Annotated in this window: 51 protein-coding genes and 1 tRNA gene (2 of these 52 only partly in view); 22 read left to right on the forward strand and 30 right to left on the reverse strand. The window is 56.0% G+C overall.

Annotated features, from left to right (window positions below; genetic code table 11):
* The 3 genes from ACUVOF_RS03290 to ACUVOF_RS03300 all read left to right on the forward strand — a co-directional run.
* Window positions 1-295, forward strand: the 3' portion of a protein-coding gene (locus ACUVOF_RS03290) for a CGNR zinc finger domain-containing protein (RefSeq protein WP_447043002.1). It extends 278 nt beyond the left edge of the window; only the last 295 of its 573 coding nucleotides appear in the window; its start codon lies beyond the left edge, outside the window; it ends in the stop codon at window positions 293-295.
* Window positions 296-911: 616 nt separating this feature from the next.
* A complete protein-coding gene (locus ACUVOF_RS03295) occupies window positions 912-2861 on the forward strand; it encodes a methyl-accepting chemotaxis protein (protein WP_447043003.1) in 1950 nt (649 codons plus the stop codon).
* Between the two features lie 172 nt (window positions 2862-3033).
* Window positions 3034-4218: an E22 family MetX-like putative esterase gene (locus ACUVOF_RS03300; protein WP_447043004.1), complete on the forward strand. Its 1185-nt coding sequence runs from the start codon at window positions 3034-3036 to the stop codon at window positions 4216-4218.
* Window positions 4219-4361: 143 nt separating this feature from the next.
* Here ACUVOF_RS03300 and ACUVOF_RS03305 read toward each other — a convergent pair whose 3' ends face one another.
* The 3 genes from ACUVOF_RS03305 to ACUVOF_RS03315 form a co-directional block, all read right to left on the reverse strand.
* Window positions 4362-4661: a CcdB family protein gene (locus tag ACUVOF_RS03305; RefSeq protein WP_447043005.1), complete on the reverse strand. Its 300-nt coding sequence runs from the start codon at window positions 4659-4661 to the stop codon at window positions 4362-4364.
* Window positions 4661-4906, reverse strand: coding sequence for a type II toxin-antitoxin system CcdA family antitoxin (locus ACUVOF_RS03310; RefSeq protein WP_447043006.1), 246 nt, complete (start codon window positions 4904-4906; stop codon window positions 4661-4663). The genes ACUVOF_RS03305 and ACUVOF_RS03310 overlap by 1 nt, the downstream gene beginning before the upstream one ends.
* Window positions 4907-5168: 262 nt before the next feature.
* Window positions 5169-5930, reverse strand: a complete 762-nt coding sequence (locus ACUVOF_RS03315) for an ArsR/SmtB family transcription factor (protein ID WP_447043007.1) — start codon at window positions 5928-5930, stop codon at window positions 5169-5171.
* Between the two features lie 113 nt (window positions 5931-6043).
* Here ACUVOF_RS03315 and ACUVOF_RS03320 point away from each other — a divergent pair, with 113 nt between their 5' ends.
* The 3 genes from ACUVOF_RS03320 to ACUVOF_RS03330 all read left to right on the forward strand — a co-directional run bounded on the left by ACUVOF_RS03320 (window position 6044) and on the right by ACUVOF_RS03330 (window position 7720).
* Entirely contained in the window at window positions 6044-6391 is a 348-nt protein-coding gene (locus ACUVOF_RS03320; RefSeq protein ID WP_447043008.1) for an NIPSNAP family protein, read from the forward strand.
* Entirely contained in the window at window positions 6388-6735 is a 348-nt protein-coding gene (locus ACUVOF_RS03325; RefSeq protein ID WP_447043009.1) for an antibiotic biosynthesis monooxygenase family protein, read from the forward strand. The genes ACUVOF_RS03320 and ACUVOF_RS03325 overlap by 4 nt, the downstream gene beginning before the upstream one ends.
* 463 nt (window positions 6736-7198) lie before the next feature.
* A complete protein-coding gene (locus tag ACUVOF_RS03330) occupies window positions 7199-7720 on the forward strand; it encodes an NADPH-dependent FMN reductase (protein WP_447043010.1) in 522 nt (173 codons plus the stop codon).
* Window positions 7721-8039: 319 nt separating this feature from the next.
* Here the strand turns inward: ACUVOF_RS03330 and ACUVOF_RS03335 are convergent, their stop codons facing one another.
* The 10 genes from ACUVOF_RS03335 to ACUVOF_RS03380 all read right to left on the reverse strand — a co-directional run bounded on the left by ACUVOF_RS03335 (window position 8040) and on the right by ACUVOF_RS03380 (window position 20936).
* Window positions 8040-8693, reverse strand: a complete 654-nt coding sequence (locus ACUVOF_RS03335) for a DsbA family oxidoreductase (protein ID WP_447043011.1) — start codon at window positions 8691-8693, stop codon at window positions 8040-8042.
* 181 nt (window positions 8694-8874) lie between these two features.
* Complete coding sequence (locus tag ACUVOF_RS03340) at window positions 8875-9720, reverse strand: EamA family transporter (protein ID WP_447043012.1); 846 nt, start codon at window positions 9718-9720, stop codon at window positions 8875-8877.
* Between the two features lie 221 nt (window positions 9721-9941).
* Entirely contained in the window at window positions 9942-10904 is a 963-nt protein-coding gene (locus ACUVOF_RS03345) for a ribonuclease Z (RefSeq protein WP_447043013.1), read from the reverse strand.
* A 404-nt stretch (window positions 10905-11308) separates the two neighbouring features.
* Window positions 11309-12067, reverse strand: coding sequence for a hypothetical protein (locus tag ACUVOF_RS03350; RefSeq protein ID WP_447043014.1), 759 nt, complete (start codon window positions 12065-12067; stop codon window positions 11309-11311).
* 122 nt (window positions 12068-12189) lie between these two features.
* A complete protein-coding gene (locus ACUVOF_RS03355; protein WP_447043015.1) occupies window positions 12190-12489 on the reverse strand; it encodes a hypothetical protein in 300 nt (99 codons plus the stop codon).
* An 83-nt stretch (window positions 12490-12572) separates the two neighbouring features.
* Entirely contained in the window at window positions 12573-14186 is a 1614-nt protein-coding gene (locus tag ACUVOF_RS03360) for an AAA family ATPase (protein WP_447043016.1), read from the reverse strand.
* Between the two features lie 336 nt (window positions 14187-14522).
* Window positions 14523-15392 (reverse strand): DUF7281 domain-containing protein, encoded by an 870-nt coding sequence (locus ACUVOF_RS03365; RefSeq protein WP_447043017.1) that lies wholly within the window; start codon window positions 15390-15392, stop codon window positions 14523-14525.
* Window positions 15389-16642, reverse strand: coding sequence for a hypothetical protein (locus tag ACUVOF_RS03370; protein WP_447043018.1), 1254 nt, complete (start codon window positions 16640-16642; stop codon window positions 15389-15391). The genes ACUVOF_RS03365 and ACUVOF_RS03370 overlap by 4 nt, the downstream gene beginning before the upstream one ends.
* Complete coding sequence (locus ACUVOF_RS03375; protein WP_447043019.1) at window positions 16639-17274, reverse strand: condensin complex protein MksE; 636 nt, start codon at window positions 17272-17274, stop codon at window positions 16639-16641. Before ACUVOF_RS03375 ends, ACUVOF_RS03370 begins: the two co-directional genes overlap by 4 nt.
* The gene (locus tag ACUVOF_RS03380) at window positions 17271-20936 is read right to left on the reverse strand and encodes an ATP-binding protein (protein WP_447043020.1); all 3666 of its coding nucleotides are present in this window, start codon (window positions 20934-20936) and stop codon (window positions 17271-17273) included. The genes ACUVOF_RS03375 and ACUVOF_RS03380 overlap by 4 nt, the downstream gene beginning before the upstream one ends.
* A 224-nt stretch (window positions 20937-21160) precedes the next feature.
* On the opposite strand from ACUVOF_RS03380, the gene ACUVOF_RS03385 reads away from it, so the two are divergent.
* Genes ACUVOF_RS03385 through ACUVOF_RS03395 form a run of 3 tightly spaced genes read left to right on the forward strand, consistent with a single transcriptional unit; the run spans window position 21161 to window position 22079 of the window.
* Window positions 21161-21493 (forward strand): antitoxin VbhA family protein, encoded by a 333-nt coding sequence (locus tag ACUVOF_RS03385; RefSeq protein WP_447043021.1) that lies wholly within the window; start codon window positions 21161-21163, stop codon window positions 21491-21493.
* Window positions 21471-21725: a hypothetical protein gene (locus tag ACUVOF_RS03390; RefSeq protein WP_447043022.1), complete on the forward strand. Its 255-nt coding sequence runs from the start codon at window positions 21471-21473 to the stop codon at window positions 21723-21725. The genes ACUVOF_RS03385 and ACUVOF_RS03390 overlap by 23 nt, the downstream gene beginning before the upstream one ends.
* Window positions 21726-21761: 36 nt before the next feature.
* Entirely contained in the window at window positions 21762-22079 is a 318-nt protein-coding gene (locus tag ACUVOF_RS03395; RefSeq protein ID WP_447043023.1) for a hypothetical protein, read from the forward strand.
* Window positions 22080-22113: 34 nt separating this feature from the next.
* Here the strand turns inward: ACUVOF_RS03395 and ACUVOF_RS03400 are convergent, their stop codons facing one another.
* Together ACUVOF_RS03400 and ACUVOF_RS03405 are read right to left on the reverse strand one after the other, a co-directional pair.
* Window positions 22114-23136 (reverse strand): histone deacetylase family protein, encoded by a 1023-nt coding sequence (locus ACUVOF_RS03400; protein ID WP_447043229.1) that lies wholly within the window; start codon window positions 23134-23136, stop codon window positions 22114-22116.
* Complete coding sequence (locus tag ACUVOF_RS03405; protein ID WP_447043024.1) at window positions 23114-23839, reverse strand: GntR family transcriptional regulator; 726 nt, start codon at window positions 23837-23839, stop codon at window positions 23114-23116. Before ACUVOF_RS03405 ends, ACUVOF_RS03400 begins: the two co-directional genes overlap by 23 nt.
* 232 nt (window positions 23840-24071) lie before the next feature.
* Between ACUVOF_RS03405 and ACUVOF_RS03410 the strand changes: the two genes are divergently transcribed.
* From ACUVOF_RS03410 to ACUVOF_RS03435, 6 genes are all read left to right on the forward strand, one after another.
* Window positions 24072-25628 (forward strand): ABC transporter substrate-binding protein, encoded by a 1557-nt coding sequence (locus ACUVOF_RS03410; protein ID WP_447043025.1) that lies wholly within the window; start codon window positions 24072-24074, stop codon window positions 25626-25628.
* A 76-nt stretch (window positions 25629-25704) separates the two neighbouring features.
* Entirely contained in the window at window positions 25705-26685 is a 981-nt protein-coding gene (locus ACUVOF_RS03415; protein ID WP_447043026.1) for an ABC transporter permease, read from the forward strand.
* A complete protein-coding gene (locus ACUVOF_RS03420) occupies window positions 26682-27515 on the forward strand; it encodes an ABC transporter permease (RefSeq protein WP_071695396.1) in 834 nt (277 codons plus the stop codon). Before ACUVOF_RS03415 ends, ACUVOF_RS03420 begins: the two co-directional genes overlap by 4 nt.
* Window positions 27516-27524: 9 nt before the next feature.
* Entirely contained in the window at window positions 27525-29180 is a 1656-nt protein-coding gene (locus ACUVOF_RS03425; RefSeq protein WP_447043027.1) for an ABC transporter ATP-binding protein, read from the forward strand.
* Between the two features lie 63 nt (window positions 29181-29243).
* Window positions 29244-30623 (forward strand): FAD-binding oxidoreductase, encoded by a 1380-nt coding sequence (locus tag ACUVOF_RS03430; protein WP_447043028.1) that lies wholly within the window; start codon window positions 29244-29246, stop codon window positions 30621-30623.
* 72 nt (window positions 30624-30695) lie between these two features.
* Window positions 30696-31814: a pyridoxal phosphate-dependent aminotransferase gene (locus tag ACUVOF_RS03435; protein ID WP_447043029.1), complete on the forward strand. Its 1119-nt coding sequence runs from the start codon at window positions 30696-30698 to the stop codon at window positions 31812-31814.
* Here the strand turns inward: ACUVOF_RS03435 and ACUVOF_RS03440 are convergent.
* The 9 genes from ACUVOF_RS03440 to ACUVOF_RS03480 all read right to left on the reverse strand — a co-directional run bounded on the left by ACUVOF_RS03440 (window position 31811) and on the right by ACUVOF_RS03480 (window position 40253).
* Window positions 31811-32767 (reverse strand): branched-chain amino acid transaminase, encoded by a 957-nt coding sequence (locus ACUVOF_RS03440; protein ID WP_447043030.1) that lies wholly within the window; start codon window positions 32765-32767, stop codon window positions 31811-31813. The genes ACUVOF_RS03435 and ACUVOF_RS03440 overlap by 4 nt on opposite strands.
* Entirely contained in the window at window positions 32764-33870 is a 1107-nt protein-coding gene (locus tag ACUVOF_RS03445) for a class II histone deacetylase (protein WP_447043031.1), read from the reverse strand. Before ACUVOF_RS03445 ends, ACUVOF_RS03440 begins: the two co-directional genes overlap by 4 nt.
* Window positions 33867-34898 carry a histone deacetylase family protein gene (locus tag ACUVOF_RS03450; RefSeq protein WP_447043032.1) on the reverse strand — a complete coding sequence of 344 codons (1032 nt, stop codon included), beginning with the start codon at window positions 34896-34898 and terminating at the stop codon, window positions 33867-33869. Before ACUVOF_RS03450 ends, ACUVOF_RS03445 begins: the two co-directional genes overlap by 4 nt.
* 20 nt (window positions 34899-34918) lie before the next feature.
* Entirely contained in the window at window positions 34919-36193 is a 1275-nt protein-coding gene (locus tag ACUVOF_RS03455; RefSeq protein ID WP_447043033.1) for a TRAP transporter large permease, read from the reverse strand.
* On the reverse strand, window positions 36190-36735 hold the full coding sequence (locus ACUVOF_RS03460; protein ID WP_447043034.1) for a TRAP transporter small permease: 546 nt from the start codon (window positions 36733-36735) through the stop codon (window positions 36190-36192). The genes ACUVOF_RS03455 and ACUVOF_RS03460 overlap by 4 nt, the downstream gene beginning before the upstream one ends.
* 132 nt (window positions 36736-36867) lie before the next feature.
* Window positions 36868-37941 carry a TRAP transporter substrate-binding protein DctP gene (gene dctP, locus ACUVOF_RS03465; protein ID WP_447043035.1) on the reverse strand — a complete coding sequence of 358 codons (1074 nt, stop codon included), beginning with the start codon at window positions 37939-37941 and terminating at the stop codon, window positions 36868-36870.
* 114 nt (window positions 37942-38055) lie between these two features.
* The gene (locus ACUVOF_RS03470; RefSeq protein ID WP_447043036.1) at window positions 38056-38997 is read right to left on the reverse strand and encodes an ornithine cyclodeaminase family protein; all 942 of its coding nucleotides are present in this window, start codon (window positions 38995-38997) and stop codon (window positions 38056-38058) included.
* 1 nt (window position 38998) lies between these two features.
* Complete coding sequence (locus ACUVOF_RS03475; RefSeq protein WP_447043037.1) at window positions 38999-39355, reverse strand: RidA family protein; 357 nt, start codon at window positions 39353-39355, stop codon at window positions 38999-39001.
* Between the two features lie 130 nt (window positions 39356-39485).
* Entirely contained in the window at window positions 39486-40253 is a 768-nt protein-coding gene (locus ACUVOF_RS03480) for an AraC family transcriptional regulator (protein ID WP_447043038.1), read from the reverse strand.
* Between the two features lie 180 nt (window positions 40254-40433).
* On the opposite strand from ACUVOF_RS03480, the gene ACUVOF_RS03485 reads away from it, so the two are divergent.
* On the forward strand, window positions 40434-41831 hold the full coding sequence (locus ACUVOF_RS03485; RefSeq protein WP_447043039.1) for a glycosyltransferase: 1398 nt from the start codon (window positions 40434-40436) through the stop codon (window positions 41829-41831).
* Between the two features lie 107 nt (window positions 41832-41938).
* On the opposite strand, the gene ACUVOF_RS03490 is transcribed toward ACUVOF_RS03485, so the two are convergent.
* Window positions 41939-42025: transfer RNA gene (locus tag ACUVOF_RS03490), tRNA-Leu, on the reverse strand.
* Window positions 42026-42139: 114 nt separating this feature from the next.
* Here ACUVOF_RS03490 and queA point away from each other — a divergent pair.
* The 5 genes from queA (at window position 42140) to secF (ending at window position 47767) form a co-directional block, all read left to right on the forward strand.
* Entirely contained in the window at window positions 42140-43171 is a 1032-nt protein-coding gene (gene queA / locus ACUVOF_RS03495; RefSeq protein WP_447043040.1) for a tRNA preQ1(34) S-adenosylmethionine ribosyltransferase-isomerase QueA, read from the forward strand.
* A gap of 81 nt (window positions 43172-43252) precedes the next feature.
* A complete protein-coding gene (gene tgt, locus ACUVOF_RS03500) occupies window positions 43253-44374 on the forward strand; it encodes a tRNA guanosine(34) transglycosylase Tgt (protein ID WP_447043041.1) in 1122 nt (373 codons plus the stop codon).
* Window positions 44375-44464: 90 nt separating this feature from the next.
* Complete coding sequence (gene yajC, locus ACUVOF_RS03505) at window positions 44465-44791, forward strand: preprotein translocase subunit YajC (RefSeq protein ID WP_071695382.1); 327 nt, start codon at window positions 44465-44467, stop codon at window positions 44789-44791.
* Window positions 44792-44923: 132 nt separating this feature from the next.
* The gene (gene secD, locus ACUVOF_RS03510) at window positions 44924-46777 is read left to right on the forward strand and encodes a protein translocase subunit SecD (protein WP_447043230.1); all 1854 of its coding nucleotides are present in this window, start codon (window positions 44924-44926) and stop codon (window positions 46775-46777) included.
* Between the two features lie 63 nt (window positions 46778-46840).
* Window positions 46841-47767, forward strand: coding sequence for a protein translocase subunit SecF (gene secF / locus ACUVOF_RS03515; RefSeq protein WP_447043042.1), 927 nt, complete (start codon window positions 46841-46843; stop codon window positions 47765-47767).
* 95 nt (window positions 47768-47862) lie between these two features.
* Here secF and ACUVOF_RS03520 read toward each other — a convergent pair whose 3' ends face one another.
* Genes ACUVOF_RS03520 through ACUVOF_RS03535 form a run of 4 tightly spaced genes read right to left on the reverse strand, consistent with a single transcriptional unit; the run spans window position 47863 to window position 55015 of the window.
* Window positions 47863-48894, reverse strand: coding sequence for an SDR family oxidoreductase (locus ACUVOF_RS03520; RefSeq protein ID WP_447043043.1), 1032 nt, complete (start codon window positions 48892-48894; stop codon window positions 47863-47865).
* A gap of 49 nt (window positions 48895-48943) precedes the next feature.
* A complete protein-coding gene (locus tag ACUVOF_RS03525) occupies window positions 48944-52036 on the reverse strand; it encodes an FAD-binding and (Fe-S)-binding domain-containing protein (protein ID WP_447043044.1) in 3093 nt (1030 codons plus the stop codon).
* A 35-nt stretch (window positions 52037-52071) separates the two neighbouring features.
* Window positions 52072-53181 (reverse strand): enolase C-terminal domain-like protein, encoded by a 1110-nt coding sequence (locus ACUVOF_RS03530; RefSeq protein ID WP_447043045.1) that lies wholly within the window; start codon window positions 53179-53181, stop codon window positions 52072-52074.
* A 34-nt stretch (window positions 53182-53215) separates the two neighbouring features.
* Complete coding sequence (locus ACUVOF_RS03535; RefSeq protein WP_447043046.1) at window positions 53216-55015, reverse strand: thiamine pyrophosphate-requiring protein; 1800 nt, start codon at window positions 55013-55015, stop codon at window positions 53216-53218.
* A gap of 346 nt (window positions 55016-55361) precedes the next feature.
* Here ACUVOF_RS03535 and ACUVOF_RS03540 point away from each other — a divergent pair, with 346 nt between their 5' ends.
* On the forward strand, window positions 55362-57182 hold the full coding sequence (locus tag ACUVOF_RS03540; protein ID WP_447043047.1) for a glycoside hydrolase family 15 protein: 1821 nt from the start codon (window positions 55362-55364) through the stop codon (window positions 57180-57182).
* 44 nt (window positions 57183-57226) lie between these two features.
* On the opposite strand, the gene ACUVOF_RS03545 is transcribed toward ACUVOF_RS03540, so the two are convergent.
* Window positions 57227-57459 carry the end of an inositol monophosphatase family protein gene (locus ACUVOF_RS03545; protein WP_113268896.1) on the reverse strand. Its footprint extends 562 nt past the window's final position, so 233 of the gene's 795 nt are visible here — the last part of the coding sequence; the start codon falls outside the window, past its right edge — the gene reads right to left on this strand; it ends in the stop codon at window positions 57227-57229.

The raw sequence follows: 57459 nt of genomic DNA on the forward strand, positions 1-57459 counted from the left end.
GGAACGGGGTTACCCCATAGAGAAAATCGAATGGCAGCCAACGGAGTCGGCGTTTCAGAAAAAAACCGTTAAGCGCAACATGGAAAGTGAAAGCCTGTTGCAGCCTGTCGCGTGGACATTGGTCCAGTTGCTTACCGAGGAAGATTTGCAGCTGGTTAAAGAGTGCGAAGCCTTAGACTGCGTTCTGTTGTTCCACGATCAAACAAAATCCCACCGGCGACGCTGGTGTAGCATGGCTGCTTGCGGAAACAGAATGAAAGCGGCAGCGCATCGGGCTAGAAAGAAAACGGGGTAGAAAGAAAACGAGGTAGAAAGAAAACGAGATAGTGTGCTTTGCGGTGATGCCCATAACAGGAAAGTCATGACCCTTGGTGAAAAAAATTGAACAGGCATTTTTGAAGGTAACGCCTGTCACCTAACACCAAGACAGGTGCCATGAAAGCGTTGAGCAATTTAGCTAAATGGCTGAATGAACACGCTTTCGAGCCAGAAACACATATCGCGAGCTAGGTGTAAGTCGCCAGGATGCGACAGATTATGCATGGTCATAAATGATAAGCTCATAATCAAGGATATAGTCGTTACCATCCCGACATTCGAACGCATACGCCCATTCCCATTGATCCTAACCAACCACCGTTCTTTACCCTTCCCTTCGAAAAAGTAAGTCAAAACCGGGAATATCTCTGCCAGACGGTAATCACCGCCACCAACAGTTCTCCCCCTTGTGAGCAGCACCGCTTCCAAAAATTGATATGAGTCAATTTTATGACAGTAAATTGACATCAAGACTTTAGTATCAATCCGTGGTGCCGATACAGGGAGTATGAGCCGTTAGAGCTCACCCCATGCTGTTGATAGGGCCCGCCCCGAGAGCTTCATGAACTCCCCTTTCCATGTGAGAAAACATAATGCTTCAGGCACTACACCGTGTTTCCTTAGGCCGTAAATTTGTATTGGTTCTAGCCTTACCATTGATAGCCCTGACATGGTTAGCCATGTCGGGTATTTGGGAACGAAAAGAGCTTGTCTCTGAAATGAGCCATCTACAGGAAATGACGGTGCTTAGCCAATATGCCGGAGACTTGGTTCATGAACTTCAGCGCGAGCGAGGAATGACAGCCGCATTTTTAGGCAGCAAGGGACAGAATTTCCGAGCGGAACTACCTGTTCAACGCCGCAGCACTGACGAGCGCCTCAGCGAATTTAATACCTATACAGCTAATCTAACCTACGCTGACGGTGATACTGCGGTACAGGAGCAAGTAACTCAGGCTAACAACCTTTTAAGTGCATTAACCACTCATCGTCAGCGCGTTGATCGCCAGGAGTTAGCCAGTGAGCAATCCAACGCCTACTACACCGAGATTAATAACTTTTTAATTAGCATTGTCAGCCAACTAACATTTAGTGTTGAACAAGGCGAAGTTATCAGGCAGCTCAATGCTTATTATAATCTTTTAAATGTCAAAGAATTAGCAGGCATAGAGCGTGCCATATTAACGACTGCTTTTAGCACCAACACGCTGTCACCAACAATGTACTCTAACCTGCTCGCGTTAACAGGCCGATCTAGCGTCTACATCAACAGCTTTAAGAGTTTTTCGAATGAAAGCATTCAAAATGAATTGGCTGAGGTATTGGCAAGTGATCTTGCCAAAAACCTGATGGGTATGCGGGGTATCGCGATTGAGCGCGGGACTGAGGGAGATTTTAACCTCAACCACCAACAATGGTTTGAACAGCAGACCATGCTGATTGATCAGCTAGCGGGTGTTGGGCAGAGTGCAGCCGACGTTTTGCTTGAGACTACCCATAACCTGCGCAACCAAGCAGTAAGTGAGCTAGTGTATTACCTGGTTTTCTCTTTAGCAGCCGCGGTACTAGCCATTCTGCTTGCAGTGCTTATTGTCCGGAGTATCGCTCGCCCATTACAAGTAGCGCTTGAAAACATTCAAACTCGCGGTGGTGATCTCACTCAGCGCTTAGCCGTTCCAGGCAGTGATGAACTTTCTCAGCTTTACCTCGCCTTCAACGAATCGACGATAAAAACAGAAGAGTTAGTTGCCAGCATCAAACAGGGTGCTCAGTCCGTTGAGTTAGCCAGTAAGGAAATTGCAAAAGGCAACGCGGACCTTGCCCAACGCACTGAAGAGCAATCCGCTTCGCTCGTTGAAACGGCTTCCAGCATGGAACAGATTACGGCGACCGTAAAACAGAGTGCGGATACCGCGCAACAAGCACGCCATGCCACACAGGACATGGCGAACCAGGCCAATGAGGCAAACGATATAGCCGAACGGGCGCGCATGGCGATGGAGCAGATTGAAGAAGCCAACCAAAAAGTAACGGCAATAGTGGAAGCCATCGATAATATTGCCTTTCAGACCAATATTCTGGCCCTGAATGCCTCAGTAGAAGCGGCGCGCGCCGGCGAGCAAGGCCGAGGATTCGCGGTCGTGGCCTCAGAAGTGCGTAATCTGGCGAGTCGAAGTGCAGAAGAAGCCAAGCAGATTCGCAAGCTTATCAGCAATAATGTCGACAGCATCAAAGAGGGTGGAAATTTGGTAGCGTCCACCAGCGAAACGCTAAAAGCCATTGCAGAACGCGCTCAGCATACCGCCGCCTTGGTGTCAGAAATATCGTCCGCCACGACTGAGCAGTCATCCGGCATTGAGCAGATCAATCAGGCATTGACGCAGTTGGAAGAAGTCACCCAGCAGAACGCGGCGCTGGTCGAACAAGTAGCCACTGCAAGCCGCTCACTGGACGATCAGGCAGGTGACATGACAGGCATGGTGGGCCGCTTCAAGGTTAGCGAAGAGGATAATTCGTTGGCGCTAACGCAGTACGCTTACTAGCGCTAAGAAAGCTCATACCGGCTAATTTCCCTACGCAATCGTTGCGTAGGGAAACGACATATAGCCAACGACCACGTTGACTCCGTTTAAAAAAACGCTAGCGCTGACTATGCTGAGAATGGCCGCACCTGCTGGCCAATAACAATGACAATCTCTCAGCAAAGGAATCCCCATGCGATGCACACAATGGCATTCTGGCGTAATAGCAAGCCTTGGCCTTTTTCTGGTTTCTCCCCTCTGGGCCTGGGATGGCGTCGTCGAGAAACAGACCTTTGAAATAGATAGCTTCACTACCCAGGGTGGCGAGACGATTCCCAATGTCACGGTGGGTTGGGAAGCTTACGGCGAACTCAACGAGGCTCGCGATAACGTTATTTTAATTACCCATTTTTTCTCAGGCTCCAGCCATGCAGCAGGCCGTTATGATCAGGATGGCGAACCGACCGGCTACTGGGATGCGATCATTGGCCCCGGCAAGCCACTGGATACCGATGAGTACTACGTCATCTCCTCGGATACGCTGGTCAATCTCGGTGCCAATGACCCCAACGTCACCACCACCGGGCCCGCCTCTATCAACCCCGATACCGGTGAGCCCTGGGGCATGGACTTTCCGGTCGTCACCATTCGCGATTTTGTCGAGGTACAGCGCGAGCTACTGGAGAGCCAAGATATTGAATCGCTGCATGCAGTGATGGGTGCCTCGATGGGCGCGCTCCAGGCCATCGAATGGGCCAGCGCCTACCCTGATCGCGTCGAACGGCTAATCTCAGTGATTGGCGGCGGCGTAGCCGACCCCTGGCTGCTGGCCACGCTAAGCGCCTGGGCAGCACCAATCCGACTGGATGCCAACTGGAACGAAGGCAACTACTACGACGGCGAGCCACCCACCGACGGGCTAAAAGAAGCGCTGAAGCTGGTGACGCTCAACGCCAACCACTGGCAGTGGGCCAACGAGACGTTTAATCGCGATTGGGCTGACGAAGAACGCGACCCGGCACAGGATATCAACGCCCGCTACGCGATCGAGCAAACGCTGGATGATATCGCCGCCGCCCGTGCTTCCACCTCCGATGCCAACCATCTGCTCTACTTGGTGCGCGCCAACCAAACCTTTATGGCGGGCCACGGCGACTCGTTAGAAGAAGGACTTGCCGCCATCGAAGCACCAACATTGATGCTGTATAGCGAAAACGACCTCGTCTTCGCCCCCCAAGGCGTGCGCCGCACCGCAGAGTTGATTGAAGCTGACGGCACCGACGTGACGCTGGAAACCCTGGAAGGCAATCGCGGCCATTTGGATGGCGTTGTTTCTATCGACCAAGCGAGTGATACGTTGCGGGCGTTTTTACAGTAAGGGATTGAGCGCTGGCTTAAAATGTAAGCCAGCGCTCATTACAACAGCGCCGCTTTTTTTGCCAACATTTTGATGTATTCATGGCAAAGCAGCTCAAGAGTGGACGATGCAACGCAATCAATGAGAACCAGGCAGACCCAACATTAAAAGCCCAAAAAAAGCATGTCCAACGCCGCAGAAATTTCGTCTTGCTGCTCAGCAAGGCTGCCCGCAATAAAACGCAATTCGCTTTCAGGCACAGCAGCCATGTACTGAGTCGCCATGACGACCTCTTGACCCTTAATGTTGAACACAGGGTTCAGTCTTTGAGCAGGAGACGGTGCCGATGATTTGGGCAGTAGTGGCACGACCACTCGGGTGTTCAAGCCACTGAGAAGCTCTGTCTGAACATCCAGCAGATAGCCAGCCCCACCCTTATTTTCAAAGATATCAAAACGGGGCATTAGAACTGACGGTGCCGTGCAAGGGGCAATCCATTAGCTTCAACGTATGCATTCGAGCTTGCAAGGGCAGTGGCATTATCCTCCAACCACTTCTTCTGTTTATGCCGCTTGACCGCCTCCGCAATCCCTAACTCTGCTGATCGTGAGACATTGATTCCTAGCGCTTTTGCCTCTTTGAGAAGGGTACTATCTAGCGAGAGGTTCGTTGGCTTGCGTACAGATTTGGTTGCTTCGACGGCTTGCATGGTTCACTCCTCGCACATAACAACGCGCTTACTGTATGCGCATAGTTATAGCACATAAATATTGCGTAGCGCCAAGCTCAGAGCTACCTCGAGGACCAGCCATACTTCACTGAACAAGATAGTCTGGCTTCCTTATTTGCTCGGGCTAGCTTCGCCTTCTTTATACTGAAGAAAGTAGAAGGTTTTTACATCCTGCCATTTTCCATGCGCCCAGGCGAAACGCCTACTGAGCCCCCCTTGCATGACATCGCAGCCACACACATTACCGAACATTGCCACTAGCAATATATCGAATAGCCGCACCGGTGGCAGCAGGTTGTTGAGTGCGGGTCGGTAGCGCGCTCGGCGTTGCAAACGTTGCCCGCAGCGCCTTCTCACCGTTGTCACTGAACACTATGACCCGGGAGTTCTTCGCTCGCTTCGCCCAGTCAAGCGCTTCTATTCGGTTGAGAAACGCGGCGCCGAGGGCCCCCGCCAGATGGTCTTTGCGCTCACTCCAATCGAGACACCCTCTGCAAAATGATCGCCTTGAAGAAGCAACCTCCTCACTATCAATGCCTAATTGCTGGAACCAAACGCGCCCATACTCGGTGAGCTGCAACCCTCCCGAGTGCAGTTGAAAAATACCGGCCTGGAGCATCTGCTCATATACCCACACACCCAACTCTCCAGCAAGGTGGTCGTAACAGACACGGGCCTTACGGAGGGCGGGGTCACGCGGCCCGGTAACAAGATTGACACCTTCGCCTCTGACAGCGAGGCCCATTAGCGTCTCCAGAAGTTCAGCAACCTGCGGGCCTGCAAGCCTAAAATAGCGGTGGCGGCCCTGCTGCTCAACAGTCACAAGCGCTTCGTCCAGCAGCCTTCCCAGATGAAAACTCATGGTTTGCTTGGTAACACCGGCCATATTGGCCAGTTCAGTTGCGGTCAGCGCACGGCCTGACATTAAGGCGCAAAGCACCTCCGCCCGAGCGTTATCGGCGATAAGTGCCGTGATGCGCACGATGTTAGGGCTTTCACTCATCATTCGATCCTCATCGAACCACCCAGGGCGATAATTCCCTATCTTTCATATTCGCCTTTCACGTTAGCCCTTCACATTAGCTTTCCGCATCAAACTTCCAAGGAGGTAACCTCATGAGTATAACCTGCGTCATCCGCTACGAGATCGATCCCTTCCAGCTCAGCACCTTCAAGAAGTACGCCGAGAACTGGGGGAAAATCATACCGCGCTGCGGTGGCCACCTCATCGGCTACTTCCTTCCTCATGAGGGCACAAACAATGTTGCCTGGGGCCTAATTGCATTTGAGAGCCTGGCTGCCTACGAAGCCTACCGAGCGCGACTGAAGAGTGACGATGAAGGCCACGCGAACTTCACTATGGCCCACGAGCGCAGGTTTATCCTCAAGGAAGAGCGCAGCTTCGTCGAAGTGGTGGACGGCACGCAGGGAATTGAACCCATCAATATGGAAGTTGCTTTATGATCGCCGTGATATTTGAGTTGCTTCCCAATACGAACCGAAAACAAGACTACCTGGACGCCGCTAACGCTTTGCGCCGACACCTGGAAGAGATCGACGGTTTTATATCCATAGAGCGATTCGAAAGCCTTACGCAGCCTGGAAAAATGCTTTCGCTCTCTTTCTGGCAGGATGAAGAAGCCATAAGACAGTGGCGAACATTTGAACCTCACCGATCTGCCCAGAAAGAGGGTCGGCAGGCGATCTTTGCCGACTACCGGCTCCGTGTCGCCACCGTTATCCGGGACTACGGGATGAACGACAGGCGCGAGGTGCCTGAGGATTCGCTTCAAGCACACCCATCGTAGAGCGGAGCGAGCTTTCCTTTCGCCGACGGTTGTTCAACGCTTTAACGTTCATCATCCTGCACATGAACAGCAGTATCACAGCTAAGAGACTTGTTATTGGCCGCTAACACGGTGGCCAATAACAATATAAGAAAGGCAACCACACCCGATGCAGTCTGTCATCATATCTCTCAGTTCAATTAACTGCGTTATCTTCCTGTTAGCTCACCTCGCCATCTAGAGCCCAATTTGTCCCAATCAACAAGAGTGACACGGGTATGGTTCGGAAGCTCTTCAAGCTCACATAAAATGCCTATCAGTTTATTTTTTCACCCCCCTCTTGACCTCAACCTAAGTTGAGGTTTCAGAATAGCCCTACGTCAAAGCCAACTCAAGCTTATCGCTTCAGATAACATTTTTATTAAAAACGTGTAGCTAAAACCAAACCAACACCCTTGAAAAAATCAATCCAGAGGATTTTAAAATGAAAGTACTTGCCTTCGGCGCTAGCAACAGCAAAAGCTCCATTAACAAAAAGCTGGCCTTTTATGCAGCACAACAAATCAACGATGCAGATATTTCGTTAATCGACCTTAACGACTTTGAAATGCCAATATTTAGCGAAGACAGAGAAAAGGAGACTGGCATCCCTGAATTGGCGCATGCTTTTTACAACGCTATCGGTGAGGCAGATATCGTTGTCATGTCATTCGCGGAACACAACGGATCCTATACGTCAGCCTATAAAAATCTATTTGATTGGACATCACGAATAGATATGAAAGTATTTCAAAATAAACCCGTTCTTATGCTCTCTACCTCCCCTGGCCAAAGTGGGGCACAAAGTGTCTTAGCTTCCGCACAAGCATCAGCGCCCTATTTTTCAGCAACCGTTATAGGTGCGCTTTCCTTACCAAGCTTTTTCGACAACTTTGATTTAGAGCAGGGTGTCGTCACTAATCAGCAATTTAACCGAGACTTAATTGGCATGTTGAGTAACTTTTGATTTTATCTATTTTGGGAAAAACCTCTTACAGTTTGGCCCCCTCAGGCGCTATAGATACTTATAGCGCCTGCCATCACCGGTTACAAAACCGGCATGAAGCGGAGATTGTGCACCCGCTGCGAGGCGGGGTTCTGAACAGCTAGGGTCTGTCTGAAAGGTCGGTGAGCGTGGACAAGACAAGGCAAAAATTGGCGAAGAAACGGAGTTTACACCGTGTAAATGAGTATTCTGAGCCAATTTTTAACGCCGTATTGTCGAGCGCAGGCACTTTTCAGACAGAGCCTAGCACTAACCTCATTTCAGGTCGGCGCCTATAGGGCTAGCGGTTGGCGTTTTCCTCGGCCACCTGACGAAGCGCATCGACTAGCACATCGGCGGGCTGAGCGCCAGAAATCAGGTAACGTCCATCGAGGATAAGTCCTGGCACGGCGTTTACCCCTGCTTCCATGAACCGCTGTTCTGCTGCTCGAACTTCTTCCGCATACTGATCCGACCGAGCGATGGCCTCGGCAGTATCGCCGTCCAGCCCCACCTTAATGGCCTTCTCGCGCAGAACCGCTGGGTCGGCAGGATTTTTCGCTTCACCGAAGTAGGCATCAAACAGGGCCAACTGCAGGGGCGTTTCAAGGTTTTGCGTTCCGGCCCACGCCAGCACGCGGTGGGCAGCAAAAGTATTGTTCGCCCGGCGCTCCAGGGCACCACGGAAATTCAGCCCAAGCTCCTCGGCCACCGCCATGATCTCACGCTGAGACTGCGCCATGCTGGCAGCATCCTTGCCGTACTTGCGGCATAGGTGCTCCAATATCGGCTCGCCCTCGGGCGGCATATCCCGGTTGAGCTCAAAGGGCTGCCAGAAGAGTTCAACGTCGATCTCGCCATCCAGTATCTCTAACGCTTGCTCCAAGCGCCGGTAGCCGATCGCGCACCACGGGCAGGCGACATCGGACACTAGGTCGATTCTCAATTTTTGCATAAGGGCTCTCCTTGCGTGGTTCAGTCATCAGCGCACAAACTGCGCCAAGTCTTGACAGTTTTCAAGCAACACCTAAACGCAACCAGCTCGATGGGTAAGTGCAGCATCATGGGTGTCTAGCATAGTCGGGGAGATTCATTCATCCAGGCTGGCTAATAAGCGAGTTCCTACTCGACATTCACTACGGCTTGTAGCGCGACATTGCAATGCCACAAGCAATCAGGCCAGAAGAAACAAACCGCCATACGCCGAAGCCTTCTTTCAGAATAATGGTGGAAATAAGCGCCGCGAACAGCACGCTGGTTTCGCGTAGCGCCGAGACCATGCCCAGTGGGGCGTAGGCCATCGCCCAGATGACGATCCAGTACGCGCCCACCTGCATGCCACCGCCCGCTATGGCGGGTGCCAAGTTGCTGCCTATCACTTTCTTTATTTCCTTGGCTTTCCATGTCAACGCAATCACAAACGTCAGCAAGCCGTTGCCGAGCGTCAACAAGACTGCAAAGCCGAGTACCGAGCCAGCTTGCCTTGCCCCCAGACCGCCTACCAGCGTGTAGGAGGCAATCAGAGCGCCCGTACCAAGAGCAAGGAGTATGGCGCGGGGGTTTCGGGTAATACCGGTACGAGTATCGAATGAAAGTGACATCACACCAACGCCGAGAAACAGCACACCAAGCAGCGGTAACATTCCCAACATTTCGCCAGCGAATGCGGCCGCGCCAAGGGTGACGAGTAACGGCGCCGACCCACGCGCAATGGGATAGACCTGGCCGAAGTCACCATGCTGATAAGCCATGGGTAGGCAAAAGTGATAGGCAGTATGAATTAAGATAGCCAGACCAAGAAGTGGCCAACTGGCAGGATCGGGGAGCGCGACGAAAGGCAAGGCTAGCGCAGAAACGGCGCTGCCCAATAACGTGATCACCGCCATGACGGCGATCCTGTCGCCGCTCACTTTAACGATGGCGTTCCAACTGGCATTGAAGATGGCTGCGAGCAGTACGATCATGGTTATTTCTGGACTCATGCCACCGTCTCCTTGGAGTGTTAGAACGCACCGTTAAGCAAAACTATTTTTTCCAGCCTATTATCCAGCTTAGTCCAAACTCATATACACGCCTGTTTTACCACCTAGCTTTCACGCTAACGCAAAACACACCCTCTACACACACGACCACGGCTGCTTAAGCGTCCGCCGCTTTTCTAGCAGGAGCGTTAGGCAGTCACAAAGGACGACACACGAAAAAGCTACTCGCCCGCCACCTCAGAAAAGCGGCCCGCTTTATCCAGTGTGTACTCGCTAAAATCCCGCGCCAGGTAAAGCGAGCCCGAATAGACGCGCTGGGCCTCCTTTCGAATGTCCTCAATGGAAGGCGACGCATGGGGGTGGAGCTGGTAACGGGGGCTGAAGTGCGTCAGTACCAGGTTGGGCAGCTGTACCGATTCGGCAAACGCCGCGACAAGCTTGGCGTAGCTATGCCCCACATCACCGGCCTTCTGGGCCATCTCTTCAGTGTAGGTGGCTTCATGCACCAGCACCTGCGCGCCCCTGCATGCCTCAAACAACAAGTCAGGCTGGTCATTATCCCCAGCGATCACCACTTTTCTCGGTTTGTGCTTGAAAATCAGGTAGTCATGACTTTTTAAAAGCTCACCCTCAAACTCAACATCAAACCCTTGCTTCAAGTGCCCCCACAACGGCCCTCTCGGAATCCCCTTTTGCGCTAGCTTATCCACGTCCAAGGCGGCGTCGACCTTTGTCTCCGTAAACCCATAAGCATAGGACGGCGCCCTGTGTGAAAGCCTGAACGTGGACACCGCAATGCTCTCAAACTCAACGCTGGGCAGCTCGTCCGAGTCGATAAATTCCAGGGCGAAGGGCAAGCATAGCTGTGTAGCCTCACAGGTGGCCTCCAACCACGCCTTGATGCCTGCGGGCGCCACAATGGTCAGCGGCGCTGTCCGGCCGCCCATTCCCGCACTAGCCAGTATGCCCGGCAGCCCATAGCAGTGGTCGCCGTGCACGTGGGTAATCAAGATGGCTTTCAAAGAATGGAACGACAGCTTGGTATGCAATACCTGATGCTGGGTGCCCTCACCACAATCGATCAGGTACCAGCTCTTCCCCTTGCTCTCGCGCAAAGCGATGCCGGAGACGTTTCTGCTTTTTGTGGGTATACCGGCGGATGTGCCTAGGAAAAGTAAATTCATATCGCGTCCGTGCTCTCTCTTATATACTAGCCGTTAGTCTAGATCGATGGAATTTCAGCTAACTAAACCGATATTGTATTGGACAACTCGCTAAGCACGCACCTGCCTCTAATTATTCTGAAACGACAGACTCAATATGAACTTTTCGGATTAGTCTTCGAAGAAGTATGCGAGCAGTAGCTTCTTCGGACATACCATCTAATTGTGTAGACTCTTGCCCGCCATCTCCAAACACCGTCATGATATGATCCTCCAAAACGTACTCAGCAGAGTAATTCTGACCATCCTGTTCGACTTCAACAATGCCCATCTTCTTGTTTTTTCCATTAGCATTTTTACTGTATAACGATCGGTTTATGTGCCTAGGGCATCACATGGAAACACCTGTTATAAAGAAATTGCAATTAAAAAGGAAATGGATCGTTTAAACCATTTTTTTCTAAACTATTATCATAATCAGTTTCGTTAATTATTGAAACCAACCTTAAGAGCAAAAACACATCATGACTATTAAATGAAAAATTATGGAAGTCTTTTTTTATGCTAATCTCATCAAATAAAACATCTGTAAACCTGTTTATCCAAATCATAGTCTCAATGCATTTCATTAAGTCCATATCGGTAACTTTCACTGACGAAATCATATTATCAAGCGAGGTATTTATATGTTCTTTATGATTTTTTATTTTTGCATGAGTGAGTAAATTTCTTTTCTCTTTAATTCCCAAAAAATCATCCCAACGGCAATCTTTAGTTAAATCAACATTCGAGCCAGTAAGCTTATTAATTTTTGCTATTGAAAAATTTAGCTTTTTCTCAAGACTTAGAAAATTATTTATCTCTAAAAGCTTATCTAACTCCTTATCTGTAAGGTGGTTTTTCTTTTGAGGTGCGCCAGGACAGGATGAATTTATTCCAATAGCTATAGATATATAAAAATTAGCAATACTCTCGATGTATAGAATTGCGTTGCTTAATATCGAAGCTTTAAATGATCTTATGGAAATAGGAGACCCAAGAGGAGGGCTATCATTATTAACAGCCAAATATTCGTTATTAAGATAAAAGCACAGATTATAAGTTTGGGTTAGTATCTCAGATAATTGCTTTCGCCACGTATGTATTAGCTCCTCAAACTCATTTAATGATGTTACTTTTTGCATGTCTGACTCATCAATGTTACCAGATATCACATTCCAACCTGGGTATGCGACACTAAAATCATTTGCTTCTTCCGGGCCATATTGCTTTAACAGTCTAATCAACGAATTATTCAAATCTTCTTTTATCGAGTACCCAGTAACAAAATTAATTGGTGTTTTTTACTATCATCCTCAATAAAATCTAATCTTACAATATACTTCTCCTCTTGCTCTTCAATAAATTTTGAAATGTACTCACCGCCAGTACGAACAACCTTCTCTTTTCCTTTTTTATAGGAAACTAGAATACTCCTGTTTTCTAGGTCAAAGTAGAAACTTGTTCTTGTATTAAACGAGCGCTGAGGCGAAAAAGTAATATTCAAAGTATATTTCTCATGGTCTGGTGAAGGCGCATATATATTTAGAAGGCCTATAACGTCCATGTTAACCTATGGCCCCACTGCAATGGCAAAGCTGCCTAGACAGAAACGTGGAGGAACGTATAGTTCGGCGATAGCCATATCAGCTATATGCTCAGATCGTCCGGCAAGGTTGCGAGTAAGCTTCGAACAAGCTTTAATGCTTCCGAATCTTGCACTAAGAGGTTACGCACAGCTGCTTCATACTGAGCTCGATTCGTGAAATTAAGCGCCTTAGCAATGGCATTGAGTGCGGGCGATTCTCGTATTGGATACCTCTGCAGGATGCCAACAAAGTCGGATGTTTTTATCAACGCCTCAATGCGCGCGGCCTCATCTTGAGCACACTTGGCAAAGTCGATTTCAACGGCACGCTTTCTACCCGCCGCTATTTCTCCTTTCTTTGGTAGTAGTGAGAAGACCTGAGCACGCGCCGATTTCTCAGCAAGTCGACCACTGAGGTGATTCGCGTGTTCACAGATCGCTTTGATAGCATCATCATTTGCCCTAATCAGTTTTTCTGTTAGATTACCGCCGACCACCGACGCAAGTTTCTCGCCCGCTAGCTTCTGCACTTCTGGGTGATAGTAGATCGATTCAACTGAATATACGTTAAGTGGAATCACTCCCTTATCTAGTAAATCTGCGAGCCGCTCAGGCTCGGAAGAATCATTATCCACTAGCCCAAACGGTTTCACCCAGTGAAGCTCTGCAGTGCCTTTTATGCCAATAACCGCATTCTCGACCTCACGGCAACTGGCCTTAGCCACAATTGACGCATTTGGAAACAATAGACTATAAAGTGGCTTATCAAGGCTGTGCTCGGCACCCTCAACGAACACGATCTTCCGGCGCTCGCCAAAAATAGTTCTTTTCAGATCATCGTCAATCTCATCTGTATTCTCCAGTAAATCGACATCGTAAGACACAACCTCCTCTCCCTTGTATACGCAGGAGCGCGTCAGCAGAACCTTCGAGCCTGGATTATCCACTGGAAGCAACGGCTCGTGCGTGGACACGATAAAAGCGCAATCTGCTCTTTCCTTGAGCAGAAGCGACAGAAGCGGGGAGACGATTGAACGATGTAAGTGCCGCTCTGGTTCATCAATTAGTAGAAGTGTTCCCTCTGGAACGGTCAACACGATGGCGGCAATAAGGATTGCATTGCGTTCTCCATCGGAAAGCTTGGCGATGCTGTACGGTTTGCTGCCGCTCCGAGTTGCCATGATCTCGTCGTTTGCTTCAACGGAAACGACGATATTAAGATTGGCGAACCGCAGTAAGCGGTTTAAGGTTACAAATGCTCCGTCTTTTGAGGACAGCTTGTCGATTTCATCTGCATTCTTTGCGTCGACAGCCCGGGCGATTTCACGGGCTCGCATATTTTCCGAATTAACTAAATCGTAGATCGCCATCTGAGCACGTTCGTTCGAATAGTCATCCATCCAACGCGCATTCTCGTGCTGATCATGATTGAATACATGCCTCTCATATTCTGCACGCTGTTTGCCGGTGAACTCTGGCGAGCCAGATCGGAACCAAGTCTGGCGATGGGCGGTTACCCTACGGGTCTTATCGTTTGCAGCCGATGCAAAAGCCTGCATAAGGCTCGATTTCCCGGTTCCGTTTGCACCGAGAACAAAGAGCATCTGTCCAGTATCTACCATCAGCGCTAAAGCGCCTTCCGGCTTGCCGGTAGGAATCGTTAATGAAAATGACATGCTAAATATCCTTGGGTACGTCCCTACCTATGAAACTTCACTCGCCAACAATGATTCTATGCCCCATTGCAAAACCTCAATGAACGAGAAGGTGCATTGAGGTTTTGCAGCCATCTAATTTGAATCTACCTTATGGATTCCCCTGAAAGCAAAGCGAATTTTGACAACATATCTAAAAATCGCATGCTGGCTCGTTTTGTTCTGCCTAATCATACAGTCTAAAAAGTACTACTACGCTGTGGGAATCAGGCCTATGACGCTGATGATGCCGTTAGCAGTCAGCTAAGGCCAAGCGTGAAATAACGGATGTTAGTGGCAGCCCCAACAATACAGCCTCTAGCTAAGCCCCACATACCCCATTTCCCCACCAAACCACTGCTGCTTAAGCCCACGCTGCTTTTCCAACAACAGCGTTAGATAATCACGCAATGGATGAGCGGATGGCAGCGCGGCAAGGTGCTTACGAAGCCTGCGCTGGTAAGGAAATTGCTCAGCAGGCACATGCAGCGGCGTGGCTTTTTGGGTGAGCCATTCGATGGTGGGCAAGAGCAAGTGAGTGGCGTTGCTATCGAGCGCTAGTGTGACGCCTTTTACATCGAAGTCACCGGCGTAGATGTGTGTTCGGCGGGTTTTGCGCCAAGCATCTGCTAATAAGGCAACCCCCCCGCCGTAGTGGCTGTCGCCTCGGTAGACAATCAGCGGGTTTGCGTAGCCGCTTAGCGCTGGCTGTTCTGTAGAGAACTCATAGAAACTGTCCAGGTTTTCGACCTGAACTAGGGCGCTAAAGGCGCTCAGCTTTAGACCGAGGACATCCACATCGCGAATAGCGCGTGATTCGCTGGCAAGCCCTGCTATTGGCTGGGGTGGAAAGCTGACGAGTACCCGCCGCGCTCGGGGGCTTTCGCGGGTTGCCTTGTCTTCTTCTACGCCTTCCTTCGCTTGGGCGCTGCTGGTCAGGCCGCTGAGCGAGCGGCCCAGCGGTGCTATTCGCGCACTTTCGAGTACGTCATTGATCTGCGCCAGCAAGGCGGTGTCAAAGCGCAGCGCTTTACTGTTGATTCGCGAGGCCAGGTCAATGTCGTGCTGGTGGCACCATGCCACTACGTCGTCTACCCATTGGCGGCGCGGTTTCTCCACCGCGGGCTGGCGGAGAAGTTCGCGGGCGACGCCGTTAAGGCCATTGCGTGCGCGGCTGGGTAGGTTCATACGGCCAGCTGCAGTTCTACATCGTGGATCAGGCGTAGGTGGTTGAATTGGCTGGCCTGGCTCTCCTGCTGTTTGAGCCGAAACGCGCGCTGGTCGCTGCGCGGCAAGCCCTGGTATTCGGAAATCACCTGGAAGAGCCAGATTTCATCAGGCCATTCCAGCGGGCTTTCGTGCAGGTACTCAAGGGCGCTGACCGGCTCTGCCTGGGGCTGGTCGATCACACTTAAATAGAAGTGTTCGACATCCTGCTTGAGCGCCTGCTGGCGGGCAGCGGCCAAGCTGCTCTCCAGTGCTTGGGCCGGGGCGGCGGCTTCTACGGTTTGGGTAGTGTGGCGCGGCTGGGGGAGCTGGTGCAGCAGCTCGGCGAGCACCTGGTTATCAAGGTTGCGATCCAGCGCTGGGGCAGCGGCGGCACTTAGCGGGGCGGCTTGATTGACCAAGTTGGGTACATCGCTGCGCCGGGCGTAGTTGCCCGGCACAAAGCCTGGGTGCTCGCGCATGAAGGCGGCCATACCGCTGATCAGGCGGCTGCGCGCCTGCTGCTTACGAAAGCGCGCCATTAGCTCGATCAAGCGCCGCTGCACTTCGCGCAAACCGGTGTAGTGGTTACTTAACTGCTGTTGAAGCTGGCTGATCAACAGCTTGCGCAGGCTGCCGTCGCTGCCCACTAGCTCAATCAACTCGTCGAAGTCGATCAGCGCTAGGCCATCCAGAAGCCTCGCGATCTGTTTCTGGGCGCGGTCGTTTTCGCGGATCTTGTCGTTGAGCTGGCTGACAAAGCCGAAATCGCTATTGAGCCGCTGCCATAAGCTGTCAATGGCATCGGCAAAGCGACCGTTCAGGTCGTCGACTTCCTGGCGCAGGCGCATCAACTGCTGCTCCAGCCGCCAGTGTTCGCCGCGGCTGCGCGCTTCCCGGTAGCTGTGAACCAATGAGCGAATCAGCTCCAGGGTTTCCGCTACGTCGGCATTCACATGGCGGCGGGTCTCGTCGGCGAGCATTTCGGCGATCAGTTCGCGCACCTTGGGCGCCAGCTTCACGCCGCTCTGCTCGTCCGGGCGCCATAGAATGCGCGCCGCCAGCAGCTTACGCAGCGCGCTGTCGCTGAGTGATTCCAGCGGTACTTCATCGCGGGTGTAGGCCTGCATCAGTGCCTCTGAATGTTTGCCGAGCAGCGCCAGCCGTTCGCTGCCGGTTTTTAGCAGGCGGCTTTCCAGCTCATTCCCACTGCTGTTCACGCTCGTACTCACAACAGCGCCTCCTGGGCGCCGGAGCCCTCCTCTTTGTCGGCGTCGATGGGCAGGTTCTCTTCATCGCGAATAAAGCGCACCAGATCCACCAGGTAGTCGATCTTGCCGGTGACCACAAACACCTGCCGCTCTGAATGCGGCTGAAGCAGGTAGCCGTGCTCTTTCAGGCGCTTGAAGACCTGCTTCACCTGGGCATCGAGCTGATCACTTTGCGAGCCAAAAAAGCTGTCGGTGGCCAGGCGCTCCAGGCGCTCGCGCAGGCTTTGGTTATCTTCACACTTGGCGCTGAATTCCGATGGTTTGAGTACATCGCCGGGGGCGGCCAGGGTATCGCGGCCTAACGCTTCTTGAACCAGCTGCAGCCACTCCAGCAGCGGCAGCAGGCTATTGAGCGTGTCGTTAAGCTGGCGCGACAGCTGATCCCGGGCGTGGTCATTGAGCTGGCGCCAGGCGAGGAAGTAGACGCTGCCGTCTTCGTTGCTGGCCAGGCGGCGATTGAGCGGCCGCAGGTAGGTGTCGATCTCCTCGCGGGTCTCTTCATTGGTGAGATGGCGATAGCCGCTCTCATCGCTGATCGGGCAGACAAACTCACCGGCCAGCAAGCGCTCAAGCAGTGGGCCATGTTCGATCATGCTGTCACCTCCTGCTGACGTTCCTGGAGCCGTTCGGCCAGGCGGCTTAGCCGTGGCTCGATGCGTTTTAACACCCGCTTGTTGGGGTTGGTTTGATCACGGTCGATCAGGTAGCGGTTGGCGAACAACAGCAGCACATCGGATTCTGGATTGGGGAAGGCGCCAACGATATGAATACGGTTGCTGTCGCAGGCGTCGAACAGTTTTTCGACGTTGTGGTACGCCAGCGTGCCGATCTCATCGATGGGCCAGTGAATGGCGATGTCCGCATCGCCACGCAGCAGGCGGGTAAACGCCAGCAGGAATTTACACAGAATCAAATACGCCATGCCGTGACTGGAGGACTCAAGCAACTGGCGGTCATTCTTGATTACCAGATCGGTGCCGCCTTCGTTCAGGTGCAGTTCCAGACGCAGCAGGCTTTCAAAGCTGTACTGCTGGTCGCTGCGCAGTAGGTCGACCACGTCCGCCAGGGTATTGAGGTAGTCGTCGCTGGGTAGCGTCTGGCCCGATTCGCGCCACTCTTTATAGCGCTGAGCGAACAGCTTCAACGGCTCCCAGAAGCCGAGTTCATCAATGGTCGACTGAATGCGCACTTCGGCCTTGGTGATGCCCTCCAGGCGCAGGTCGTCTGCGACCTCTTCCGACAGCCGACGGCTCTGGGCGCTGATGCGTCGGTTCAAATCGCGGAACACGGTGAAGAATTTATCCAGGTCGTCGCTCAGGTTGCGCCCTTCCTGAATCAGCTGCTGCTGTTGGTCTTCGAGCAGTTTGAGCATGTCGCGCAGTAGCGGCAGTTGCAGGCGTGGGTTGTCGCTTTGCAGCTTGCTGCGCTCGCTTTCCAGTGCCTCGGCAAAGCCGCTGCTGGCGTCCTTGATCAGTTGGCTTTCCACCTCCAGGCAGCCCCGGCGCAGCTGTTCGATCTGCTGATGGCGATTGCCCAGGGCCTGGCGGGCGCGCTCGATGCGCTCGTCCACATCGCCCAGCGGTGCGCCGGGGATTTGGCCATCGGGTTCAATGGCCAAGGCTTCCAGTTGCGTAAACAGCGGCTTCAAGGCTTCCAGGCAGGCGTGTTCACTTTCCCGCTGTGTTTTCAGCGTGCTGACCGTGCTCTGGTGGGTTTTACGCGCGGCCTGGAAATCGTTTTTCAGATGCTCCTTGTCACGCTGCAGCTTTTTTTCCGCCTGCTCAAGTTCCGCTTCTTGCGCGACCAGCTGCGGCTTGTGCTGCCCCCACTCAACGCGCATAAAGCGAGTGTATTCGGTCAGTTCATCCTGACGGGCGACGGTAACGCGGATGCGTTCATCCTGGCTTGCCAGCCGCTCCTTGGTATCCTTGAGTTTGGCAGGATCGACGCCCTGCTCGGCCAGTTCCTGGCTAAAGGCTTCTTCCAGTTCCGCGCGCTGACGCTGGTGCTCGTGGTTGGCGTCACTCAACTGCTGCTTATACTGGCGCAGCTGAGCCTCCAGGCTATCTACCTGGCTCTGGCTATCGGCCTTTAGCTCCAGCAGCTGGCTTTTATGGGTTTCATTTAACGCTGCAAGCGCCTGCTGCTTCTCTTCGCGCAACTCGTTTTGCGCCTGTTCCTGGCGGGCCAACGCGGTTTGATGGGCGGCACGCCGCTCTTGCTGGCGCTTGGTATGGCGCTCCTGCTGTTGGCGACGCGCCTCCAGGGCAAACTCGACTTCCTGCTCGGCGCGCTTGTGGGCCATGCGGCCCTGATCCTGGGCTTCATCGGCCTGCTGCACCCGCTCGTTATGCTGCCTGAGCGTTTTCTCGGCGGCCTGGCACTCTGCCTGCACCCGGCGCTTGGCGGTGTCCGCCTCTTCGATGGCGGCCAGCAGGCTGGCTTCATCCTGGGCGTAGTCGGGCAAGGCGATGGCAGAAAGGTCCAGCGCCAGCCCGAACAGGTCATCGCTGCCGCCTTCCGCCAGCTGCGGGGCAAGATCGCGCTGCTCAAGCAATTCGGGCGCAATCACCTTGCCTAGCTGCTGCTCCCAGCCGGGGCGGTGGTAGCGCAAGAAGTGGCGCAGGCTGCCCTGCTCGGGGTCACGCTGCTGATAGAGCGCAAAACTGCGCTGCTCGGCGCGCTCAAGCTGCTGGCGAAGCTGCACCAGCTGCTGTTCAACGTCGTCGCGAGCGCGGCGGCAGCTTTCAAACTCGCGGCGCAGGCCATCCAGCGTAGCGGCCGATGCATTGCGCTCCTGCTGGGCTTGATCCAGACGCGCCTGGGCAAGCTCCGCCTCATTGGCTTCTTCGGCGGTCTGGGTCGAGAGCGAGAGCTGCGCCTTGAGCTCGGCTAACTGCTCAACGCCGAGTTCCAACTGCGCCTGGTATTCGCCCTCCAGGCGCTGGCGCTCTTGCTGGTAGCGCTCATTAAGCTGCTGTTCGGCTTCCCACTGCTGCTCCCGGCGCAGGGTTTTCTCTTCGACCAGGGCGTCGATCAGTTCTTGGGCTTCGCGGGTCTGGCGGGCCAGCGCCTCGGACAGTTCGCGCAGTCGCCCGTCCAGACGTGCCTGGCTCTCTTTTACCGCGTCCTGCATCACGTTCAGGTGAGTGCGCAACTGGTCGCGCTGTTCGCGCCACTGGGGTAGCGCGTTGATATCGCGTTCCAGGGCGGGCATATCCGCATCCGTATAGCGCTCGTACTGGGTCTGCAGGTCGTTGAGGCGGCGCTGGGTCTGCTGCAAGTCGCTGACCACTTCGCTGTGCTGGTCGTTCAGCGCGTCCCGCGCCTCACCGTAGTCGCTTTCTCGCTGCTGAAATTCACGCTGATGGCGGGCAAGCTCAGCATCGACATCGGCCATTTGGCGCTCTGCCCGCTGGCGGTCGTCTTCAAGCTGGGGCTTGAGTTGCCATAGCGTGGCGTCAAGGTGGGCGAGTTCACGATCAATACCGGCAAGCCGGGCGAGAGAGGCCTGCAACGGCTCCAGGCGCATGGACTGGCGCATCTGGGCAATCCACTCCCGCGCCTTGGTGTTGCGAATCCGCGTTACCGGCAGCTCGACGCCATCCTCTTCGAAAATCGCCGCCAGCATGGTCTTGAGGGTGTCCATCTTGCCCTCTTTGGCATGTACCGCCGAGACCAGCTTTTCGATATGGCGGATACGCCGCTCGGGTTTGACCAGGCTAAACTGCGCCGCAATTTGGCGCAGCTTGAGGCCGTCACGGCTGTTGCCGTGCAATTGAGTAAAATCGTTTTGGATCACCGAGCGAAATTCAGAGGTAGCACCGAGTTTGGGCGACACCGGCGTACCGCTGCGCCGTAGGCCGCTGGCCCACTGGGTATAGTCCAGCGCGGCCACGCCCGCCTCGCTTTCCACCAAGTAATCTGCAGGTTGGTAAGGCGCGCCGACAAAGCGGTACTCGATCCCGCCCTCGGCTTTGCGGGTCAGCACCGCCTGGCAGATATTGCCCGCTTCGCGGCGGTACTCGTACACCAGGTAGCTATTGCGATGTGGCAGGTAAAACGCATCAAACTTCATGCGCGTTTTGGGCACGACCTTGTTGGGTAGCTCGCCGTAAAATACCGGCACCAACCGCTGTAGCGTGGTTTTACCGGAGGCGTTGGTGCCGCAAATATTGGTGTGACCGTCCACACTCAGTTCAACCACCCCTTCCAGGTGGCCGTGAATCATCACGATGCGTAGCAGGTGGGCCATGCCGTGTCCTTTCAATGACGATTTCAAGGGCGATCCGGATCGTTTTGCTGATCGCTGAAAGTGGCTAGTTTGCCACTCTTGCTAGACACAAGCCAAAGCGGCATTTTCTAGCGGCATTTGATGGTCTCAGTTTTGAACATTAGCTTTATGTTTCACCTGAAATTGACATTACAATGTCATTACATCAAGATTGCTATTAAGCCTTGAGCTCAGGAGTTGAAGCAATGAGCAAAGAAACAACGATGACTTTCCGCGTCGAGCCGGATCTTCGAGCCAGCTTCCGTGATGCGGCTGAGAGCGAACACCGTCCAGCCGCTCAGGTTTTACGCGAGCTGATGCGTGACTACGTTGATCAGACGCGTGTTCGTAAGCCGGCTATCAGCCCTGCCGAGCGTAAGCGACGGGAGGAAGCGGTGAACTATAGCCGTGCCTCGGTTGGTTTGGAGGGTTTGAAACTCAGCAAGGCCGATGAGCAGCATGCACAGCGGTTTATTAACGGAGAAATCGAGCTGGATGAGTTTATAAAAGTACGCAATGAATCAGTACAAGAGCGGTAAACCACTCACTCTGGAACAACGCCAAGCGCTTGAAGCGACGCATACATGGCAACGGATTGTTGGGCTACGCCTTGATCCTGTGCTTGGCAGCTTCGATGCAGCTCACCTGAAAGAAATTAATCGGCGCATTTTTCAAGATCTACCCAGCCTGGGCTTCGTTGAAGCCACGCCGGGCGAGTACCGACCGGCTGTTACCCCAGGGAAAGACTGGATTAAGATCCGTCACCTTTAAAGCATTGGGATAACGTCTCACGTTGCTTATTCTCCAATGGACAAAGCAGCGCAATTGCGGCTCAGCGAAGTATTAAAAGGAGTCACCCCAACCGAGCTATGCAACCTCAAAACAACCGAGTTCACTCGTCAACTAGCCGAAGCGTCGGGTTACACACTGGATTGGAGTCAGTTCGATAAGTCTCCAGCTGGTCGCGATGTTCTTTATATTGCTCGTGACCTTAGTGTGAATAAACTTGCTTTACCAAATATCCAAAACCTCGTCACGAAGCGCGACGTGATGCTGAGCATGGATCAACTAGAAGGCAACCGTGAGCTGCCTGACTTGCTTCGCGATGCTGTCCGGCCTTTTTAGCTGCCCCCGCGTCAGATAAACCGGCACGAAACTATTACGTGGTGCCCAACAACCCCTCAAAAAAACTCACAGCATTAGCTTCCAACCCTTCCAGGTAGTAGCCGCCTTCCTGCACTACCAGCGTGGGTAAGTTCAGGTTCGCTACCCGGCGGCCCAGCTCACCGAACCCCGCTGTTGAAACGGCGACCTTGGCTTGGGGGTCGCGCTCATAAATATCAAACCCTAGTGCCAGCACGATGGCGTCCGGTTCGAATAGGCGGATGGCCTGGCAGGCTTGTTCCAGGCGGTCAAAGAAAACCGACTCCTCTGAGCCGTGGGGCATCGGCAGGTTGAGATTATAGCCAAGCCCCGTGCCCTGCCCGCGCTCATCCTCAAAGCCGGTCACCGCCGGGTAGAAGTTGGTGGTATCGCCGTGGATCGAGATATACAGCACATCGTCGCGCTGGTAGAAAATCTCCTGAATGCCCTGACCGTGGTGCATGTCGGGATCGAGCACGACGATGCGCGGGTAGCGCGAGGTGAGATACTGCGCGGCAATAGCGGCATTATTGAGAAAGCAGAAGCCCCCGGCGGAATCGATGCCCGCGTGGTGGCCTGGTGGGCGCGATAACGCATAGGCAAATCGCTCCCCGGCTAATAAAGCCTCAGCCCCGGCGACCGCACTCTGTGCGGACCAGTAAGCCGACTGCCAAGTGTGCTGCCCCACCGGGGCGCTGCCGTCAGCCAGATAACGTCCAGCTTCCGCCAGAATGCCACGCAGGGCATTGGGCGAACGCACGAAGATGTTGGAGATCACTTCTTCACCCCAATCTTCACCAAGGACATGCCAGCGCCGGTGGGCGCTTTCAAGAAAGCGCAGATAGGGCAACGAGTGCACCGCCCTTAACGGTGCCACGCCATGATCCGCGGGCGATTGAATATCAAACCCTAACTGATTGGCCGCCGCCAGAAGGTGTTTGGCACGTTCCGGCACTTCCTGGGGCGTGCGCATCTTCCCGCGGGAGAAGTAGGTTTGCGGCTGATGCAGACACTGGTCAGCGTGGAAGAAGGTCTTCATCGGCACTATCTTCATCAGAACTATCTCCGGTTTCGCCTACACCCTTCACCACGAATTTACGGGCAACGCCTATGTGGTAATCAATCGCCTCACGACAAGCGTCTGTGCTGCCACTACCCAGCGCGTCGAGCAGCTTATAGTGGCTGGTGGCGATGGTGTCGGGGGCTTCATGGGTTTTAGTAATTAGCGTGATGCAGAGGCGCAGCTCATGAGTGAGGTCGTCGAAGGCGCGTAGCAGCCGCTCGTTGCCTGCGTAGTGCAACAGTAGCCGATGAAATTGCAAATCTTCCTCGATACGGCGGGTGCCATCGTCACCCGCTGCCGCCTCACAAAGTACGTCTACCTGCTGTTTCAAAGCACGTTGGGCTTCTGGGGTGTAGGTCTCGACCAGGCGCTGAATAGCGTGACGCTCCAGGCATAGCCGCAAATCAAAGACATCTTCGAGTTCAACGGCATTCAACGCGCGAACAAAGAAGCCACGGCGGGGTTTTGATATAAGTAAGCCACGACTTTCCAGCAAGCGTGCGGCCTCGCGAACGGGTGCACGGCTGACCCCTAAATCGCGTGAAAGCTGTACTTCAGAAAGCCGCTCACCGGGCAAAAAGTGTTGTTTAATAATTGCTTGGGTCAAATAGTCAGCCACCTGCTCGACGAGGTTCTGCTGCTGGATTAAGGGCCTGGGAGCCGCCGATGATAAGGCCATAAAAGTTACTCGTTGGAGATGACACGTTATTTCCAGTATGACGAAAAATACCTTTTTGTCGACGAACGATTGCCGACTGTCGACAGCTTTGCCGCATGCTGCTAAGTTCAAAATGCAAGGTTCAAAAAGGCCCCCCCCCAACAATCCACACAACGGGGCCTAACACGCCACGCCTCGCTCGCCTAACGACTACGTAAACCCATTACGTGCTAATAACCGAGGAGCAGGAAACATGAAAAAACCTTTAGCTTTGGCTATTTCCGCTGCAGCACTCGCTTTTACCTCAGCCGCCCTGGCCGATGACCCCAAAGAGGGCGGTGTGGTTAACACTATTGTTCAGCCGGAGCCGCCCGGTCTGGTATTGGGCATGATCCAAAACGCGCCCACCCGCACCGTGGCGGGAAATATTTATGAAGGCCTACTGCGCTACTCCACCGATCTTGAACCCATGCCACAGTTGGCAGAGTCGTGGGATGTCAGCGACGATGGCCGCACCTATACGTTCCACCTGCGCGACGACGTTACCTGGCACGATGGCGAGGCCTTCACCGCCGAAGACGTAGTGTTCTCTGCCGATGTCTTTCACCGTGAGTTGAACCCCAGTGCCCGCGCCGTGCTGCAGCATGTAGAGAGTATCGAAGCCACCGACGATCACACCGTGGTGTTTACCCTAAAGCAGCCTTTTGGTCCTTTCCTGCTCTCATTTGAAGCAGGCACGTTTACCATGGTGCCCGAACACCTATACGCGGGTACCGATTTCCGCAATAACGAACACAACGACAACCCCATTGGCACCGGCCCGTTCAAGTTCGACAACTGGGAACGCGGCACCGTCATCGAGCTGGTCAAGAACGAGGAGTATTACGAAGAAGGATTGCCCTATCTGGACGGCGTGAACTGGCACGTTATCCCTGACGGCGCTTCCCGTGCGGTGGCGTTTGAGAACGGCACCATTGACGTGCTTCCCAGCGGTACCGTCGAGAACTTCGATATTCCCCGCCTGGCTGAAATGGATAACGTGTGCATGACCGAAGAGGGCCACGAGTACTTCAGCCCCTTTGCCATGCTGTGGATGAACAACCGCGAAGGCCCCACCGCGGATAAACGCTTCCGCCAGGCGGTGATGTACGCCATGGATCGCGAGTTCGCCAAAAATGTTCTGTGGAACGGCCTGGGCAATGTCCCGCTTTCCGCCTTTGGCTCTAATGCGCGCTTCCAGAACGATGACCTGGAACCCTACGACTACAACCCGGACCGCGCCCGCGAACTGCTGGATGAAATGGGTTACGACGGTGAAGAGATCACCATTCTGCCGCTGCCCTACGGCGAAACCTGGACCCGCTGGGCCGAAGCCGTGCAGCAGAACCTGCGCGAAGTGGGTATTAACGTTGAAACCCAAGCCACCGATGTGGGCGGCTGGAACCAGCGCCTGGGCGACTGGGATTACGACCTGGCCTTTACCTATCTCTACCAGTACGGCGACCCGGCACTGGGTATTTCACGCACTTACCTTTCCGACAACATTGCCAAGGGCTCTCCCTGGAATAACGTGGAAGGCTACGAAAACGAGCGTGTCGACGAACTCTTCAACGAGGCCGCCACGGCCTATCCCGACGAAGAGCGCGAAAAGCTTTACCGCGAAGTACAGGAAATCCTGCATGAAGACGTACCCGTTGGCTGGCTGATGGAACTAGGCTTCCCCACCCTGTACCGCTGTGATGTGAAAAACCTGGTCACTTCCGGCGTGGGTGTCAACGACGGCTTTAAAGATGCCTGGCTAGACCGCTAAACCCAAGCCACCCAGGTAGCGCGAGCTACCTGGGTTTTCCAGCCATGTCTTGAAGGTATTAGCCAGGAAATTACTTATGGTTTACGCGCGCCTTATTCTGATGCGGCTGTTCAAGGCCGTCATTGTGCTGTTCTTGATCGTTATTTTTAACTTCCTGCTGATTCAGCTGGCCCCTGGCGATCCGGCTGCCATTCTGGCCGGTGAAGCGGGTGCCGCGGACCAGGAGTTCCTCAACCAGTTGCGCGAGCGCTTTGGGCTCGATCAGCCGATGTACGTGCAGCTGTGGCACTACATCTCCGGCATCGCCATGCTCGACTTTGGTTACTCCTACCGGTTGGGCGTTCCGGTGTTTGATCTGATTATGGATCGTTTGCCCGCCACCCTGCTGCTCACCGGCACCGCTTTCGTGCTTTCGCTGGTGCTGGGTATCGTGGCGGGCTCCATGGCCGCCGCGCGGGTCAAGAAGCCTTCCGGCTCGCTGATCATGGCGCTGGCGCTGGTGTTCTACGCCACGCCGCTGTTCTGGGTTGCACTGATGTCGGTGGTGGTATTTTCCGTCTACCTGGGCTGGCTGCCCGCCTACGGGCTGTACACCGTGGGGGCTGGCCACACGGGGTTTGCGTTGGTGCTTGATGTCGCCAAGCACTTAGTGCTCCCGGCGACCACGCTGGCGCTGTTCTTTATGGCGATTTACACCCGCATGACGCGCACGTCGATGCTGGATGCCGCTCAGCAGGATTACGTCAAAACCGCCCGCGCCAAAGGCCTAAAGCCCAGCATTATTCAGCGCCGCCATGTGCTGCGAAACGCCCTGCTGCCGATCATCACGTTAGCGGGCCTGCAGGCGGGGCAGATGGTCGGCGGGGCGATTCTCACTGAAACCGTGTTTGCCTGGCCTGGCATTGGGCGGCTGATGTTCGAAGCCCTTGAGCAGCGCGACTACAACCTGCTGCTGGGCATTTTCTTCTTCTCGGCGGCGTTGGTCATCGTCTTCAATATCATCACCGATTTGGTCTACAGCCTGGCTGATCCACGCATCAAGAAGGGGGCCGCATGAGCTTTTTCGCACGTTTCGCGCAAAACCGTGGCGCCCTCGTCGGGCTGATTATCCTGCTGCTGATTATCGCTATGGCCATACTTGCCCCGCTACTGTTTCCTGAATCGCCCTGGCGCATGGTGCAGCGGCCATTTTTACCGCCACTTTCGCAGGATGGTTTTCCCCTGGGCACCGACACCATGGGCCGCAACGTAGCCTCAGGCTTGATGCACGGAGCCTGGGTATCGCTGCTGATCGGGCTGGTATCCACCAGCGTGGCGCTATTGATCGGCGTGCCGCTGGGTGCCATTGCTGGCTACTACGGCGGCATCATCGATGATGTCTTGATGCGCTTTACCGAGTTCTTCCAGACCATTCCCAACTTCGCGCTGGCAATCGTACTGGTGGCGATTATGCAGCCGAGCATCACTTCGATTGTGCTGGCGATTGCGATTGTCAGTTGGCCGCCGGTGGCCCGCTTGGTGCGCGCCGAGTTTATGTCGCTGCGCAACCGCGAGTATGTGGAAGCCGCGCGCCTGGTCGGCCAATCCAACAGCACGATTATTCTGCGCCAGATTCTGCCCAATACGCTGTCGCCGATTATTGTGCTGGCATCGTTAATGGTGGCCACCGCGATTTTACTGGAGTCGGCGCTGTCGTTTCTGGGTTTGGGCGACCCTAACGTGATGTCCTGGGGCTATATGATCGGCGCGGCGCGCACGGTGATTCGCCAGGCGTGGTGGCTGAGCTTCTTCCCTGGCGTGGCGATTCTGCTCACCGTTTTGGCGTTAAACCTGGTGGGTGAAGGGTTAGACGATGCACTGAACCCCAAACTATCACGCGAGCGCTAGGAGCCTCTTATGTCCGCAACTACTGGGTCTGCAACAGAGAAACAAAGCGCTGACACCGTCCTCAGCATTCGCGATCTTAACATTGCGCTCCCCAAAGGGGCGGATCGCGCCCTGGCGGTGGAGGACGTTAGCTACGAGGTGAAGCGCGGCGAAATCATGTGCGTGGTAGGCGAGTCCGGCTCCGGCAAATCGATGGCCGCGAACGCCATAATGGGGCTGCTGCCCAAGGGCGTGAACGCCACCCAGGGCGAGATACTGTTCGAGGGGCAAGACTTGCTTGCCCTAACGGAAAAACAGCACCGCGCCCTGCGCGGGCTAAAAATCGGCATGATTTTCCAGGAGCCGATGACCGCCCTGAATCCGCTGATGCGGGTAGGTGCGCAGATTGCCGAGGTGTTCGAGGCCCACGGCCAGCTCACCCCCAAAGAACGCCAGACCCGCGCACTGGAGCTATTGATCGAAGTGGGAATCCCACAGCCGGAAAAGGCTATTCGCGCCTACCCCTTCGAGCTTTCCGGCGGCCAGCGCCAGCGGGTGATGATCGCCATGGCGCTGGCGCTGGAGCCTATTCTACTGATTGCCGACGAACCTACCACGGCGCTGGATGTGACGACCCAAGCACAGATTCTGGAGCTTATTCGCGATCTGCAACAGCGGCGCGGCATGTCGGTGATGTTTATCACCCACGACTTTGGCGTGGTGGCCGAAATCGCCAACCGCGTTTGTGTGATGCGTCACGGCAAGATCGTCGAGCTGGGGGACGCCAAGCCGGTGCTTGAGAAGCCTCAAGACGCCTATACCCAAGCACTGATTGCCGCGATTCCCAGCAATGCGGTGCCGCCCCACCGGGAGGCCAGCCAGGTCGCCCCGCTGCTGGAGATCAAGCAGCTCAATAAGGTCTTTCGCTCCCGGGGCGGCTGGCTGAAACCTGCCCGGGAAGTGCGTGCCCTTGAGGATGTTTCGCTCACGCTGGCCCGGGGGGAAACGGTGGGCATCGTAGGCGAATCCGGCTCGGGCAAATCCACCCTCGGGCGCTGTGTGGTGCGCCTTGAGCACCCCGATAGCGGCGAGCTGCTGCTGGATGGAGTGAATCTTTCCCAGCTCAAAGGCGATGCGCTGCGCCGGGAACGCCACCGGGTGCAGATGATATTCCAGGACCCTTACGCTTCGCTCAACCCTCGCACCAAAGTGGGTATGGCGATTGCCCAGGGGCCAATTGCCAACGGCACGCCCAAGGCCGCGGCGCTCAAGCAGGCAGGCGAACTGCTCGATATGGTGGGCTTGGGCGCCAGCGCCGTGGAGCGCTTTCCCCACGAGTTTTCCGGCGGCCAGCGTCAGCGTATCGGCATTGCCCGAGCACTAGCGCTCAATCCCGAGCTGATCGTGGCGGACGAGGCCGTCTCGGCGCTAGATGTATCGATTCAAGCCCAAGTGCTGGAGCTGCTGGAAGAGTTGAAACAGCGTCTTTCGCTTTCGCTACTGTTTATCACCCACGACCTGCGCGTCGCCGCGCATATCTGCGACCGCATTGTGGTGATGCAGCACGGACGCATTGTCGAGCAAGGCAGCGCCGAGCAAATTTTCCTTGCCCCGCGAGAGGCGTATACCCAAGACCTGCTTAAAGCAATTCCCGGCCGCGAAGCGCCCGTGGCGGCGACAGCGTAATTTATCGAATGGGCAAGACAAGATGGGCAAGACAAGATAGGAAAGACAAGCTAAGGAAAACAGATGCAAATAACCCTGGAGGCGCTGCGCGCCATTGTTGGCCCGGCCCATGTATTGACCGGCGACGATGTGCACAGCCGCCGCGTGGATTGGATGACCGGTGCGCCCTGCCAGGCAGGCGCCATTGTGCGCCCGGCGGATACCGAGCAGGTCGCCGCCGTGATGCAGGCTTGTCACGCCGTACAGCAGCCGGTGGTCACCCACGGCGGCTTAACCGGTCTGGTGCATGGCGCAGAAGCTAGCCCAGAGGAGTTAGTGATCTCTCTGGAGCGTATGAGCGCGATCGAGGAGATCGATCAGGTGGGCGGCACTCTCACCGTGCAGGCAGGCGCGCCGCTACAGCGGGTTCAGGAAGCTGCGAAAGAGGTCGGTCTGCAGTTCCCTCTGGACCTTGGCGCACGGGGCAGTTGCACCATCGGCGGCAATATCGCCACCAACGCCGGCGGCGTGCGGGTGATTCGCTACGGCATGATGCGCCAGCAGGTGTTGGGGCTAGAAGCCGTTATGGCCGATGGCCGCGTGGTCAGCTCCATGAACCACATGCTGAAAAACAACGCCGGTTTCGATCTCAAGCAGCTGTTTATCGGCAGCGAAGGCACCCTGGGCATTGTGACCCGCGCAGTGCTGCGTTTGCAGCCCCCCACGCCCAGCGAGCAAACGGCGCTGGTGGCCTGCCCTTCGTTTGAGGCGTTAACCGGGCTGCTCAGCCATATGGGCAAAGCACTCGGCGGCAGCCTCGGCGCGTTTGAGGTGATGTGGCAGAACCACTACCGGCTACTCACTGAAACCCTGAGCCGCCACACCCCGCCGATTGCCACCGAGCATCCCTTTTATGTGATCATTGATTCCCTGGGCAGCGACGCGGAGCGCAATGCCACTCAGTTCAGTGAAGCATTAGAGAGTGCGCTTGAGAGCGAGCTGATTGTCGATGCGGTGATTGCCCAGTCGACGACCCAGCGCGATGGGCTTTGGGCCATTCGTGAAGATATCGAGGGGCTGGTCAAGGGCCTTGCGCCGGTACTTACCTTCGATGTCAGTCTGCCGATTGCCGATATGCAGCGCTACACCGATGCCTTGGAAGCGCAGCTAACCCAGCGCTGGGCAGAGGCGCGCCTGGTGGTGTTTGGCCACCTGGGCGATGGCAACCTGCATATTTCCGTTAGCGTGGGAAGCGCTGAGGTCAAGGTGCGCCGTGAAGTGGAAGCGATGGTCTATCAACCGCTCGCGGCGTTAGGCGGCTCGGTCTCGGCCGAGCACGGCATTGGCCTGGAGAAGCGTCCCTGGCTAAGCACCTGCCGCTCCAGCGATGAAATCGCGCTGATGCAGTCGCTCAAGCAAGCGCTAGACCCGCTCAATCTATTGAATCCCGGTAAAGTACTTTAAATAAAAGTGCTTTAAATAAACGCGCTACGTTAATCATTAATACTGATTTGAAAATCGTTTTTAGGAATCGTTATGCCTTCTCAAAGCACGCCCCGCTATCCCAACCACTTACTGAGTGAAGGCCCTGTTAATCCGTTTCCGGGCATCAAGGTGCTGGAGCGTAAACTTGGCCGGGAGATCCCCCATCGGCTGGGCTCTAACGAAGGCCTGGATATGCCTCACCGTGCCCTGCGCGACCACTTTGGCGATGCCCTGGCCGAACACGTTTACTGCTACGGCGATTCCGAAGCGCTAGGGGTGCGCCAACGCTTAAGTGCGCAGCAGGGTATTGCACTGGAAACGATGCTGGTGGATGCCGGGGCTGACAGCTTGATTGCCCTGGCCCTGCGCACCACCTGCGAACCGGGCGAAACCGTGGTGAGCACTGCAGGCACCTACCCCACCTTGGGCTATTTTGCCAAAGGCCAGGGCTGCCGCCTGATTGAACCCAGCTATGTTGAGGCGCCCGGCGTGCTGGCCCCCGATCTGAAAGCGCTTATTGCAGCGGCGCATCAGGAAAACGCGCGGCTGGTGTATCTGGCCAATCCGGATAATCCAAGCGGTCACTTACATAGCGACAGCGCCATCCTCAAGCTGCGCGAGGCGCTGCCCGACTCCTGCTGGCTAATGTTAGACGAAGCCTATGGTGATTTCCGCGATGACGCGGGTAGCGAGTTCGCTGCCAAAGCCATACCGGGAGTGATTCGCCTGCGCACGCTTTCCAAGGCTCACGGCCTGGCGGGTCTGCGCATTGGCTACGCCATCGCCGCCCCTGAGGTACTGGCGATGATGATGAAGGTGCGCATTCACTACGCGGTATCGTCATTGACCCTGGCCGCCGCCGAAGTGGTGCTCGACCACCCTGAAGAGGTTCACCAGCACGTCGCCGATGTAAAAGCCCGCCGTGAGCAGTTGGCTGAGCACTTTCGCGCACTGGGTGCCGACGTACTGCCCAGCGCTACTAACTTTATCGGCATTCGCCTGCCCAGCGCCGAACTCGCCGCCGAGGTGCACCAGCAGTTGCTCGCCGAAGGTGTATTAGTCACTCGCCTGGCGCACCCAGAGCTTGCCAATGTGATCCGCATCACGGCGGTACAAGCAGCGCTGGCGCCGGGAAGGCTGGCAGCTCTCGAGCAGGCGATTAAGGCTTAAGCCGACGTTAACCAATGCCTGAACTCATCCAACTCACCCCGCACCGCCTGACGATACAAGCCCTGCAGTTGAGCCGTGACGCTGTCTTGGCTGATGGGTTCGTTAACAGGCGGCGCGCCAGCGCGACCGCCAATTCGGCGGCCATCCAGCTCGCGAAGAGGTAGTATTTCGGCGGCGGTGCCAGTTAAAAACGCCTCATCGGCGGTGTAGAGTTCATCGCGGGTAACCCGCCGTTCGCGCACTTCTATACCCAGCACTTTTTGCGCCAGCTGAATCACGCTATCCCGGGTTATGCCTTGCAGGCAGGAGGTCACTTCAGGGGTGTGCAGCACTCCATCGCGGAGCAAGAAGACGTTAGCCGCCGAGGCTTCAGCCACATAGCCCTCCGGGTCGAGCATGATGGTTTCATCAAACCCGGCTTTGATCGCCGTGTTCAGCGCCAGTATCGAGTTGACGTAGTGGCCATTGGTTTTCGCCCGGCAGAGACTGATATTAACGTGATGGCGCGCCCAGGAAGAGGTTAGCGCGCGCAAACCGTGGGTGGCAGCCTGGGGAGAAATGTAGGGGCCTAGATCCCATGCGGCGACCATCACGTGGGTCGTTAGCCCTTGGGCGCGCAGCCCCATGCCTTCCGCGCCAAAAAACACGGTAGGTTTCAGGTAGGCGTTGCTCAGGCCGTTTTTGGTCAGGCACTCGCGCTGGGCATCGATCAGCTCCGCTTCGCTAAACGGCAGCGGCATATCCAGCGAATGGGCGCTTTCTGCCAAGCGGCGGGTATGTTCAGCAGCACGAAATAGATGCGTGCCGCTAGGGCCAGCATAGGCGCGCACGCCCTCAAAACAGCCCATGCCGTAGTGCAGCGTGTGGGTGAAGACATGCACCTTGGCCTCGCGCCACTCCAACCATTCGCCGTCGTGCCAAATCCAGCCATCGCGATCATAAAGCGGTGTCATCGAGTTGTTTGCTCCCACTGTTGGCACCAGTCATCAATCAGCGTCTGCTGGTGCGGTTGCAGGGCCTGATAGCCCCAAGCGGCAATTTCATCGTTTTGCGGGTCTGGCACAGCAATGGCGCTACCCGCCAGAGACTGGATCACCGCGTGGCCGCAGAGCGGCACATAGCCTTCGGAGTAGCCACCTTCGTGAATAAACACCAGCTTGCCACCGCAGCAGCGCTCGGCCAGGGCTTTTAGCTGGGCGGTCATGGTGGCGAAGGCTTGGCTGTTGAGCAGCATTTTGCCTAAGGGATCTTTAGCGCAGGCGTCGTAACCGCAAGCCACCACGATCAGGTCAGGTTTGAACGCCTCAAGCACGGGCAACACCAGTTTTTCCATGGCGTACGCGTAGGCGCCCAGGCCGCAGCCCGGTGGCAACGGCAGGTTGAGATTGGCACCCAGGCCTGCGCCTTCGCCCTGCTCGTCAAAGCCACCGGTTTCCAGCGGGTAGTTGGCCGCTTGATGAAGAGAAACGGTCAACACATCGGGCTCGTTATAAAACGCTGCCTGCTGACCGTTGCCGTGGTGAACATCCCAATCGAGTATCGCCACGCGGTTAACCTGCCCCAAGGCTCGGGCACGCATCACCGCCACAGGAATATTGCCCAGCAGGCAAAACCCACGGCCCTGGTCGGCTTCGGCATGATGCCCCGGCGGGCGGCATAGGGCGTAGGCATTGCTCACCTCGCCCAGCGCCACAGCCTCAACGGCGGCAACAGCCAACCCTGCGGACTGCGTGGCCGCCGCCCAACTGCCGGGCATGTAAGGTGCGCAGTCGCCGCCGTTGCCACCGCGTGCTCGATCCCCTGCCTGGAGCTTGTCTAAATAGCGTGGCGTGTGAAAGCGCAGCAAGTCGTCAAGCGTCGCAGCAGGAGGCTTCACCACGTGAAGCTCGTCGATCAGCCCACTCACTTCGAGAATATTCTTCAGGCGCCGCTTACTTTCCGGGCTTTCCGAGGCGGCCTGGGGCTGCAAGAATTCGCCCGGTGCGGAGAACACACCTATTGCACCCTGGTCGTGCCAGAAGCAGCGCTCATGCCAGTAGAAACCAGTTCTGCTCATGCCGTAAAACCCTGCATAAACGCGGTTAGGTTGGCACTTAGATGTTCAGTGGGGTAACCGCCTTCTTGCACAATCACCATGGGCAGCGAAAGCGCCGCTAAACGCTTGCCCACCTCGATAAACGCCTCCGTTTCTACTTTGAGCCCCGCCAACGGATCATCTTTGTGGGCATCCAACCCCAGCGCTACCACCACGGCACCCGGCTCATAACGTTGCAGGTGATCAATGAGAACCGCCAGGGCATCGAGATAAACGTCGCCATCACTGCCCACCGGCAGGGGCAGATTAACGTTGGTTCCAACGCCTTCATCGCTACCCTCTTCCTCTGCACCGCCCCAGAAAAACGGGTAGAAGTCGCTAGGGTCAGCGTGCAGCGAGCCTGTCCAAACATCGCTACGATGATAGAAAATATCCTGGGTGCCGTTGCCGTGGTGCAGATCCACATCAATGATCGCGACGTTGCCGTAGCGTTCACGCAGCACGGTCGCCGCCAGCGCAGAATTGTTCAGCAGGCAAAAACCTCCGGCACGCTCCGGCCCGGCATGGTGACCCGGGGGGCGGCACAATGCGTAGGCCGTTGAGGCGCCATTAAGCACGTCTTCTGCGGCTGCTTCCGCCGTCGCTGCCGAGGCTAAAGCGCCCTGAAAGCTCGTCGCACTCAGCGGGCAGGCCATGTCGTGCAGGTGCCAGCCCGCTTGCCCAATGGGGTGGCGCGGGTAGTGGTGGCCGCCGCCGCAGGGGTGGATATTGGGTGCGACAAATTCCGCCGCGTTGGGCAGCGCCTGCCAGCGAGCGTAAATGGTGTCCAGGAACGTTAGGTAGCGCGGCGTATGAATCTGTTCCAGTCGCTTACGCAGCGTCGGCGAGTCGGCATCTTTAGGTGCGCTCAGGGACAGCCCTGAACGGGTAAGCCCCTGGGTCAGCAGCTCCGCGCGCACCGGGCCTTCCGGCGACGGCACAGGCTGGCCGCGCAGCAGGAAGGTCGGCGGCGCATGCAACGCCTGGTCAGGGTGATAAAAACACTTCATTGGTCGCAGTCCTTAGCTAGTCACAGCAGTGACGGAATCCAGGTAGAGAGCACCGGGAACGCCGCCAGCAATACAATCACCACCAGAAACGAGACGTAAAACGGCAGCGATGCCACGATTGCCCGTTCGTAGGGCACCTCGGCGATACGCGCGGCGGTCATCAGCGTCATCCCCACCGGCGGTGTCACGTTGGAGATATTGAGCACCACAATCATCAAGATAGCGAAGTGCAACGGGTCAAATCCTAGCTGAATCATCGCTGGCACCAGCACCGGCGCAATGACCACCAGGGCAGGCAGAACATCCATTACAGTACCGATCATCAAGAGTAGCAAACACACTAGCATCAACTGCAAAAAGGCAACATCGCTGAAGGTGGTGATGATACTGGCGGCATCCCTGGCGATACCCGAACGGGTAACGAACCAGCCCAATACTGCCGAGGTCGCCAGCAGGAAAAACACCACACCCGAAAAACGAACTGTGGTGACCAGCGCGTCCCAAATCTTTCGCCAGGTCAGGTTGCGGTAGAACACCACCCCAATCACGATGGCGTAAACCGCCGCAAAGCCCGAGGCTTCCGTGATCGTCGTGAGCCCCGAGAGAATGCCGCCAAGTATGATCAGCGGCACCACCAGCGCGGGCAGCGCCAGCACAAACGACATCACCGCCATCTTAAACGGCGTCGGCGCCTGTTTCGGGTAGTTGCGCTTCCAAGCCAAAAAGAAGCTGACGCCCAGCAGCGCCAGCGCCATCAGCAGGCCGGGAATAATGCCACCGGCAAACAGGTCAATGACCGAAATATCCCGTAGCAGCGTGGCGTAGACCACCATTACCACGCTGGGGGGAATGATCGGCCCGATGATCGATGAACAGGCGGTGACCGCCGCGGCGTATTCGGCATCATAACCCTGCTTTTTCATCTCGGGGATCATGATTTTGCCGATGGCGACGGTATCGGTGACCGCCGCGCCGGTGAGACCGGCAAAAAAAACCGAGACCGAGATATTCACGTGAGAAAGCGACCCGCGCACCCGGCCAAACAGCGCATTGTTGAACGCAATCAGTTTGTGGGTCAGCCCGCCCTGGTTCATTAGCTCAGCGGTGAAAATAAAGTAAGGCACGGCAATCAGCAGAAAGCCGGAGACGCCGGAGAATATGCGGTCGGCAATAATACCGAGCATGCGCTCGCCACCCATCGCAAAGCCGCCCGCTAGCCCCGACATGGCCATCACCACGGCCACCGGCGCACCGATAAAAAGCAGCACGATAAACGCAATAATCGCAGGGGTCATGAGCGGTGCTCCCGATCAGTGGTGTCGATGAGTTCGCCAATCATGTCCTGCTCATCGATGAAGTGTTCCAACAGGGCAAAGCCATGCACCAAGTGCAACAGAATGATGACGCCGCTAAGAGGCACCACGATAGCGGTCACCTTGCTGGGAATACGGATCTGATCGGAGACCATATAAACCTGGGTGGCACTGGTGAAGTAATCCCAGCCGTACCAGGTCAGCATCAGTGCAAACAAGCCAATCACCGCCAGGCAGAGCCCGGCCGCCACCTGCACCATCACGCGGGGCAAGCTGCGAACCAGCAGGGTCATGGCAACGTGTTCGCCGTAGCGCAGTGAAATCGTCATGGAAAGAAAGCCGATCCAGGGCAGAAACAGCCGCGCCAGCGAGTAGGTCCAGCTCAGCGCGCTACCGGTCATTAGCTTGTAGATAAACGCGGTGAACGAGATGCCCAGCATCGCCAGAATACAGCCCACACACACCACGATCGCCACCTGATTGACGAGGTCGCTCACGCGGCGCAAAGGAATTAAAACGCCCATAGTTTTTCCTCACGCTGGGGCCTCACATCGCCCCAGCGTATATCGTTCGCTAACCGTTATTGGCTCAGGTTCTTTTTGTCCTCAGCTTTTTTGACCCTACACTTATTGGCCCTGCATTTATTGGCCCAGCATTTATTGGCCATAGATGCGGTAGTCGTCTTTTGCCAACTGCTGGCCGACACGCTCAACTTCATCCAGCAGTCCTTGCACGCGGGCTTCGTCCATGCCGAAGTCATCGACGATCCACGCCTGCCAGGCGGGGCGCGCAATCTCAGCCATCCGCTCGCGCTCGGCGTCGGGCATCAGGTAGCACTCTTCAAAGCGCTCGCAGGACTCGACCCAGCTCGCAGTGGCCAAGGCGCCAGACATGCCGTGGCTCAGTTGAATGGCTTCCCGCGCGGAGCTAATCACCGCCTGCTGATGCTCTTCGGGTAGCGATTGGTACCAGGACTCACTGACCATCCAGGGCGCGCTGTTATACACATGGCCGGTGAGGGTGGTGTAGTCGGTGACCGCGTCGAAGTTGAAGGTGGTGTTGAGCACCGGCGCATTGAACTGGCCATCGGCCAGGCCGGTTTCCAACGCGGTGATCAGCTCGCCCCAGGGCAGCGGCGTAGCGGAAGCGCCTAGCGACCGCATAATCGCCACGTGGGCGGGGTTCTCTTCGGTGCGGATATTGAGGCCTTCTAAATCTTCGACGGTCTCGATCAAGCGCACGTTATTAGTGAAAGCGACAAAACCACCACCATCGTCGAAGGTGCCCAAATAACGCATATCGGCGGCTTCGACGGTGCCGGACATAAAGTCAGCGAACCATTCGCTGTCAAAGAAATTCCACGCCTGGCGCCAGTTGGTAAACAGGAAGGGTGCTGTGACGACTTGGTAGTCTTCGTAGAAGGAGGACATCGCCCCGGCGGACATAATGGTCGACTGTAGCGTACGGCCGCCCTGCACTTCCGAGCCGTTTTCCACTTCAGAACCTAGCTGGCCGCCACCAAAGATAGTCACTTCGAGATCCCCATCGGTGCGCGCTTCTACCAGATTCTTAAAGTGCACCAGCGCCGGATAGATTTCGTTATTGCTCATATCCTCGGGCAGCTGGGTGGCAATCACCATCTCATAGGATTGCGCTTGGGCATTAGCACTGGCAATGGCTAACGGAAGTGCCGCCAAGGCGGCGAAAAGTACAGATTTCTTAGCGTTCATAACACACCTCGTTTTGATTATTGGTCGGTCTTCGTTATGAGTGGCGGTGCTACCCATCGGGTAGCGATGTCGTTGTTGTTTTAGAAACCGTTTTAGAAACCGTTTTAGAAAGCGTCATGGCTGTTCGGGCAACGACTCCCATACTTCGATGGCGGCGGCCAAGTCTTCCAGCGAAGCGCCTACCGATTTGAATAGCGTGATAGCCTCTGGTGCCGAGCGCCCCGATTTAGCCCCACTGAGCACCTCGGCAAGCTCCGCCTGTATCTGGTCGAACTGGAACTCGCCCTCTTCAATGGCTTGCAGAATGTCGCCCGCTTCGCCTTTGGCACCGGCGTAGGTATCCACAAATACCTCTGAGCGGCGCAGACACAGCGCATCGGTTTCGCGCATCTGCGGCCGAAACGCGCCGATCAGATCCAGGTGAGTGCCCGGTGTCAGCCACTCGCCCCTGATCAGCGGCTGGGTAGAAAGCGTCACACAACTGACGATATCCGCCTCTGCCACGGCATCCGCCAGCTTTTCCACCACCTGGGTCTCAAAGCGTTCTGCGTACTCGTCGGCGATGGCGGCTGCTTTACTGGGATTACGCCCCCAGATCAGCACCCGCTTGATGGGGCGCACGCTGGCGTGAGCCTCGATCACCATGGGCGCCAACTTGCCGGTACCTACCACCAGCAGCGTTTCCGCGTTTTCATTGGCCAAGGCTTGGGCGGCCAGCGCGGAGGCCGCCGCCGTTCGGCGCCGAGTCAACTCGCTGCCATCGATACACGCCAACGGCTGACCGTGCTTACCTTCGCTGAGCAAATAAAGCCCAGAGATTGCCGGGATACCGTGGTCGGCGTTTTGCGGAAATACGTTGACCATTTTCACGCCGATATAGCCCGCCGCTTCCCAGGCGGGCATTAGCAGCATGGTAGCTTCGCCATCCGGCCGGTGCATCGCGTGGTGATGGCGGGGAGGAGACTCCACACCATTCACGAACGTCGTGTGTAGTCGCTTGATCAAGCCATCCCATGTCAGGTGGCGAGTGACCTCTTCGGCAGAAACAACCCGCATATCAGGCCTCCGGCAGCGCGGCTACCACCATAATCTCAACTTTCCATTCGGGCTTGGCGAGCTGGGCTTCAAGCGCGGCACGCACTGGCGGGCGACCGGGCACGACCCAGGCATCCCAGGCAGCGTTCATTTGGTCGAATTCCGCCATGCTGGTGACCCAGATTTGCGCTGAGATCAGGTGTTCTTTAGTGGTGCCTGCCTGGGCGAGCAGTTGATCGATACGCGCCAATACCTGTTCGGTCTGGCCACGCATATCGGCGGTGGCATCGGCAGGCACTTGGCCAGCGAGATAAACGGTACCGTTGTGAACCGCCACTTGGCTCATGCGTGCATTGCTATCTTGATAAGTAACGCTCATAGAGTCTCTCCTTCGAAGGTGTCCTTCAGAGACTAAAACGCCGTGCAGTAAATTACTTGCCCCAGACTCGGGCAAGTTTGCCCGTAAGTCATGCAGGGGTTGTCAGGAAGCGCCTAACGGGGTGCGATGCCTACCGATCCGAGGAAGGGGAAATGTCGAAATAGCGGCGGTAAGCGCGAGAAAAGCTGCCTTGATCGCGAAAGCCCACCAGCATGGCAATGTGCCCTAGGCTGAGTGCGCTGTGGCGGACGAGCGTGCGGGCGTGTTCAAGGCGCCTGCGCTGTACATAGGCCAGGGGCGTCACGCCGGTCAGTTCACGAAAACAAGTGTGAAAGTGGCCCGGGCTGAGCGCACACAGCGCGGCCAGCTGTTCCACACGGATTTCATCGGCCAGATGCTGATCCAACCAAGCATCCAGGCGGGCCAGATCAAGGCGTTCACTGATGCAATGCTGCCCCAACTGGCCAACCGCGGCGGGCGTGGCATCGTGCAGGTACATGGTCAGCGCACGCAGCAGCAGGATGGCAATTTCATTTTGCAGCGCGGGGCACTGTTCGAGCTGGTTCGCCAGTGCGTGGGTCAGCTGGTTTAACGCGGGCGGCACGCTGAAAAAGCGTGGCTTATCAAACAGCCGCTCGATCTCACTGCCCTTTTCAAGCGACGCCAAGTGCGCAACAGGAATATCCAACACCAAGGTGCGGTTACTGCCATCCCCTTGGTACTCATGATGGCGCGCCGAAGGAATCAAACAACCACGGCGAGCGGTGACCCGCTCCCCCTGGCCTTCCATCGAAAGCTCCGTCACGCCACAAGTGGCCAGAATCAATTGATGAAAGTCGTGGGTATGGGCCACCTGCTCTTGGGCTAAATTGCGGCTATGCAGCTCAAAAAAGGCCATGGTGGGATACCGTCTGTGCTGCGTCGAATACTATTCATTTCATTCACTATAAAACGCCTAGGCAACAAAAAGCGAGGAAGCGGCCAACTATGCGTTAACGCTCAATTGGGGACTGTTGTCATCCGCCAGTCACGGTTGCCGTTTAGGGTGACCATAAGCGGCCACCAGAGTCCTCATGATATGCCACCACTCCGACGCCAATCTAACCACAATACGCTCGACGAGTCAGAATTCGCGGCGCTCTCAAAAGCCCGTTCTCAAGCCCTGTCACAAGCCCTCTCTCAGCTAGCCAAGGGCAACGCCTTAGCCCAGCATCGTGAAGCAGGGCGTGAAGCGCGGCTGGCATCAGCATTAACGCGGTTCCACGCAACGGCGCCTACAACCGCGATGCCGCTGGGAGGCATAAAAGTACTCATGATTTCGGATGTCTACTTTCCCCGCGTCAATGGCGTGTCCACTTCCATCGCCAGTTTTCGCGGTGCCCTGGAACGTTTGGGCCACTCGGTCACGCTGATCTGTCCCGACTACCCGGTGGGCCAAGTGGACGAACCCGGCGTGCTGCGTATTCCTTCCCACCGCGTGCCCGGCGACCCTGAAGACCGCATGATGCGCTACCGTGATCTACTCGCCCTGGCGCCTACCTTGGCAGATGCGGCGTTCGATCTCATCCATGTGCATACGCCTTTTACCGCCCACTATGCCGGTGTAGCGCTGGGGCGTCGGCTTGAGCTACCGGTGGTAGCGACCTATCACACGCTTTTTGAGGAGTATATTCATCACTATATCCGCTGGCTTCCGCGACGCTGGCTGCGCTTTGCGGCACGCAGGCTTTCGGTGCACCAGTGCCAGCAGCTCGACGCCTTGGTCGCTCCTTCACGGGCAATGCAGCAAGCACTCGCCCACTACGGCGTGACGACGCCCATCACGGTCATTGCTACGGGTTTAGCGCTGGAGGCGTTCTGCCAGCCTCAAGATCAGCGCGACTTTCGGGCTCACTACGACCTGCCACAAGAAGCGCGGCTGCTGCTCTATGTCGGCCGCGCCGCCTTTGAGAAGAACATCAATTTCCTGATCGATATGCTGCCGCAGGTATTAGCCAAACACCCAACCACCCGGCTAATCATTACCGGCGAAGGCCCGGCCCACGATTCGCTCGTCAAACGCGTCCAAGAAATTGGCGTGGCAGACGCCGTGCTGTTCCTCGGCTATCTCGACCGCAACGGCCCACTGCAAGCCGCCTACCGCGCCGCCGACGTGTTCGTATTTGCATCACGCACGGAAACCCAAGGGCTGGTGCTGCTGGAAGCGATGGTCCTGGGCACGCCGGTGGTTTCCACCGCCATGATGGGCACGCTGGATGTACTAAAAGAGGGAGAAGGCTGCCTGGTCGCCGAGGATCGACATGACGACTTCGCCACTAAGGTCAATCGCTTGCTAAGCGATGAATCCCTGCGCCAACAGCTCGCCGAGCGCGCCCAAGTTTACGCTGCTAGTTGGCACGAGGATGCCAAGAGTGCAGAGCTTATTAGTCTTTATCGCCAGATTGCGGCGGAGCGTTTGGTTATGGTGAGAAAGTAAGTGCGGAAAACTGCGTTGACACGTTGTGGACACATTCAGGTATTTAGAGAGAGAAAAACACAAATCGCAGGCACAAAAAAAGGCGCCTAAGCGCCTGATTTTAAATATGGTGCCGGTGGCCAGACTCGAACTGGCACACCCGTAAAGGCGGCGGATTTTGAATCCGCTGCGTCTACCAATTCCGCCACACCGGCAATGGCTGCGCATTATACGTAAATGTCGAGGTAGGTCAATCACATTGACTGACTTTATGCAGCCAAAGCGCTATCCTATGCCGCTTGTTTGATCAACGCTAAGAGTTATACGCCATGCAGCGCGCGGATTTTCATTACGAGCTACCCGACGAATTAATTGCTCGCTACCCTTCTGAACAGCGTAGCGACTGCCGTTTGCTGTGCGTAGATGGCCAGAGCGGCGCGCTTGAGCACCGCCGTTTTCCTGATTTGCTTGAGCTTCTTGAGCCCGGCGACCTGTTGGTATTTAACGACACTCGCGTGATTCCGGCGCGCCTGCACGGCCATAAGGCCAGCGGCGGCAAGGTGGAAATGCTGCTGGAGCGCCCGCTGGATGCCCACCGCGGCTTGGCGCATATTCGCTCGAGTAAATCACCCAAGCCCGGCACGGAACTGATTTTCGAGGGTGATGTGCACGCCATTGTAGAAGGTCGCCGCGATGCGCTGTTCGAGCTGCGCTTTTTAGGCGATACGCCGATGATCGCGCTGCTCGAAAAACACGGCCATATGCCGCTGCCGCCGTACATTACCCGCGAAGACGAGCTCAGCGACCGTGAGCGCTACCAGACTGTATACGCCCGGCGTGACGGCGCCGTGGCCGCCCCCACGGCGGGGCTGCATTTTGATCAGCCGCTTCTGGATGCCCTTGCTGATAAAGGCATTAACCGCGCTTTTGTCACCCTGCACGTAGGCGCGGGCACTTTTCAGCCGGTGCGCGTCGACAACATCCTTGAACACCATATGCACAGCGAGTGGATTGAGGTCACGGAAGCCACCTGCCAGCAAGTCCGCGAAACATTGGCAGCGGGTAAGCGCGTGATCGCGGTGGGCACCACCAGCGTGCGCTGCCTGGAAAGCGCCTGCCAACAAAGCAGCGATGGACAGATCGCGCCTTATAGCGGCGATACCGATATTTTCATCTATCCCGGTTACCAGTGGCGCTGCGTGGATGCTTTAATTACCAACTTCCACTTGCCTGAATCGACCCTGTTGATGCTGGTCTCCTCCTTTGTGGGCTACGACACTATCATGCACGCCTACCAGCGGGCAGTAGCCGAGCGTTATGCGTTTTTCAGCTATGGTGATGCCATGCTACTGACCCGCTAGTGTTGACCCACTGACCCGGCACCTGTCGCGCTAAACGAACGAGCTTAACGAGTTACCTTACTTATGCGAAACGAATGCTTCATGCGCTTTGAGCGCCTGGCCGACGATGGCCGCGCCCGCCGTGGCCGCCTTCATTTTCCCCGTGGCACGGTGGAAACCCCGGCCTTTATGCCGGTGGGTACCTACGGCACGGTCAAAGGCATGACGCCGGATTCTGTTAAAGAGATCGGCGCTGAAATTATCCTGGGCAACACCTTTCACCTGTGGCTACGCCCTGGCACCGAAGTCATCGAAGCTCACGGTGACCTGCACGACTTTGCCCAGTGGGATAAACCGATCCTGACCGACTCCGGCGGCTTCCAGGTATTTTCCCTGGGCGAAACACGCAAGATCACCGAGCAGGGCGTGCACTTTCGCTCGCCGGTGGATGGCAGCAAAGTCTTTATGGGCCCGGAAGAGTCCATGGCGGTTCAGCGTTCGCTGGGTTCCGATGTGGTCATGATCTTTGACGAGTGCACGCCCTACCCGGCCACCTTTGACGAAGCCGAGAAATCCATGGAGTTATCGCTGCGCTGGGCCAAACGCTCTCGTGATGCCCACGGTGACTCGCCATCCGCGCTGTTTGGCATCATTCAGGGCGGCATGCACCCTGAGCTGCGCGAACGCTCGCTCAAAGGGCTGTTGGAAATCGGCTTTGATGGGCTGGCGATTGGCGGCCTCTCGGTGGGCGAACCTAAAGAAGAGATGATCAAGGTGCTCGACTACCTGCCCACCTGGATGCCCGATGAGAAGCCACGCTACTTAATGGGTGTTGGTAAACCCGAAGACCTGGTGGAAGGCGTTCGCCGCGGGGTGGATATGTTCGATTGCGTGATGCCCACCCGCAACGCGCGTAATGGCCACCTGTTCACCTCGGAAGGCACGGTCAAGATTCGTAATGCCAAGCACCGTTTCGACACTCGCCCGCTCGATGAAGAGTGCGATTGCCATACCTGCAAGAGTTTCTCGCGGGGCTATTTGCACCACCTGGACCGCTGCAATGAAATGCTTGGCTCAATGCTCAATACCATTCACAACCTACGCTACTACCAGCGTGTAATGGCTGATTTGCGCGCGGCAATTGAAGCGGGTACATTGACGACCTTTGTGGAAGGCTTCTATGCGCGGCGCGGCCTGCCGGTGCCTCCGCTAAGCCAGCCCTGACGAATTAATCGCCACGCGCCTTGGCGCGTGGTTTAAACTGTTTGACCACGATTTTAAACGTAAGCTTTTCTAACTCAGGAGTTCTCTGCAATGCTGGATTTCTTCATCTCACCAGCCCATGCCCAAGAAGCCGCCGCTGGCGGTGGTATTGCGCAAATCGTCATGCTGGTCGGCTTCGTGCTGATTTTCTACTTCCTGTTGTGGCGCCCGCAGGCCAAGCGTGCCAAGCAGCACAAGCAGTTGGTATCCAACCTGGACAAGGGCGATGAAATCGTCATTGGCGGTGGTCTGGTCGGTCGTATCACGAAGGTGAGCGACGAGTTCCTGACCATCGAGATCTCTGAAGGCACCGAAGTTAACGTGCAGAAGAACGCCGTTGCCGCCGTACTGCCTAAAGGCACCATCAAGTCCATCTAATCCTTGCAACACCCCTGCCGAGCTAGTGCCAGCCACCCCGGCAGGGGTGACATGGTATGAATGATGGTGAACTTTGCTATGCACGGCGAATCCGTGCACAGCATTCCGTTTGTAATTGAAGGCAGGGCTTGCATGCTCAACCGTTACCCCCTGTGGAAGTATCTGCTGATACTGGTCGTCCTGGTGGCTGGCCTTATCTACTCGCTTCCCAATCTATTTCCCGAAGATCCCGCTATTCAAATCAGCAGCGCCCAAGGCGACTCGCTGGATGAGCGTCAGATTGAGCGCGTTGAAACCGCGCTTAGCGAAAACGATATCGAAGTAAAAGCGTTCGAAGAAGAGAACGGTCAGTGGTTGGTTCGTCTGCGTCATGATGACGACCAACTCCCCGCACGCGACATCGCCGCTGACCTACTGGGCAATGATGCCACCGTGGCGTTAAACCTTGCCGAAGCAACACCCGAATGGCTACAGGCCTTCTCTGCCTCGCCCATGACGCTGGGCCTTGATTTGCGTGGTGGCGTGCACTTCCTGCTCGAAGTGGACATGGATGCCGCGCTGACCCAACGCCTGGAAGTCAACGGCAGCGCCATGCGTGAGCTACTGCGCAGTGAGCGTATCCGCTACCGCAATACGGAGGTGGAAGAGCGCTCGCTGTCGATCGATTTCGCCAGTGCAGAAGATCGTGATACGGCACGTAGCCTGATTAGCCGTGACTTCCCTGAATTTGAGTACAGCAGCGAAGGCGATGGCCGCGCCTCCACACTGGTCATGACGCTTAGCGATCAGTCGGTGAACGAAATTCAGGACTACGCGATCAACCAGAACTTGACCACCTTGCGCAACCGGGTCAACGAGCTGGGTGTTGCGGAGCCGATGGTTCAGCGCCAGGGCCCCAACCAGATCGTGGTAGAACTGCCCGGCATCCAAGACACCGTGGCCGCCAAGCGGATCGTGGGTGCCACCGCCAACCTGGAATTCCGCCTGGAAGCTCGCCCCGACACACCGGAAAACGAAACGGAAACCTTCGCCTTCCGCAATGAGCCCTCACGCACCGCTGAGCTAATGCGCGATGTGATCATTACCGGCGACAGTGTTTCCAGCGCCAGCAACAGCTTTGATGAAAACGGTCGCCCGCAGGTCAATATTGATCTGGACGGCACCGGTGGCACGCTAATGAATCGCGCCACTCGCACCAACATTGGCCGCAACATGGCGGTGCTCTTCATTGAGCACAAGAGCGAAGACACCGTGGTGACTGACCCCGAAACCGGCGAAGAAACCATCGAGCGCGAGCCCTACGTTGAACGCGGCCTGATCAGCTTGGCCACGATTCAAAGCGCGCTGGGCAACAGCTTCCGGATCACCGGACTGGACTCGCCGACGGAAGCCGCCGAGCTTGCCTTGCTGCTGCGTTCCGGCTCCCTTGCTGCGCCCATCTACTTCGTTCAAGAGCGCACCATTGGGCCAAGCCTGGGCGCTGAAAACATCGAGCGCGGGTTGCTCTCGGTGCAAATCGGCCTGCTGCTGGTCGTGCTGTTCATGCTAGTGCGTTACAAGGTATTTGGCGTGTTTGCCAACATCGCCCTGGCGCTGAACTTAACGCTGCTGGTCGCGGTGATGTCGATGCTGGGCGCCACGCTGACGCTGCCGGGTATTGCCGGTATCGTGCTGACGCTGGGTATGGCGGTGGATGCCAACGTGCTTATTTTTGAGCGCATACGTGAAGAAATACGTAATGGCCTGTCGGTTCAACAAGCCATTCAAGCTGGCTATGAGCGCGCCTTTACTTCCATCGTTGACGCCAATATCACCACGCTGTTGGTGGCCGTTATCCTATTCTCGATTGGCTCTGGCCCGGTGAAAGGGTTTGCCGTCACGCTCTCTATCGGCATTTTGACGTCGCTGTTCACCGCCTTAATGGTGACTCGCGCCATGGTCAACCTGGCCTATGGTAGTAAACCCGTCAAAAAGCTATGGATTTAAAAAGCATGGATTTAAACGTATGAAGCGGATCCTCGTGCTTAGCCCAGAACTTAAGAGGTGGTAATGAAACCCCTATCACACCTGCGAATCGACTTTATGGGGCGACGCAAACTCGCGTATATCGTCTCCGCACTGCTTTTGATCGTGTCGATTGGCGCCATCCTGTTCCAGCAGCTCAACCTGGGGCTGGATTTTACTGGCGGCACGCTGATTGAGGTGCGCTATGGCGCGGCGCCCTCACTCGATGCTATTCGCGTGTTGCTCGAAGAGAGCGGCTTCCAGGATGTCTCGGTACAAACCTTCGGCGCATCCACCGAAGTATTGATCCGCCTACAGCAGGCGTTTGATGCCGATGTGGGTGGCGAAGTCGTTAACCTACTGCGTGCCGACGGCGACACGGTCAACCTGGTACGCTCTGAGTTTGTGGGCTCCCAGGTAGGTGACCAGCTACGCGATCAGAGCGGCCTTGGCCTGCTGGTCGCACTCGGCGTGGTCATGGTTTATGTAGCGTTCCGCTTTCAGTACAAATTTGCGATTGGCGCACTGCTGGCGCTGCTGCACGACGTCGTGATCGTGGTCGGCGTTTTCGCTCTGTTCCAGCTCGATTTCGACCTCACGGTATTGGCGGCCATTCTGGCGGTGATCGGCTACTCGTTGAACGACACCATCGTGGTTTACGATCGCGTCCGCGAAGCTATCCGCACCTCGCGCATCGACGATATGCCGCAGATATTCAATGAAGCGATTAACGCTACGCTCTCGCGCACGTTGGCAACGTCGGGCACCACCGTACTGGTGCTGCTCGCGCTGCTGCTGTTGGGCGGCGATATGATTGAGAACTTCGCTATTGCGCTGCTGGTCGGCATCGTGGTGGGTACGTTCTCTTCCATCTATATTGCCGCAGCGCTATTGCTACCGCTGAAGCTGTCGCGGGAAGACTTGATTCCCACCAAGAAAGAACTCGACGAAGAAGAGGAAGAGCTGCCGTAAACAGCGCTTTCCAACCTATAAAAGCGCCTCTGCTGGTTTCCCGGCAGAGGCGTTTTTTTGTTCGCATACATTAGCTTATTTCATAATCATGGTGGCTACTTTTGCTTGGTCATGCGCCCAACGCTACCGAAGAGTGCCAGGCCGCCGAGCAATGCCGCACCCGCGATTACCCCCACCTGCCCCCTGTGGGTCGCCATCCACAGTTGGAGGCTATCGTCGTGGGCTTCACGATTGAAACGTCCACGAGCGCCCATATCGCCTTTAACCGGCTGCCAGAGATTGTCGGGAGCACTAGGGCTGCTGGGCTCGGCAGTCTGCTGCCCACTAACGGCGGTTCGCGCCAGGAAGCGGTCCATTAAGGCAGGCGCAAGCTTATTGCCGACAATAGTGGCTACCGAGGAGAGCCCCACATAAAGCTGGCGTCGCCGATGATGAGCGGCCCAATAAATGGCTTTTGCGCCGACTTCAGGCTGATAAACAGGTGCCATTGGCCGGGCGCGATAGGGTAGGTAACTCTTGCACCAGTCGAACTGCGGCGTATTGAGACCCGGCATTTCAACGAGGGTTACATGCACGTCACTGCCTTCATTCATCAATTCACACCGCAGCCCCTCGGTCATGCCTTTGATCGCATGCTTGGCTCCACAATAGGCCGTTTGTAACGGTATTGGACGATACGCCAACGCCGAACCGACCTGGACGATGGTGCCGCGGTTGCGAGCGCGCATACGCTTCAACGCCGACAAGGTGCCATGCACATAACCCAGGTAGGTCACCTCGGTAACTCGCCGAAACTCTTCTGCGCTCATCTCGTGCATCGGCGCAAAGACCGTGGTCATAGCGCTATTGACCCAAATATCGATCGGCCCCAGCTCCGCCTCAATCAGCTCGGCTGCCCGTTCGACCTGATCAGAGTCGGCGACATCCGCGCTCACAGTGACAACGCGGGCGCCCAGCGCTTCGACTTCACTTTTCACTGCCTCTAATCGGTTCTCGCTACGGGAGATCAACCCCAAGTGCGCCCCGTGACGGGCAAATTCACGAGCCGTGGCGCGGGCTACACCGGCGCCAGCGCCCGTAATGACCACCACTTCACGTGGGTTAGCGCTGCCCTGACGATTGTCCATAATCTACTGCCTCCAGTTATCTCTGTATCTTTATCATTTTGAATTAGTCTCACCGGCGGTGTCGGCTCACTCCCCATGCCAGCAGCCCTGCCATCACAACCAAGCCAGCTATGCTTGCGGCACGCTGGTTGGCTTTTCGCTGCGCTTGAGCACGCCGCCATTCGATAGCCTGTTCCGGTGGACCATTGATAATGTCTTGCGCGCTATCCATCGCCATGCGTAGCACCTCGGCAATATGTAATGCACGGCGCGGCGTGGCATGAGCGATCTGCTCACGGCAACTGAATCCATTGGTGATAATCAGAGTGCCCTCCTCAGCCTCGCGTACTCGTGGCAGCAAGACACGTTCACCCACAGCCATCGAAATAGCGTATTTATCATGTTCAAATCCGAAGGAACCGGATAGCCCGCAACAGCCCGAATCCAGCACTTCGTAATCTAGCCCCATTTGCTGCATCAGCGCCAACTCGGCATCCAGGTGCATGATGGCTTTGTGATGGCAGTGTCCATGCACCATCGCCTTCCGCGTCAATCGGGGTGGTTGATAACCTTCAGCGCGCTGAACCAGAAATTCACTGAGCATGAGGCTGTTATCGTGTAGCCGCTTGGCACGGGCGTCGTCGGGAAAGAGATTGATCAGCTCATCGCGGAAGACCGCTATGCACGAAGGCTCCAGACCGATAATCGGCATATTCATTTCAATCGCCGCAGCCAAGGTCGACATGACGTCTTGCAGGTAAGCCTTGGCATCATCGAGCATGCCGAAATCGTACAATGGCCGCCCGCAGCATAGTCCTTCAGGGGGAAGCACCACGCGATAGCCCGCCGCTTCGAGCACTTCGGTGGCGGCCTGGGCCGTCTCGGGATAAAAATGATTGCTGAACGTATCCGCCCATATCATCACCGGTGACGCCTGTTCATTGACTATCGGGCGCTTGGCGAACCAGGCTTTGAACGTTTCGGGTGCGTACAACGGCGCCTGCCGACGCTGGGGCATCGAAACCACGCGCTTGGTCAGGTTGCCTAACAGCGGTGCCCGGGTGACGAAGTTGGTGAACGCAGGCATTTTCGAGGCCAGGCGCGACCAACGATCGATAAAGCCGAAAGCGTAGTGGTTAAGCGGTCGCGGATGTGCTCCTTTCGCGAAGTAATGCGAGAGAAACTCGGACTTGTAGGTCGCCATATCCACATTGACAGGGCAGTCGCCCTTACAGCCCTTACAGGCCAGGCAAAGGTCGAGAGACTCATGCACTTCCTCGGATTGCCAGCCATCGGTGATTACCTCACCGTTCATCATCTCGAACAGCAGACGCGCACGGCCTCGAGTGCTGTGCTTCTCCTCATGCGTCACCATGTAGCTTGGGCACATCGTCCCGCTGTCGCTACGGCACTTGCCGACACCCACGCAGCGATACGCAACCCGTGAGAAGTTGCGCTTGTCGTCTGGAAACTGAAAGGTCGTTTCCACCGGCAAAGGGTGGTACTGAATCAGACGCAGGTTCTCGTCGAGGCGGTAGGGGTCGATAACCTTGCCGGGATTCATCTTCCATTGCGGATCCCAGATACGCTTGAACTCACGAAAGGCCTCGATCAGTTCCGGCCCGTACATTCTCTCGAGCAGTTCGCCACGCGCCTGGCCGTCACCGTGCTCCCCGGACAACGACCCGCCATAGGAGACCACCAGATCAGCGGCTTCCTGGGCAAAGTGACGATACGTTTCGATCCCTTCTTCGGACTGTAAATCGAAATTGACCCGCGAGTGGATACAACCCTGACCGAAATGCCCATAGATTGAGCCGACGTAGCCGTACTTTTTATAAAGCTGCTTGATATCACGTACGTAACTGCCAACTTTTTCGGGCGGCACCGCGGCGTCTTCCCAGCCAGGCCAATGCGGTTGTTGTTCGGGCGGCGGGAAAGCGGTCGCCCCCAAGCCGGCTTTGCGCACGGCCCAAACGCGGTTGGCGTACTCCTGGTCGTGAACAATCTGATAATCGCTGGGTGGGCTGTCTGTCTTTTGCAGGCGTTCGATCAATTGCCTGGCCTGGGCATCCGTGTCTTCGGCATTCGCGCCGCCAAACTCGATCATGAGAAAGGCATCGCCCTTGGGCATCTGCTCAAGCGTTTCCTCGTTCATGTGCTGGTCGGCTTCATGTTGGAAAAGCCGCTTGTCGATAGCTTCCAGGGCAATCGGTCCCGCTTCGATGATCAGAGGCACATGGTCGCCCGCCATCGCGACATTATCGAAGCCCACCACCATCAAGGTGCGATGCGCCACATTGTCGGTCAGTTTGAGGGTTGCCTGAAGCACCGTCATGCAGGTACCTTCACTGCCGCATAGCGCACTGGCTAAGTTAAAACCGCGCTCCGGCAGGAGGTCGTCGAGGTTGTAGCCCGACACCCGGCGTGGCATATGTCGGGTCTGGGGGTATTGCTTGCGAATTTGCTCACTATAGCGATCGCGTAGGTTGCGCAACCTGTCGAAAATTTCTCCCTGCCGACCGCCTGCAGCAATAATGCTCTCGATTTCGTCCTCACTGTAGCCATCCTTGAGCGTCATGCGCACCCCGTCATAGGTCAGGACCTCAAGCGAATGGACGTTATCGCAGGTACGCGGTCCATGCCCGTAGCACTGGGCCTGGACGGAATGAATCCCACAGGAATTGTTGCCTAGATTACCGCCGATGGTGCACCACTCATGCGTGGCCGGGTCAGGGGGAAAGACCAGGTTATAAGGCTCCAATGCTTCATTGACATCGTCATTGATCACCCCGCTCTGCACGGTAATCCGCTTGTTTTGGGGGTCGATATTAAGAATGCGATCCAGGTATTTCGAATGGTCCATCACCACGGCGTGATTGACCGTTTCTCCAGAGAGGCTGGTGCCACCGCCGCGCGAAAGGATGGGCACTCCATGGGCGTGGCAGATACGGTGTATCGCGATAACGTCATTCACCGAGCAGGGGATGGTGACGCCGATCGGCGGCTGACGATAGTTTGAAGCATCGTTGGCGTAAAGTGCCCGGCTACCGGCATCAAAGCGCACCTCGCCTTCTATCGCCTCGGCCAGTTGTTCCGCCAACTGACGGTATTGCTCGGTATCTTTCTGCACCGATATGCGTCTCGTCGTCAGATCGTTCACTGTTGCCTCCTTGCCTTCAGCCCGAGGCGCCGCGATTACTCCAAAGACAGCTTGAAGGTCTGCGCCTCCTGCCGTTTAAAGGTCAGCCCCAAGCCAGGCTGCGATAGATCCGGCGCCATGTTGCCGTTCTTATTTGGGTTGATTCGCCCCTCGAAAAGCATCGATTCGATACGTGCATGATCATGAAAATACTCCAGATGGCGTACCGCTGCTGTGCAGCAACCCGGGTGCATATGCAATGCCGGCGCGGTGTGGGTAGACAAGGCAATCTGGTGGGCATCGCAAAGTACCGCTACGTCGAGAAAACCACTGATTCCCGCGCAGCGGGTAAGGTCAGCCTGTAAGACGTCCACCGCCCCAGCCTCAAGCATGCGGCGAAAATATCCCAGATCGTAGCCATACTCCCCCGCGGCAATCTCGATACCTCCCGGCACCCGGTCTCGCAATAGTCGCAGGCCGGGCAGGTCGTCTGATGATACCGGCTCTTCGTACCAGCTCACGCCATACGCCGTGAACGCTTCGGCCATGGCCAGCGCCTGCTTGCGTGCATAGGCACCATTGGCATCGACATATAATTCAGCTGCCGGGCCAATTGCCTCACGCGCCAGACGAACACGGTCGATATCTCGCTCGGGCACCCGGCCGATCTTCATTTTTACGCGCGAGATGCCTGCCCCAACCCAATCACTTAACTGGTGCTGCAACTGCTCGGGCGAGTAGGACGTAAATCCGCCGCTGCCGTATACCGGCACTTCCGAGCGCACCGCACCTATTAACGCGACCAGCGGGATATCGAGCAACCGCGCCTTAAGGTCCCACATCGCCACATCAATTGCTGCAATCGCCATGGAACAAATGCCGGGGCGTCCCAGGTTACGAATGGCCTCGACCATTTTTAGCCAGCCGCCACGCACCGCCAAAGCATCATGCCCTTCGATAATGCCAGCGAGCTTGTCACGGATCAGCGTGGCGCAGGCCGGATGACCATAGGTATACCCCAAGCCACTCTGGCCGCCTGCATGCAGTTCGACCAATACCAGCGTAGTGGAATCCCATGTCAGGGTGCCGTCCGACTCCGGCCCATCGGTGGGCACCTGGTAGGCCGATACCTCAAGCGCTTCGATAGGAAATCGTTGCTTGAGCATTACGTCTCCCCTGGTTAATGCTTGCGCAACTGGGTTAATGCTTACGCACTTTGGGCACGAATTCTCGAGCGAACTGCTTAAACGACGCCTTGACGATGCCCAGCGCATCCGGATCACCACTCATCAGGGCCGACATATAAGCTTTCGCCTGTTCGGGCTTGATATGGGGCGGAATCGGCGGAATGTTGGGGTCGGTCATGACTTCCAGCACTACCGGCCGGTCGGCGCTCAAGGCTCGATCCCAAGCGCCCGCCAAGGCATCGGGTTCGCTAACCTTGATGCCCTTGAGCCCAATCAGCTCGGCATATTCGGCATAGGGAAAATCAGGCACATCCTGGGAGGCTTCGTATTTCGGGTCGCCCTCCATCACGCGCATTTCCCAGGTCACCTGATTGAGGTCCTGGTTGTTAAGCACCATGATGATCAAGCGTGGATCAGACCAGCGTTTCCAGTACTTGGCGATGGTCACTAGTTCGGCATTGCCATTCATTTGCATGGCGCCGTCGCCAACCAAGGCGATAGCGACTCTATCTGGATAGGCGAATTTGGCGGCAATGGCGTAGGGCACACCGTTACCCATGGTCGCCAAGCCACCGGAGAGCGAGGCCATCATGCCGCGCCGCAGCTTTAAATCACGCGCATACCAATTGGCCGCGGAGCCGGAGTCGCTAGTCAGGATGCAGTTGTCGGGTAACTTGGGCGAAAGCTCCCAGAAGACACGCTGAGGATTGACCGGGTCGGCATCGGCCATGGCGCGCTCTTCGAGCACGTCCCACCATTGGGCAATACTCTTTTCAATATGCTCGCGCCAGTCTCGGTCGGCCTTCTGTTTGAGATGCGGCAACAGCGCCTGCAGTGTCGTGGCGCTGTCACCGATGAGATTGACCTCCATGGGGTAGCGCATGCTTACCTGACGACCGTCAATATCGATCTGTACCCCACGCGCCTGGCCTTCTTCGGGCAAGAATTCCGAGTAGGGGAAACCCGAGCCGATCATCAACAAGGTGTCGCAGTTCGACATCATCTCCCAACTCGGGTTGGTGCCCAATAGGCCGATAGAACCGGTCACGAAGGGTAAATCGTCAGGCAGTGCGGCACGGCCGAGTAGCGCTTTGGCGACACCGGCACCGAGCTTTTCGGCTATCTGGATAACCTCGTCGGTTGCATTCAGCGCCCCGGCCCCGACCAGGATAGCCACTCGCTCACCTTCATTGAGTACGGCCGCCGCCCGCCTAAGATCCTCTTCATGTGGCACGATACGCGGTTTGGAATACCCCACGCCGGAATGAATGGTGCCGTGCGCATGGGGCGGCGTCTCGACCGCTGGCTGGGTTTGCAAGTCATTGGGAATGATGATCGCCGTCACGGTCCGCTCAGACAAAGCGATACGGATGGCCCGGTCGACCAGATGGCGGATTTGAGCCGGGCTGGTCGCCATGTGTACGAACTCGTGGGCGACATCCTTGAACAGCGACAGCAGATCTACCTCCTGCTGATATTCACCGCCCATGGCGGCACGCGCCTGTTGACCAACGATTGCCACTACCGGCTGATGATCCTTTTTGGCATCGTAGAGCCCATTAAGCAAATGGATCGCCCCAGGGCCAGAGGTGGCGGTACAGATACCCACCTCGCCGGTAAATTTTGCATGCGCACACGCCATGAAGGCGGCCATTTCTTCGTGCCGAGTCTGGATGAACTCAAACTGATCATCGGCTCGGTTTAACCCCCCCATGATGCCGTTACTGCCATCGCCGGGGTAACCATAAATACGCTTAACGCCCCACTCACCCAGTCGTTTGAGCAGGAAATCGCCCACCTGTTGTTCACTCATACCAAGCCTCCATGCCCATAGCCTTTCGCTTTGGCTAAGCTATTTATTAATGCAACATTATTCACGACAACTATTCACGACAACTAAAGGTATAGACCCTTAAAACAGAGATGGTCAATTCAGGTAATTGATTAAGTATGGCGTTAATTGCTACTCGGTTAAAAATTAATATTTATTTATTTAAATATAGAAAATTTATTTAATTCAGTTAGTTAATATAAGTTATGGAAATAGCGATTGCGGATTTCCCAATCTAAGCTTTAGGCAATACTTTTAAGCTTTAAACAACATTTCTTAAATCCAGGTGTTAGAGAAAAAGCTTCTTCGCCGAACAAGGACGCTACGTATGCAACGGTTATCAAGGATCGAGAATTACGGTTTTATTGGCAACATGCGCACAGCGGCAATCATGGACGCTGATGGTTCGATCGACTGGCTGTGCTTACCTCGGTTCGACTCAGATGCTTGTTGCGCCAAGTTGGTAGGCGAACCCGAAAATGGCTATTGGAAGTTATGGCCCACCGAAGAGGTTATTTCCCAAACCCGTCATTACCGTGGTGAAACCCTTGTCCTGGAGACAGTGGTGGAAACGGCATCGGGTAGCGCCTCCATTATTGATTTCATGCCTCTCTCGCGTGATGCCGATAGCATCATCGACGTGGTCCGTATCGTCGAAGGGCATAAGGGCACGGTGGAGATGCAAATGCACGCGATCTTTCGTTTCGGTTACGGTCATGTCGCCCCCTGGGTGCATCGACGCAAAAAAGGCATTACCGCCGTATCCGGCCCGGATAGCTTGCGTTTTGAAACAACCGTGGATCTGGAGACCAACGAGGATGATATAAGGGGCACGTTCACGGTTGAGGCCGGTGAACGTGTGCCTTTCGTACTCACTTGGTACCGCTCCTTTTGCGCCGAACCTTCCACCCGTGATGCAGAACAGGCATTGGAGGCTACCGAACAGTGGTGGCAAGAATGGAGCGCGCACTGCGATGTCAGCGATGAGTTTCGCGAACCGGTCGTTCGCTCGCTGATTACGCTCAAGGCACTTACCCATATCGAAACGGGCGGTATGGTCGGCGCAGCGACCACCTCTCTACCGGAGAAGACGGGAGGCCAACTCAACTGGGATTACCGCTATACCTGGCTGCGAGACGTCACTTTTACGCTGTACGCCCTGCTCTCGTCAGGTTACCGGGACGAAGCCTGTGCCTGGCGCGAATGGCTGCTGCGCTCGGTTGCTGGTGACCCTGCCAAACTTCAACCTGTTTATGGCTTGGCCGGAGAGCGTCGCCTTTATGAACACCGACTCGACTGGTTAACCGGTTTCAATGACAGCCGTCCGGTCCGTGTCGGTAACCGTGCCTACCTACAGCGGCAACTGGATATCTATGGCGAAGTGATGGATGGCCTGCATTTTAGTCGGGTTCATCATATCGAACCCAACGAGGACATCTGGAAAGTGCAGTGCCAATTGATTGATTTCCTTGAAAAGCATTGGCGAGAAAAAGGCATGAGCCTATGGGAGCTGCGTGGTCCGGCGCGGCATTATACGCACTCAAAAGTCATGGCCTGGGTTGCCGTTGACCGTGCCATCAAGGGCGTCGAGGAATTCGGTCTCGATGGCGACCTTGAGCACTGGCGTGCGCTACGAGAAGAGATCCACGCGGAAGTCTGCGAAAAAGGGTTCAACCAAGAGCTCAACTCTTTCGTTCAGTACTATGGCTCAGATACCTTGGATGCGTCACTGTTGTTGATTCCACAAGTTGGATTTCTACCGGCAAGTGACCCACGCATGCAGGGCACGATTGAAGCCATACAGGAAAACCTCGTCTATGAAGGGTTTGTGTACCGCTTCAAGAGCCCCCACAAGGAACAGCACCTTACCGAGGGAGAAGGTGCTTTCATCGTTTGCTGTTTTTGGTTGGTCGACGCTTTGATTCTGCTGGATCGCAGAGACGAGGCCTACGCGCTATTCGAAAAGCTGCTGAGCATCCGTAATGACCTGGGGCTGCTTGGCGAGGAATACGACCCCATTCGGCAATGTCAGCTCGGTAACTTTCCCCAGGCTTTCTCACACGTCGGCCTGATCAATAGCGCCCACAACCTCGGCTGTTGCGATAAAAAAGGCAGGAAAGGCCCGGCGGAAGAACGCGGTGAAGAATAGCCGGGCAAACGCTTAAAAAATCGGTAACGGCTAGGCAGCGCTGCTTAAAAGTGCGGCGTTAACTGCTTGATCAGCGCTTTATAAAGGCGCGGCCCAGCGGCCATTAGCTGGCCTTCTACTTTCACCGTGGGTTGGCCGTCTGGCGTCCCCATCAAGGCCCCCGCCTCTTTCAAGAATAGCGTGCCTACCTGCATATCCTGCTCTTCCAAGCCGAGCACAAAAGCGCTGTCCACGCGTCCGGTTGCCAATTCACACAGATCCAACAGACCACACCCCG

The sequence above is a fragment of the Vreelandella sp. H-I2 genome (assembly GCF_052959335.1).

Bases quoted from the DNA above. Each gene is read 5' to 3' on its own strand.
- ACUVOF_RS03430 (WP_447043028.1), top strand. From the start codon at position 29,244: ATGCAAATAACCCTGGAGGCGCTGCGCGCCATTGTTGGCCCGGCCCAT.
- yajC (WP_071695382.1), top strand. From the start codon at position 44,465: ATGCTGGATTTCTTCATCTCACCAGCCCATGCCCAAGAAGCCGCCGCT.
- ACUVOF_RS03460 (WP_447043034.1), bottom strand. From the start codon at position 36,735: ATGGGCGTTTTAATTCCTTTGCGCCGCGTGAGCGACCTCGTCAATCAG.
- ACUVOF_RS03315 (WP_447043007.1), bottom strand. From the start codon at position 5,930: ATGAGTGAAAGCCCTAACATCGTGCGCATCACGGCACTTATCGCCGAT.
- ACUVOF_RS03450 (WP_447043032.1), bottom strand. From the start codon at position 34,898: ATGAAGTGTTTTTATCACCCTGACCAGGCGTTGCATGCGCCGCCGACC.
- ACUVOF_RS03305 (WP_447043005.1), bottom strand. From the start codon at position 4,661: ATGCCCCGTTTTGATATCTTTGAAAATAAGGGTGGGGCTGGCTATCTG.
- ACUVOF_RS03435 (WP_447043029.1), top strand. From the start codon at position 30,696: ATGCCTTCTCAAAGCACGCCCCGCTATCCCAACCACTTACTGAGTGAA.
- ACUVOF_RS03445 (WP_447043031.1), bottom strand. From the start codon at position 33,870: ATGAGCAGAACTGGTTTCTACTGGCATGAGCGCTGCTTCTGGCACGAC.
- ACUVOF_RS03535 (WP_447043046.1), bottom strand. From the start codon at position 55,015: ATGAGTGAACAACAGGTGGGCGATTTCCTGCTCAAACGACTGGGTGAG.
- ACUVOF_RS03300 (WP_447043004.1), top strand. From the start codon at position 3,034: ATGCGATGCACACAATGGCATTCTGGCGTAATAGCAAGCCTTGGCCTT.
- ACUVOF_RS03540 (WP_447043047.1), top strand. From the start codon at position 55,362: ATGCAACGGTTATCAAGGATCGAGAATTACGGTTTTATTGGCAACATG.
- ACUVOF_RS03335 (WP_447043011.1), bottom strand. From the start codon at position 8,693: ATGCAAAAATTGAGAATCGACCTAGTGTCCGATGTCGCCTGCCCGTGG.
- ACUVOF_RS03295 (WP_447043003.1), top strand. From the start codon at position 912: ATGCTTCAGGCACTACACCGTGTTTCCTTAGGCCGTAAATTTGTATTG.
- ACUVOF_RS03470 (WP_447043036.1), bottom strand. From the start codon at position 38,997: ATGCGGGTTGTTTCTGCCGAAGAGGTCACTCGCCACCTGACATGGGAT.
- ACUVOF_RS03385 (WP_447043021.1), top strand. From the start codon at position 21,161: ATGAGCAAAGAAACAACGATGACTTTCCGCGTCGAGCCGGATCTTCGA.
- ACUVOF_RS03530 (WP_447043045.1), bottom strand. From the start codon at position 53,181: ATGCTCAAGCAACGATTTCCTATCGAAGCGCTTGAGGTATCGGCCTAC.
- ACUVOF_RS03380 (WP_447043020.1), bottom strand. From the start codon at position 20,936: ATGGCCCACCTGCTACGCATCGTGATGATTCACGGCCACCTGGAAGGG.
- ACUVOF_RS03310 (WP_447043006.1), bottom strand. From the start codon at position 4,906: ATGCAAGCCGTCGAAGCAACCAAATCTGTACGCAAGCCAACGAACCTC.
- ACUVOF_RS03410 (WP_447043025.1), top strand. From the start codon at position 24,072: ATGAAAAAACCTTTAGCTTTGGCTATTTCCGCTGCAGCACTCGCTTTT.
- ACUVOF_RS03365 (WP_447043017.1), bottom strand. From the start codon at position 15,392: ATGAACCTACCCAGCCGCGCACGCAATGGCCTTAACGGCGTCGCCCGC.
- secD (WP_447043230.1), top strand. From the start codon at position 44,924: ATGCTCAACCGTTACCCCCTGTGGAAGTATCTGCTGATACTGGTCGTC.
- ACUVOF_RS03405 (WP_447043024.1), bottom strand. From the start codon at position 23,839: ATGGCCTTATCATCGGCGGCTCCCAGGCCCTTAATCCAGCAGCAGAAC.
- ACUVOF_RS03425 (WP_447043027.1), top strand. From the start codon at position 27,525: ATGTCCGCAACTACTGGGTCTGCAACAGAGAAACAAAGCGCTGACACC.
- ACUVOF_RS03325 (WP_447043009.1), top strand. From the start codon at position 6,388: ATGATCGCCGTGATATTTGAGTTGCTTCCCAATACGAACCGAAAACAA.
- ACUVOF_RS03390 (WP_447043022.1), top strand. From the start codon at position 21,471: ATGAATCAGTACAAGAGCGGTAAACCACTCACTCTGGAACAACGCCAA.
- queA (WP_447043040.1), top strand. From the start codon at position 42,140: ATGCAGCGCGCGGATTTTCATTACGAGCTACCCGACGAATTAATTGCT.
- ACUVOF_RS03320 (WP_447043008.1), top strand. From the start codon at position 6,044: ATGAGTATAACCTGCGTCATCCGCTACGAGATCGATCCCTTCCAGCTC.
- ACUVOF_RS03400 (WP_447043229.1), bottom strand. From the start codon at position 23,136: ATGAAGACCTTCTTCCACGCTGACCAGTGTCTGCATCAGCCGCAAACC.
- ACUVOF_RS03340 (WP_447043012.1), bottom strand. From the start codon at position 9,720: ATGAGTCCAGAAATAACCATGATCGTACTGCTCGCAGCCATCTTCAAT.
- ACUVOF_RS03395 (WP_447043023.1), top strand. From the start codon at position 21,762: ATGGACAAAGCAGCGCAATTGCGGCTCAGCGAAGTATTAAAAGGAGTC.
- ACUVOF_RS03440 (WP_447043030.1), bottom strand. From the start codon at position 32,767: ATGACACCGCTTTATGATCGCGATGGCTGGATTTGGCACGACGGCGAA.
- tgt (WP_447043041.1), top strand. From the start codon at position 43,253: ATGCGCTTTGAGCGCCTGGCCGACGATGGCCGCGCCCGCCGTGGCCGC.
- ACUVOF_RS03520 (WP_447043043.1), bottom strand. From the start codon at position 48,894: ATGGACAATCGTCAGGGCAGCGCTAACCCACGTGAAGTGGTGGTCATT.
- ACUVOF_RS03345 (WP_447043013.1), bottom strand. From the start codon at position 10,904: ATGAATTTACTTTTCCTAGGCACATCCGCCGGTATACCCACAAAAAGC.
- ACUVOF_RS03415 (WP_447043026.1), top strand. From the start codon at position 25,705: ATGGTTTACGCGCGCCTTATTCTGATGCGGCTGTTCAAGGCCGTCATT.
- ACUVOF_RS03475 (WP_447043037.1), bottom strand. From the start codon at position 39,355: ATGAGCGTTACTTATCAAGATAGCAATGCACGCATGAGCCAAGTGGCG.
- ACUVOF_RS03480 (WP_447043038.1), bottom strand. From the start codon at position 40,253: ATGGCCTTTTTTGAGCTGCATAGCCGCAATTTAGCCCAAGAGCAGGTG.
- ACUVOF_RS03455 (WP_447043033.1), bottom strand. From the start codon at position 36,193: ATGACCCCTGCGATTATTGCGTTTATCGTGCTGCTTTTTATCGGTGCG.
- ACUVOF_RS03350 (WP_447043014.1), bottom strand. From the start codon at position 12,067: ATGCAAAAAGTAACATCATTAAATGAGTTTGAGGAGCTAATACATACG.
- ACUVOF_RS03485 (WP_447043039.1), top strand. From the start codon at position 40,434: ATGCCACCACTCCGACGCCAATCTAACCACAATACGCTCGACGAGTCA.
- dctP (WP_447043035.1), bottom strand. From the start codon at position 37,941: ATGAACGCTAAGAAATCTGTACTTTTCGCCGCCTTGGCGGCACTTCCG.
- secF (WP_447043042.1), top strand. From the start codon at position 46,841: ATGAAACCCCTATCACACCTGCGAATCGACTTTATGGGGCGACGCAAA.
- ACUVOF_RS03420 (WP_071695396.1), top strand. From the start codon at position 26,682: ATGAGCTTTTTCGCACGTTTCGCGCAAAACCGTGGCGCCCTCGTCGGG.
- ACUVOF_RS03375 (WP_447043019.1), bottom strand. From the start codon at position 17,274: ATGATCGAACATGGCCCACTGCTTGAGCGCTTGCTGGCCGGTGAGTTT.
- ACUVOF_RS03330 (WP_447043010.1), top strand. From the start codon at position 7,199: ATGAAAGTACTTGCCTTCGGCGCTAGCAACAGCAAAAGCTCCATTAAC.
- ACUVOF_RS03360 (WP_447043016.1), bottom strand. From the start codon at position 14,186: ATGTCATTTTCATTAACGATTCCTACCGGCAAGCCGGAAGGCGCTTTA.
- ACUVOF_RS03355 (WP_447043015.1), bottom strand. From the start codon at position 12,489: ATGGACGTTATAGGCCTTCTAAATATATATGCGCCTTCACCAGACCAT.